The organism is Legionella longbeachae, assembly GCF_004283175.1.
GTDB lineage: Bacteria > Pseudomonadota > Gammaproteobacteria > Legionellales > Legionellaceae > Legionella > Legionella longbeachae.
Genome location: NZ_RXNW01000006.1, coordinates 172,215 through 229,874, shown reverse-complemented (window position 1 = coordinate 229,874; position 57,660 = coordinate 172,215). Strand labels below are relative to the sequence as shown.

Below are 57,660 nucleotides of genomic sequence, written 5' to 3'. Positions count from 1 at the left end.
AATTTGCCAAGTGCCTCAAATGAAGAATAGAGACATTCGAGTTATGGCACGGCATATTCATGCCGATTTATTTCAAAAAGTGAAAATTAAAATGGAAACTGAGGAATTTAAAGAAAAATTTCGAGAACGTTTATGGAAAATTGAAGGTGTTATGAATGAATTAAAAAACTATCATTGCCTTTCAAAAGCGAAGTATCGTGGTCTTGATAATATGCAGATCCAGGCCTACATAGCTGCTGTAGTGATTAATATTAAAAGACTTGTTAATTTTCTGTTGTTTTCAGTTATATCACATTGCATGATCAAAAATAGCGCATCTTTTACAACAGGCCGGTACCTTATCTAGCTCAAACGATAACACGCCTCATTAACCACGCAAAGGGCTGATATTTTCAGAAGGAGATTTTGCTAATGCGATAGAAAACATAAGAATGAAGAAAAAAACCTGACAAACCCCTGAAGACATAATAGAAATATTGAATTTGAAAATAATTGGTGCATACCACTATAATTCCAGACTGTAAGCAATACAATATCTGTTTACCGAGGACATTCATGAAAAAGGGCAAAGACATCTCGGTAAGTTTTGATGGTCTATATCTGATTCATCAAAATCTTCCTGGGAAGCAGGTTCAGCAAATCACTTTACAAGAAGCACTTTTATTTATCCCTTTGCAAGGAGAAATCAGCATTATTTTGGAGGGGAAAGCCCTGCAATTGGGTGTGAGTAAAATGTTATACCTGCCACCAAATCTGACGCATTCTTTTTCTTCCACTACTCAAAGAGGTGAGCGGCTAATTGCTTTGATTGATTCTAACAAATACCAAGCAAGCTTTTCTTCTTCAGTACCCTCAATTCTTCCAGTAGATCATTTGATAAAGGAACTACTCTTTTATTTATTACTCCACCCGAAAACAAACAATGCGCAATCGTTAATTCAGGTATTTTGTGAAACTTTGCAGGAAATATTTATGCAGACCTCCTCCAATTACATACAATCAGTGGAGCATTTAGAAGCAAAAGCGAGCGATCCACGTTTAAAAATAGCCTTAAATTACATGCGGGAGCACTTAGCAGAAAATATTAATATGAATGATGTGGCACGTCATTCCGGATTGAGTAGTCGTAGTCTTAATCGATTGGCAGCGATTGAAACGGGACTACAACCCAAGCAGTGGCTGATTCATTATCGAATAACAAAAGCAAAGGAACTCCTACGCCTATCTGGAAACTCCGTTACTCAGGTAGCCTTTAAGGTAGGCTATAATTCCTTAGGTCAATTCATTGCAACCTTTCGTACTCATACCGGGCAATTGCCTTCTGAATATCTCAATATGGCTAAAAACTGAAAATTAATGGCGAGTTTTTAGAATCATTTCTTTCTCCATGCTCATAAACTGCGTAGGTGAAACAACAAACCGTGAGGAGAAAATAGAATGATACGAAAACAAACAAGTAACTGGTCAAGAAATATAACTCTTTGTTTTGCAATGATCTTTCAGAGCGTGACTGCCCATGCTTACCATATTCCGAAGGCAACGCAGTCTGAAAGCGAAATTCAAATAGTACAAAAATATTTTGAAGCTCTAGCCACAGGTGACATGGCCTTGCTCGATAGCCTGCTTTCTGAAAATATCATTTGGCATCAACCTGGAAATGGTTCTTTGTCAAAAACTTATTACGGTAAGCAGGAAGTATTTTCACTATTTGGTCAATTTATGAAAATCAGTGAAAATACTTTCAAAATCGATGAAGTAAAAAATATCATGGCTAATAACCTCTTAGTAGCCGCTACCCTTCATTTCTCCGCCCATAAATCCAATGGCAGCAGACTGTCTATGGACGGAGTTGACTTGATGAAAATTAATAATGGTCAAATTGTCGAGGTCTATCTTTTTTCAGCAAACCAACCCGAAGAAGATGCTTTTTGGAAATCTGAAACGCAATTAAAACATTAAAGTCCATTGACAATTCGCCTAATGGTTACGTTCTGCTGCATGTCCGCAGGGTCCATGGATTCAGTGGACATGCAGCGGAATGTAGCCATGGTGAGGTTTCTAGCGGAAATGTCAACTCGTCACGGAGAATCGATTGGTTACTATATTCCAACACGCCATCATGCGGAAAATCTGAATTAGAACTTTTAAAACAAGCTGCGAAAAAGTTGGAAACCATATTAATTACTCAAAGCATTGAGGAAGATGAATTAATCTCGTAATTTTGTCGTTTGTGTGAAGAGAAAGATTAATGATAGAGCGTGTTCTGGTACTAGATGCAAATATACTAATCCGGGATGTTTTGGGTACCAAGGTTAGAGATTTTTTGATGCCTGACAATAGCATCCTTAGTGAAACAAAATACTTAAAGATTAAAAGAGCATCAAAAGCAAACCTATAAAATAACCGCTGTCACAAACATCCAAATAGCTCAAACACCTGTAACAATTAATCCTATCATGCTCATTGACATTGGAATGCTATGACCTGATATGTCATGTGCCAATGATGAATTAAGCGTAAAACATGTGTTCTTGAGACACTATAATTTTGACATTGAACAAGGAACAAATTGGGGGATTTCGTTACTATTAGAGTACCTTCGTAGTGCTTATTCAAAATGAATTTATTTATTTGAATTAGTTTCGGCTTAATCTGACACCACTACTTGAAAAGGTGAGAGTTTCCGGTTTTGATAGAAGTGCGAACTTTAAACAAAACCAAAAGGAAAACTCTCATGATAGATAATACAGTTAAAATTATTAAACATAAAGTTGGCTTATTAAACCTTGCTTAAGAATTAGGGAATGTATCTAAGGCCTGTAAAGTAATGGGCTTATCCAGAGATACTTTTTATCGCTACAAGTCGGCAGTAGAATCGGGAGGAGTTGATGCTTTATTCGACCAGAACCGAAGAAAACCTAATATAAAGAATCGAGTAGATGAAGCGATTGAACTATCAGTAAGGGAGTATGCAATAGCATATCCAGCTCAGGGCCTCATATATTATTTTTTAAATAGATTATATTTTGAAAGTCGCCAAGCTATACAGCCCATAACATGCGCACTTATTAGTAAAAAAGCGCACAAAGGGAAAATCCTAGTCTCTCCTAATATTAAAATATGAATATAAGGGGGCATTAATTTTAGGGTACTAAAAGTAATTGATAAAACAACCGCAAATATCAGGGTATATTTAAAATGTTTTCTATCTAACAATAATGCAAAGACAGATCCCAAAACTATCCCATATAATTCAGCGACTATGATTAGAAGAGGCCACCATCCTTTTGCATCCGGGTTGTTGTGTTCAATTAATAAGGAAGCTATAAATGCAAATAAAGTAGCATAGTTAATAATGAATAAATCTCTGTGAAAGCTATCTAAGGTTGATACTGATTTTTTTAAGTTTAATCGACTAGTCAATATCTCAGACCAGAATATTACAACTGTAATAAGAGGTAAAGTCATGGTTAGCCCTTCACTCCAATTGATTGGTGAACCATATACCATAATGAAAACAGCTGAAAGATACACAAAAATAAGAGCTGTCGAATAACGATTTAATTGATACATTATACTCCTTGTTTCTAAAAACTCCGGATAGAAAACAAATCTGGATTGAAAAGTATAAACGGGCGGTGTCATTTAAAGTGTGTAAGTAGCGCGGAGTAAAATTATTGTAGATCTGATTGAATCAAATTACACGTCTAATCTCTCACAACCTCTTCGAAGAGTCAAAATATTTGTTATAAAAATTATTTTTGTAATAAATAAATTCTCTGTGGCCGAAGCGTGATTAAATCTGAAAGCGATAATATATCAATGATTTTTGTTGTTATAGGTCACGGGGGGTTATAAAAACCAAAGATTTTTGTCCAGAGAAATGGTCAATCAAAACCTATAATCTTGCTCCAATAAGCAAGATCTTTTTAGCAATCAAATAGGATGTAAAATTTAAGAAAAGTAATATGATGTTTACATGTTATCCATATAAAAAATATGGAACCCTTTATACCGGCATTACAAGCAATCATGTGATGTAAAAAGGATTAATTAAAAATAATAAAGTAGAGATAAGATCCTTCCCTTTAGATCTATATAAAACGTTCACGTACATCTCATAATTGATTTGTGAATAAAAAAACAGTAGCTACCGAACTATCCTCTCCATTTTCATAGAAAAAAAATTGTATATTTTTGACATTAAGGATCTAACTCGTTTTTTAAAAGCATTAATACTTGACCTCTAAGGCTCATTCAGGCTAAAAAATACAGCTTTTTAAATTACAGGGAGTGGTTATGACTGAAGAAAAACGAGAAAAAATTTCCAATGTAGATGAGTCTAAATTAGGTGCAGATGTATATGAGAGTGCTGCTAAATTTAACTTGCAAATCGCTACTAAAGGCCCGGCAATCCTCTATGCACTCAGTAAAGCGGATCAAATGATTAACAACGATGTGGTCACCGGGGTGGGGGGATTGGTTGTTGGCGGAATTGGTTTTTTTGGCAATCGATATTATAGGAAAAAAGGTGAGGATTCTGCTTATTCTTATATGGGTCAATTAATGGGAGGAGCACAATTTGTTACGGGATTTTTGCTTCTCTCTTTTAAAGCAGCGGAAATATACACAAATACTGATGAGCCTAACCCGTTAATGGGAGTTATAAAAATGGCAGGAGTAGCATTAGCTATAACTCAAAGTACATTAATATTATTGAACTCTTATATATATGGTGAGGCTACACCTAAATCCGAGCCAGTAACAAGACCCAAACTTGATTAATTAACATACCCATCTCCCAATGCAACCAGAATAAGTTGAAGGTAAATTCTCTTGCTAATACTGGGTGATGGGGGCAAAAGATCCAGGAATTTCAGTTATCAGATTTAAGAGAATTATCAGTGTCTTATCGCAAATATTGTGCCCTACCATGATATTATTCACTATCCAAATTCTTAATGCAGATAAAACAACGTCCTATGCTAAAAAATAAAATATTCAATGGTACTCTTAATTTGGATAATAATAATTTAAAATTCATTGCTGATGGATTGTTAAGAGACTTAGGCAACTTAAAAGGAATCAATCTTTATAATCATCAGTTAAAAAATTTACCTGATGATTTATGGGCTATAAAATCGCTTAAGATCTTGAATCTGCGTAATAATAAATTAAAGTTACTTGCTGAAGAGATCGGCGATTTGTCTGAACTTCTTTATTTGGATTTGAGGAATAATAACGTAACAGAAATTCCTAAAAGCCTGCTGAAACTCCATAAATTAGAAAAATTAGACCTAAGGTGCAATAAATATTTAAATCAACCTTTTTGGCTTGAGGAACTTCAAAACAATGGGTGCATTATTCTCAACTGATGAGTTCATTTCCCTAACCCTAGATGATCTGTGAACCTGGTTAACCGCTTACAAATAAATGTTCGAAATTAAATTTCTTGCAGGAGCATCGGTTTCCAAATTTAATATTATTTACGCAGCAACAACACAAACCAATCAACCAGACTTTTAGAAAGGTCGGTGTTTAAATAATTTGTTTAAACATAATGCAAATTGAAGATGGAGTCGTAATAGAAATAACATCATCGGCATATATTGACTTGCTTCAAAATAAAAATTTGAATTTTTTGCTTTTTGTAGGGACGGTTGTTTGCATCCAAAATATTTCAATAAATTAGATCCTGGATCAGGGCAAACAATTTTTTTTTGACGTATCCATAATCTCACGCATTGCAGGATTTTCTGACAAGGACTCACGAATCTGCTTAAAAGTTTTATTCCCCGGATTTGTAAAAGCCTTAAGTACAAAAGCAATATTATCATCGTAGTTGGAATCTTGCGCTAAAATAATATCTTTTATTTTCATAATAGTAATTGCAACTTCTGACTCATTTGCAGGATTTAGCGTTGCAAGAATATCTTTTAATTCTTTTATTATTTTATGCGGGTTTCCATCGTTCGTGTCGAACATTTTATCATTTAATAAACAGCTTATTGCCATTATATTATTTGCTCTTTCATCGGGTTGAATAACTGTGATCTTAAATCGTGATTTAATCGAATCAAAACTACTATTAGCAGGTTTCTCTTTGGTGAGTATAGCAATTAATTCTTTTTGCGCTGTTATGGGCATTTTTGACTGTTCAATATATTGCATGATGTTCATGCTTTCATAAGTACAATCCTCAAAGGAAGAATAATAATCCGCTAGTATTCTTAAGGCTTCGATATCTCGCGTATCTGCGGTTTTAAATAATAATGGTTGTTCCTGAATCTCGCCTTGCCACTCCGTTTCAATAAATTTTTTCTCTGTTAAGTATTTTGGTTCTTCAGCCAATTTGCATTCCAGCAAAAAACTAAAAGCTGAGTAGTTTTTTCTTGAAAGTGCGCGTTCAATTGGAGTAAATCCATAGATGTCTTTTTTGTCAATGGCGGCAGGATTTTCAGAGTAAATTTTTTTTGTTTCTTCTATGTTGTTATACATAACCGCGTAATGGAGAGGAGAAAATAATTCTGAAAAATGATATTCTGGTGGTTTAAAATCAGGAATATTTGATGGGCTTAAGTCTATTGTTTTATCATAGCTGGAAAGATATGCGAAATTAAAGTTTTCTGATCCTCTTACTTTAGAATAAAATTCAACAAAATCTTCAGTTGTAGCAAATTCCACTAATTCATAAGGTAAATTGCTATCATAAAAAAGCCAGGTGTTTTGCGCAGTCAACATTAATGCGGTTTCGTGACTCTTTTCATTATCGAGGAATTCAACCATAATGTTCGGGATTGTTTTGTTAAACTCTAACCATTCGCTTAATTGGTTTTTTGTAAATTTTTTTAATTGTGGTACCGTATAATCCTCTAACGCTGGACCTAGTGGTAATATGATTGATTCATTAGAATTACTTTTGACTATATCAAACAACTTCTGCCGATCTCTCATGCGGGTTCCAGATATTGGACCAAGATTATCATGCTTAAACCAAGCTATATCATTTAAAAATTGCTCTATAACTTCAGTTGAATTTTTATATTTTTCTGCTAATCGCTTGCTGAGAGGAGCATCCTGATTGACAACGGTTCGCAAAATATCAAAAAATTCATCTTTTCTACCCTGTGTGCAATAAAGTAAAAATAAAAATCCTAAACCCGTGCACATTCCTCGCATACTAAGATATTTATTTTCTTCTCCTTGAGGATTATTGTTTCTTGAAAATGCATCCAGAATCGGCAGAAATCTGTTCTGGGATATATTGATAAATCTACGACTTTCAGAGGGGGCACCAGGAATTGCTTTTAAAAGGGAAAGAAGTGCGGGATTATCCAGTGACTGGTCCATGTCAAGGGCTGTTCTTCCAAATACATCGTGCGCATTGACCATTTCTTTAATAGGACAAAGAGGAGCATTAATTATAAAGCGGACAATATCCAGATTCCCATTACTTAGTTTAATAGCTATCTGTAATGCATTTAAACCATAAGTGTTAGTTTGTAAAGGGTTTGGTGTATGCTCAAACCAGCTCTGTAGAATACTTAAATTTCCTCCTTCTAGTGCTGCTCCCATTATGGATTCATTGTATTTCGGATCAATTTTCCCCCGGTTTTTTGCTAAAAACTCCTCAAACAATGTTGCATTGCCTTTCATGGCCGCATTAATAAGCGCATAATTTATTTCTTCTTCATCCTGAGGTTCAATAAATTCTTCTTTCTGTTCCATATTCAACGTCCCAAATAGATTGGTTACCTTTTATTTTAGTACAAAAAAAGTACGTTTAGATTAAAGAACGCGATCCTGGGAAACTAATTCTAATGCTCATCTATTAATAGAGTTTATCTACTCTATACTTATCGCAGCCTTGAATCTATTGTCAAAATGACTCTTTAAAGTTATTAAATTAAGTTCTAATGGTTTAGCATCATTTTTTAAGTACGATGGTTTAAACTCTATGAATTATAGCCAACACAAACCTTGTTTTATGGTCAGCATTTACGAATTAAAATGGTGTTGAAGCTCATAAAATGGTTCACAAACCTATCGATTTAGAGTTTTGTTAATCGGGTTATTTCTTAAGTTAAGTACTCTTAAATCCTTAAGGGTGGGACAGAGTCCAATTCATTATCCGAACATTCAATGATACCAATCATTTCAAGATTTCGAATTTCAATGGGTAGTTCCTTCAATTGGTTTTTCATTACAGACATCTCTCTTAAAAAAAGTAAAAATGATCCCCTATTGATATCAGGCCGCTTAAGATCTTGATTCTTTTTTTCGAAGAACAGAAAAAAGAATCAAGATCTTTAAGGACTATGCTTAAGCAGTTCTATTGCACGCTTGTTAAATGGAATGCTGGCAAAAACAGTTTAAAATTCATTCGCAGTTAAATTTTGCAGGGTCATTTTATGTGTGTACACGATCGGTCCTCCAGTGGTGAAGTAGTAGGTGTTATCTAATGATGAAATTTAAAAAGAGGTGGGCACACATCAAACGATCTTACTAAGATAAGCTAAATATGCTGCGACATACCTCATCTTAGCGAGAACCCGTTTAATCATTAAAACCAGGAAGCCAGTTCTCCTTTTATGCCATTGGGAGAAAATTATCGCAATGGCAATATTTTAACATGTGGTTTAAACTTAATTCATTGTATTGATTTTAATCATGGAAAGTATTTAGGACACCATGGTAAAAGAAATCATTTTTTACCGAGATATCGCCTGAAAAAGGGAAGTCCAGGCTAAACGCAATCCCCAAATTAAATCCCAGTACCACTGCCACCACGATGATAGGAATTACATCGATAAACTTTGAGCTGCCCCGGATAAACCCCAAGGTCAATGTTAAAACAAAGGAGCCAATAATGAGGGCCCCACTTAGCCTGCTGGGGATAACACTATGTAATTGGTTCATCCTGTCTCGCCGCAGTTTATGGATGCTATTTAGATTGTGTAGTGCCTGTGAATAATACAATTTTTCTAATTGAGTCTTAGGTGTAAAGGACTGCATGCTTTTGTATAACCCTATAAATGCATTGGCAGCCGATGGACTCTCTTTCCCCGCTTCCATACTCTTCCACTCATCTACCCTTACGGCAACCGTATAATCACGGATGGCCTTTGAAAGTTTTATTTGGGCTTCCTGTGGAAACACGGCAATATTGCGCATCATGACTGCGAGTGAATTAGCTTCCTGGGCGGCATTATCCTGCGCTTTTAACAGGTAATTCCAGGCAGTGATAATAACAAACGCCAATAATACAGAGAATCCACCGCTTAGGATGGCAATGATTGAATTGGAGCGTTCAAAATGATCTTTATCATTAGCTAAAGAAAAAAAACGAGAGGAAATAAATGCTGCGCTTAGGGTAGTAAAAACAAGAAAACAGATAAAAATAACCACTACCCACCAAAATGGAGTATGATCAATCAATTGCCTCAGCATCGCTCACCTAATCTAACGAATATGACTCGTTGTTTACCTTATCAGGAAGTGATTCCTTGAGCAATGCCATCACTAAAATAGATACGGCCAATCGATACCTGCCTTGATAATTAAATCACGCATTAGCATGCAATTTTGTATAGTTGACGACTATGTAATAAGTAGCAATTGTGGATAGGGCGCCAAAAAAGCACCACACCGATCCGAAGGCTAAGGCATAAAAAACTGCAGCGACAATAAAACCGATAATCGTTATCGCACCAATAATCCACATGCCCTTAATACTGGAAATAAAAAATGGGGTAATGACGGCTATGATGTATGCTATCGTTAAAACTATATCGAGGGTATAGGAATAGAAAACATGTTTCAGAGAAGAAACGCTATAGGTTAAGGCAAACATGGGGTAATCAATATGGTGGTCGCTAATAACGGCGGTATGCTGATGGGCGACCAGGCGAAATAAAATTTTACTCGCAGCAATAATGCCAATGATAAAAACAATAAGGAGTAAGTTTTTACGCTTTTTATCCTCTTCTAAAAGATACAAACAACCCGATAACCAAATTGGCCAAAAGGCACCTGCAAAAAATAGAAATCCATAAACCCCTATGTTGTTTAAAGGGCTCATAGAATCGCCCTGCATTAATGTAATCCAAACAATGCCTTCCAAAGCTTGTTGTACAGCAAAAAATAATGGGGTTAGTGCAAATAGAAATAAGGGATAAGTACGTGCTTTGAGCAAAGAACAAATACCAACAGCACCAATAACACCAGCAGCAGTAAAACTGGCAGAAGCTGAAAAGCACATAGGTTCATCCTGAAAGTGTAGGGGCTGTAACAATTACTATACCTTAAAAAAGGGTATCGCAAAAATGGTTGCAACAAACAGGACATATTCTTAATTCAAGAGGGGTGCTGCCTGTTACACAAATGCAAACAATCGACTAATCGACGCATTTTATGTACTATTGACCCCGGATGCGTTGCTCAATAATTAGCAAACGTGCTCAAGCGCTGGCATTTTCCTATTCCAATACAACGATTGTCTAATCACGAGGCATGGAGATTTAATGATAAGTTTAGAGTTGGTTTCCTTAAAAAAGGGTAGTTTCAGTTCCCTATTGTCCTGGGAACTATGTATTCAAGAATACAAAGAACAAGTCCAAGCTTTTTTTGAGCAGACTATTGGAGTTGATCGCATGACCGCCGCGCACCATGTGGTGTTAGTCAGCTTGAGTGAATTACTCAAAAATGCACTTGATGCAGATGCGAACACATTGTTTATTGAGGATGAGTCAAGTGGGAACGCATCAATACGTGTGTTTGATGATGGGAGTGGATTTTCACCAGAATTTTTAGGTAAAGATACGACTCATCTCGATTATGCCGTTAAGTTAGCAGGGCAATCCGCCATTATTTCTGAAAAAATAGGACGATCAAAATTAGGCGGTCATGGAAGAGGTTTGGCACAAGCCCATGAAGTGATTAAAAATTATGAAGGCAGTATTATCTGCTCTAATCGTTCCGATGGAAATCATGGGGCACATATTCGCTTTAATTCATCCATTACTCCGGTCTTAGCTGCCGATATTTATCAATCTTTTAATGCCGCATTACTGGCATTCAGCAGCCATTATTGCAGGTTTGACTCAGCAGAAGAGGCGGAAAAAGTAGTGGGTTCGATACTCGACAATTTTAGATTTTTTGCAACTGAGCGCCGGAAAAATAAAAATACTACGCCGCTAATGGCACAAGAACAAGACACTGCGCCAAGTCCGACTTCGTTGACTTAGCCAAAGCTGATATTGCTGCCATACCTGTATTTTTGATTATTAAGTTTATCAGGAATTATACTTAATAAAAATGCCTCCTTTGTGCTTATCCATCAGTGCCACGCACAAGAAGCACTGGTGTTGGGGCAATACGAACAATATTTTCTGCCACGCTACCGAGAAAGAGGCGGCTAAAGCCACGCCGGCCATGCGTGCCTACAACTAATAAGTCTGCAGGCCATTCTTTTGCTGCTTCAACAATTACCTCGGCTACCCTTCCTTGCAATGGTTTTAACTCCAGAATTAACGTATCAACTTTAGCAGGTGATTGGCTGGCTATTTTTGTTGCCGCGTCATTTAATAACTTTTCACCATCTTCCCTCCAGGACGCAATAATTGAAACATAGTCAAATGGTGGCCCACCATAATTGACAAAGCTCTCATCAATCACATGGATGATTCGCACATTAGTTATTTGACCCCTGGTAAGATTTATTACTTCTTCTATCAGGGACTCAGATATCTTATTATTCCAATCAAGCGCTAGCATAATATTTTTATACATTTTCATGGCTCCTTGCTCCTAAATTGGTTATGGCACAAAGGAACAAACGATAGACCGGCCCATTTCAGTTACTTTAGGCGACCAATTGTTATTCCCATATTTTACCTTATACATAAATGACATTATTTCTTAGTTTAAAATGAGTATCAAAAGGTGCGGATTGTTTCTGTAATGCCTTCAATAGCCATTGGCAATCTTTATCATTGGCATAGTTTAGTTTGAATTTTTTTCTCTCTAAAGGAATCAATTCAAGTTGTTGCAACTTTAATATCGCAGTATCAAATTCCAAAAAATACATCAGGCATAAATTGCTATTGAACTCCTTATGGCTAGTGATACCTTCATAATCATTAATTAAATCACCACAACCGTAGAAAATAGGGGTATCTTTATATAACTCGATACCTATAGGGTGGTGGGAAGAGTGCCCATGGATTAGGTTTACCCCTGTTGAATCAATGAGATTATGGGCAAAAGCCTGGTGTTGTAACGGGATTTGCTCTACCCAGTTTTCGCCCCAATGAATACTGATAATGCAAAAATCTTCTGGTTGCCTATAGGATTCAATCGTCTTTTTTACTTGTTTCAGCGTTTCAGTACCCAGATCGTTAAGTAACCAAACGCCTGATTGAGTTGCACTAGCCCCCCAATCCTTTGGAATACCACTGGAACTTGTCCCCATTGAGAAAATCAAGACTCGTCCAGGCATTCCGGGAATGAAAAGAATGGCAGGTTCTTGTGCCTGATGTATATTGTGTCCTGCGCCTGCATGAGCGATAGATTGTTTATTTAACGTTTCAAGCGTCTCATGAAAACCACTAATCCCCCAATCCAGGATATGGTTGTTGGCGAGGGAACATGCATTAATTCCTGCTGCTGTTACAGCATCAATATTTTCTGGATGCATTCGATACTGGATCCCTTTATTAATACAAGGGCTACCATCACGCGTCACGCTTGTTTCCAAATTAACAAGGCTTACATCTGGCTGTCGGCGATTCAGTTCTTTTAAAGCATCGCTCCACAAGTAATCCCCACGCTTAAAGCGGGGGATTTTTCCATTGATGCGTTCAGCAAGCAAAACATAATCTCTTGCATCTTGAATATAAGATTCGTAAATTTGCGGTTCAGCAGGATGTATCAATATTTGATCAATGCCTCTGCCTGTCATTACATCGCCGCCTAAAAAAATTTTTATCCGGGATTTTACTGGCATGTTAACCTTCCTCGCCAGGGAGCCCGTAATAGTTTCCCTTTAATTGCAAAATGTCATGAAAAAATTTTTTATCTATACTGAGTTTATATTTTTCAGCTAAATGAGCATGCGCAACTTCTTCACTTTCATCCAACATCCTATCTTTATGAAGAAAGGCAAGAACATCTTCGGCAACCGCCCATTGATAGATTAACCACTTCCATTCGGTTGTTTTCTCAGCCACAAAATCGACTTTAAATACGGTGTTTGGTTTTTCATGAATAACAGCTGTTTTAAGTAAAGCAGGATGCATGGCCTGGATATGGTTACATGCGGTGATTAATGTTTTCCCCGTATCGTTGACATCATCAATAAGCAATATTTTTTTGCCTTCGACCACGGTATTGACCGGCGCAATGATTTGCGTTTGTTCCAATTCCGTAGCCCCAGCCGTGTAGTGCTTGACTTGTATAGATCCTAAATGATGGATATTTAAAAAATCACAAATAAAGCGTGCAACTGGAAATCCACCTCGTGCAATAGCAATCACTGTATCAAAACTATAGGATGAGTTCATGATAAGTAAGCTAAGTTTATAACTTGCGAGATAAACCTCCTGTAAAGAGACTATTCTTGCTGAAAAATTCGGTTTCATATTATTTCCAGGTAAGCATTTCAGGAGCCTCCAGAGTAGATGAAGGGATCTCGCCAGCAAGCCAGTACATAATTGGTAATCCATTACTTAAATATTATTAATCTATAATTGTAGTATATTTTCCCAACAACGCCGGACAACCCGCAGCGCATCAATTCAATACTTGCCACTTTGCAGAAGGGGATGAGTTTCCTTAAGCCACCTTACGCAAGGCCTAAAAAACAATAAACAGGGTTTGAAACGTTAACTTGAATACATGGATTCAATAGAGCCCCTGTTCTAACAGGGGGGGCTTTTGCTACTCAAGCTATTGTCAAATTTTCCTTAAATTAACGTCTATGTGGTTTCGTAAGGAACAATGACAAGTTGCTTAATTCAATAGCGTGCATTAAGGAAATCCAGCCTGATACTTTGTCTATTTGCACTATGACTTTAATTCAGGCATGGGATGGCTATTGAATTTATAGTGAGTTGTCGAAAAAAGTATTTATTTTACCCTGACTGCAAAAGTTGCTCTCAGATTTTGATAATAATTTATTAAAAAAAGCGTAGTGGGTGGATAATTTTTTTTGTTGCGTGATTTCATTATTGTTTAGAACGGCTTGATGGCGTTTCGATTTATGATGATTTGATTTTGATAAGCAAACCCCATCAAATAAAAACTCGTTTCCAATAAAAGTAGTGATTTTTTTATAATGTAAAAGAGGATTTGTTTCATTAAAAGAATCTATATATTCATGGGAGGTGCCAATAAATTGATGGTCTTTTGCGAATATAAAAACAGGAGAAAAAGTCATAGCCAGGGGGCCTCTTTCGTGGGCATGGATTTTGGGGGCAACGACTTTATAAATTTGGTAGGCAAGAGTCGCTGTTTCAAATGGGTTATTTTCGGCTAAAGCGCCCTGAGGATAAACGGAAAGCGATCGTGTTAAATCTAGTTTTCCCGTGCTTTTTTCGTAGAATATGGCATTGTGTAACTTGGAACTATTTAATGAGCCACTATGGCAAGTAAACATATCTAGATGCCCGATACAAGAATACTTATTTAATAATTTGCCAAGCTCTTCTCCAGCAGTTCCAAGAGTCCAGTCTAAATATGTTTTGCTTTTATCAATATTGTTATGGCCAAAAATTGTCAAAGTTATGGTTTGATTTTCATGTTTATGATGATTTAAAACCTGTAACAAAGCATTTTTTTTAGTGACAATGCAGCATTTGCCAGGATGCTTTCGCATATAGATTGATAGGCTGTCAATGCCTTCCTTTGAGTTTAAGTCTCTGTTTGTAATATAAATTACATGGGATGCTTTTGGGGGATCTACGGTATCAGGATAAACCATAGGATGGTTTTGACAAACGAGATTAAAAAACTCCCGTGTATTATTACCACCACCAATGATTTTTTCGTATACGGTTGCTTTTTTATTCAATAATAATGGATTCTTCTCATAAATGGTTTGTACGATTTCTTTTTTATGAGCCTCATTTAAGCCATTCCATAATGTATCGATAAACGCAGTATGCCTGTATTTTTTGATTGGAATGCCACTCAAGATTACTTGATTGACAATATTCATGATAATTTGGAAGCAAAATGCAGAATTTTTCTTTTTAATTTCTTCATGGATGTGAAATTCACCTAAAGTTCTATTTGCTTTAAATCGTATTTCCGTCGGTAATTCTTTTTCATTACCATCGTCTGTGTTCTCTTGATAAGGAACTGGAGTGCAGAGGTATAAACGAAATCCATCCCGTTTGGCGCTCGTAGGATTAATTAATCGGAGTTCTCCTCTTCTTAGCGGAGCTAGATCTAGATGGGGCATTTATTTCAACCTATGTAACTATGGATATTCAAATTTTTCACCTCTTCAGGGACGCTGGAGATAAGTCGAAGCCAGGCAAGAAACAAACGGTTCAAACGCTTAAGCCTTCATGCAAATCCCCGACTTATTTTAGTTTTTCTAAATGTGCTGATGCAAACTATGTTTGCTCATGGTATTAGGTGCTGATTCTTTAGTTGAACGTTTAAAAAAACTGTATGGTAAAAGTTGCCCATTATCTTGGGGCGCTATGTTAGTGTCTTTTTTAGCTAATGTCACTTGGTAGTGGCTATTTTTTTGCTCAATTGATTTAGATAAACATATTCCTTCGAATAATAGGGGTTCTCCAATAAATGCGGTTATTCTTTTATAATGTAGAAGAGGGCTTTCCTCAGTAAAAAAACGATGTTGATAATACGGAGTTCCCTCGGAAGAGCCAATAAATCGTGATTCATTACAATGGATGTAACGTGGTGAAGCAGAGATGGCGACCGGTCCCCGTTTTTTTTCATGTATGGCGGGAAAAATTATCTGGCAAATTTGATGGGCGATAGTCCCGATTTCAAAAGGGTTATTTTCAGGGAGGGAGCTCTTGGGATAGACCGATAACGATCGTGACAGATCCTGTGCCCCATCACTTTTTTCAAAACATGAAGCCTCTTCGAGCCTTGTTACATCTAATGAACCACTATAACAAGTAAACAGGTTTAAATGGCCAATACATGGATGTGCCTTGACTATCTGGCCAAGCTTATTGCCAACAGTTTCAAGTGTCCAATCCAAACAAGTTTTCTCTTTATTAATGTTATTATCTGCAAAAATGACTAAAGTAATGGTTTGGTCTTTTCCTTCATGCAGCTTTAGAACATTTTCCAAGGCTGATCTATTATGAACAATACAGCATTCATCTGGATGGTTTGTAGTATATGCGGATACACTCTCTTTGCCCTGCCTTTTTGCATATACATCGGCATTAATAAAAATAATGCGTGATGCATGTTCAGGGGGTACAGTTGATGGTGTTGCAATAGGGAAATTATGACAAACAATATTAAAAAATTCTTTTGCGTTATTACCTTCTATAATGGTGTTGGAGACACTTTCTTTACTTGAAAGCAAAAAAGGTTTTTTCTCATAAATAGCCTTTATTACGTTTAATTTATGTTCATAAGTTAATCCATTCCACAATTGATTAATAAATGATTTATGTTTGTGTTGCGCCAATTGAATGTCATCGAGAATAGTTTTATTGATTATATTCATTATGATTTGGAAGCACACTGGAGAGTTTTTTTGTTGGATTGCCAAGCCAACACTTTTTCCATTAAATTTTTTATTCGCTTTAAATCTTATTTCTGGATCTAAGATTTTTACTACCCTTCCTTCCGTATCATGATGGACTGGGACGCAAGTATATAAACGAAACCCATCTGATTTGTTGGTAGCGGAATTAATTATTTTCAATGAGCCCGCGTGTTTTATAGAAGCCATATCTTGGGTTTTATCATACATTCCAGGGTTCCTTATTTTTGAGCACTAGGATAAAAAATAGTGTGCTTATTTTAACCAAACAAAGCCTGAATTTTCTATAGTGATTTAATTTTATTTTTTTATCGCAATAAATATCAAATTATTGGGCCGTGCAAAGGGAGCCCTGAATGGTCGGATTTAGCAAAATAGCCCAGTCTTTGCCCTCAGGGCGTAACTATGTATGATGCTGATATTTAATGAAATCCATAAGCTTAATTCGCTTATTATTACAAAAGTACCTATTCCCTTCATTTTATGACCCTGGGAAATCAGTAGGGGTTCATTTCCAATTTTATATTCGAATCAAAGGCCAATACAATCAAGTTCTAAAATAGGACATTGCTTTAATGGCCAGGATTTTTCACTTCCCCCATACAGAGACTCAGCAGAAACGCTTGATGTTAAAGGCAAGATCAGGAATACAGTAAATTTTAAGGCGGGTTCTTGTCATCCTACTTTAATGATTAAGTCGGTGTTGCTGATTTTGGTTTTTACTATTGGGAAAAATTTAATATTTAGTCCGTAAAGCAAACCGATAAAATGATTCCTGTTTCGTAGAGCAAACAAAGAGGGAGCGCTAACATAATTTGAGAAAAAACATCAGGTGGTGTAAGTAACATGCCTACTATAAAAGCGCCTACAATAACATAAGGCCTGATTTTTTTTAAAGTCATTACATCGATGATTTTTAAGCGTACGAGTACAAAACAGATTAAGGGTACCTGAAAGCAAAATCCAAATGTCATCAGCATCCGGGTGATAAAATCCAATGCATAGCCCATATCCGGCATGTAGCGTACTCCTTTAGGTAAGGAATGGGCAAAAAAATGAAACATGAATGGCAAAACCAGGTAAAAACAAAATAATACGCCAACAAAAAAAAGGATGAGGCTCAATATGAGTGCAGTGCGTAGAATAGTTTGTTCTTTTTTATACAGTCCTGGGCTAATGAAACACCAGAATTGGAATAAGGCAAATGGGGCACTTAGTAACATTGCGGCATCAGCAGCAAGTTTTAATGGAGTAAACACAGGCGATGTTACTTGGGTGGCAATGACACTTTCTTTTGGAGATAGGGTGTCAAGTAAGGGGCTAGCCAGGGCTTGAAATAAATGATTGGCTTGGAAAAAGAAAATGAAAAATAATGCGATAAACCAAATTAGGGTTTGTAGTCCTCGACGACGCAATTCTAATAGATGGTTTAATAAGCTATGGTTCATATCTGGCTTGGATTTCTGGATCCCGCGAATACATCGCGGGAGATAGGAATAAGATAGATTCTTTAAATCAAGGACAGTAGTTCTAAGCGCTAGTAACTTCTTGATTTTTAACGCCAATCCTCTCGGGTCTAATTTCTCTTAGCCGATTGAACTGATCAACAAAAACCACGGTTGGAACCAGGCTTGCACAATCTTCTTCTAATACCTGGGAGAACGAAGCGATAATAATTAAATCCCCAGGTGTGACTAAATGCGCAGCTGCACCATTAACACAAATTTCGGTTGAGCCGGGTTTGCCCGTGATTGCATAAGTTTCAAAACGGGTTCCTGCGGTAATGTTCCAGACATTAACTGCTTCATAAGGTAAAATATTAGCTGCTTTAAGAAGTTCCGGAGAAATCGTGATACTTCCTTCATAGTCCAAATCAGCTTCTGTTACGCAAGCACGATGGATTTTTGATTTTAACATTTTTCTATAAGCCATAATAATTCCAGCCTTTTTCATAATGGACGAATTTTACACCATTTCCAGAAGCTTACGCCATACAAATTTATCAACTCAATAAAGGTAAATTCCCATTTTTGAAACTTAATTAATGATTACGCTCATTTTATTATCGGACTACTTTTTAAGATCGAGGCACGATATAATTCTTTTTTACTCTTTGGAGATGAATTAAAGTGAAGCATAGTCCTCGTAAGCGGTTTGGACAGAATTTTCTCCAGAACCAACATATTATTAACCGTATTGTGCATGCGATAAATCCCCAACCGCAAGATAATATGCTTGAGATCGGTCCTGGCTTGGGGGCGCTGACTCAGTCATTACTGCGCTACCTAAATCATCTAACCGCTGTTGAAATTGATACTGATTTGCAAAAATATCTGACTGAATTATCGGGTATTGCTGATAAATTGCATTTGATTGCTGCTGATGCATTAACACTTGATTATAATCAATTTGGCCCCAATTTACGGGTAGTAGGCAATTTGCCTTATAATATTTCTACTCCATTGCTCATCCATTTACTAAAGTTTACGGCCTCTATAGAAGACATGCATTTTATGTTACAAAAAGAAGTCGTTGAACGGATGGCAGCCCAACCAGGATGCAAGGCTTATGGACGATTAACCGTTATGCTTCAGTACCATTGTACTGTGGAGCATTTATTTGATGTGCCTCCCGAGGCTTTTGATCCCAAACCCAAGGTTGATTCTGCTGTGGTTCGTCTGGTCCCCCACCGCATTTCACCTTTTGAACAGATTGCTGTGGAGCGACTGGAGTATTTGGTGGCCCATGCGTTTGCCATGCGTCGCAAGACGCTAAATAATAACTTGAAGGGCTTAATAACTGCAGATCAATTACATGATTTGGGTATTGATGGAAGTAGAAGACCAGAACAAATTTCTATCTCGGAATATGTTCAACTAGCGAAATTTATTTCCAATTAGTGTAAAATTAACTATTGAGGATTGATTTTTTTTGGTCGGAGTTACTAAATTATTATGGAGATGGCTTTGTTTCAACGTCAACGTAAAGGTTCCTTGTCCTCGCAAGGCAAATCTTTGAAAGATTTAACACGCATGGTGAATGCCAACATTTTTTTATCGGAAGAAAGAAGGCAAATATTGCTCGAAAAAATGAGAGTTTTTTCGGGTTTGGAAACGTCACGCTATGATAGTTTATGCGGTACTCTTGTCGATAATCTTGTTCAGTATTGCCAAAATCTGCCTGAAACAACACACAGCTATTATTCGCAGCCTGGTGGATTAGTCGATCATGCCTTAAATCGTACTGAAGCAGCACTTGGCTTATTTCAAGAATTTATGTTACTCGACCAACCTGCAGCAATGTCTGAAGAGCAAAAACTTTGGCAATATGCACTTTATTCCGCAGCTTTATTGCAAGGTATCGGCAAATTATATGCGGATTACCGAATTGGGCTTTATGATACAAATGGCCAATTTTTAAAAGAATGGAATCCATTACTTGAGAATTTGACAAGTACAGGTGTTTATTATTTTTATGAATTTCAAAAAGAGTCAGAAGTTGATCTGCGCCGTCGACTTAATTTATTGATGGCCAGGACATTGATGCCTGTCAGTGGTTTTAACTGGATTGCTTCTACTCCCGAAGTTTTAGCGGTTTGGTTGGCTTTATTAAATGAAGACGAGCGTTCCGCCGGTACTTTAGGTGCGATATTAATTCATGCCGAAGCAATTGCAATTCAACGTTATTTACTTGAGTTTATGGGGCGAACTGTTTCAGCCCAGGGGGGAGGACGGTATCGTGCCGCCACATTTTCCGGTGGTCAGCCAGAATCGATATTGGAAAAAGAACAGGCAATAGGAATGGAGTTCATCAAATGGATGATCAAATCTTTAGATGAAGGCCGTATTATGATTAATAAAGCACCTTTATTTATGGTGCCTGGCGGGATGTTGATGTGTCCTGAAATATATCAACTATTTGTGCGGGAGCATCCTGAATATAAAAACTGGCAAGCTGCAAAAAATGGATTTTTGGCTTTAGCACTTCACAGCCGCGCTGCTGATGGAAGTGTCATAAGCCGATATGATCTTAAAGGAAAGATAGAGTCAGGTATCATCTTTTCTAAATATGCGCTTGCTTTACCTGCATCAGTCAAAGTGCAAAATATGAATACCGGGAAGGTTGAGAGTATGTCGGCTACGGAATTGATTCATAAAGCTCAGTTCAACAGTCAATTTACACAACAAAATAGTGGTTTGGTGACTTCATTGCAGAAATTAAATGCAACTGGAAAATGGCAGGCTGTTGAAAATGAACATAATGTGCTAAGGCCGGGAGCAAAAAACGGTGCCTGATTATGCAATCGGTGATGTACAAGGCTGTTACAGGCCTTTGCAGAAATTACTGGAATTAATCGAGTTTGATGAAAAAACAGATCGCCTATGGTTTGTTGGTGATCTGGTAAATCGTGGTCCGGAATCTTTGGCTGTTCTACGCTTTATTCGTTCCCTACCCCTTACGCCAATAATCACATTAGGGAATCATGATTTGCATTTATTAGCCTCATTATTTGGCGGAAGGCCTTGGCGCGAGCATGATGATACCTTACAGGAGGTGGTAAATGCTTCTGATAGCGAGGACTTAGGTCATTGGTTAAGAAAGCAATCTATTTTACATTATTCAGCAGAGCTTAACGTCGTGATGTGTCATGCAGGGATAGCTCCCTTATGGGATTTAACCCAGGCAATGCAACTGGCTAAAGAACTAGAAGACGCTCTTGCCGGTGATCATTTTCGTGATTTTTTAGCACATATCTATGGTAATAAACCTGAGCTCTGGTCTGATGATCTAACTGGAATAGAGCGGCTGCGAGCGATAACAAATTATTTTACGCGGATGCGTTTTTGTGATGCAAATGGTCGGTTAGAGTTGGGTTATAAGGGAACCCTTGCGCAAGCGCCAGCAAATCTTTATCCTTGGTATGATGTACCAGGTCGTAAAGAAATAGAGTGCGATATTGTTTTTGGGCATTGGGCAGCTTTAATGGGAAAATGCCCAAATCCTAAAATTCATGCCATAGATACTGGATGTCTCTGGGGAGGACAACTAACCGCATTACGTTTGCAGGACAGGCAGCGATTTGCAGTGTGGAACAAAAAATGATCTTAAAAAAGGGAGCACTGCTTTTTTTGTTTATTTCCTTGTTTACGCGCCAGATTTGGTCCATCCCTGCTGTGGAAAATTCGTCAATAAAAGAAGCTGAAGACCGTTTGCAAAAAGCAATAGAAAATCCTGAATTTATGTTAAAACACTGGATAGAGCTGCCTACATCCCCTGCTTCCCGTAATAAAACCATCCATCAACTAAGTTTACGAGAGGCTATTTTATTGGCTTTGCGCTATAACCCTAATATTCAAAATGTCGAGCTTGATCGTATTGTCCAGCGCTACCAGCTGCGCTTGGCTTATAATGAGTTTGAGCTACAATACGCTATAGGGGCCTCAGGAGCAATTCAGAAAAGCACTTACTCCGGTGTTGGCTCCAGTACAAACCGCACACTTCTAGGCACCCCTGAATTTAATTTAAATACAAAGTTGGGTACCTCGGCAAAGCTCGGGATTGATAATAATCTTAATGGAAACAACAGCTATAATCCTGTATTAAATTTTTCGTTAACACAGCCTCTATTACGTGGTTTTGGAAAAGCTGTAAATGAAGCAGCGCTTTTAAATGCTGAAGATGCTGAGTGGTTGAATAAATTAAATTTAAAGCAATCAGTAGCGGATCAAGTGACCCAGGTCATCATGTCTTATCGGATGCTGATTCTCAGTGGTAATAACTTACAAAATCAGCGTTTGCAATTAAAAGAAGCCCAAAAGTCTTATGAAATCAATGAAAAGAAAATAAAAGCAGGGCAATTAGAGCCCACAGGTAATATTCAACAATCTTATCAAATTGAATCTTTAAGTTTGATGGTTGAGCAAGCAGAAAATGATTTTGAAACCGCATCACAAGATTTGTTACAGACCATAGGTCTTGATCCAGAAATGCATATATCAGTACCTAGCGATGTAGTATTAGACAAACTTACCGTTCCTGATTTAAAGCAATCGATTGAGTATGCTTTAAATAACAATACTCAATATTTAGCCTATAAAGTTGCCTTGCGTGCTGATGAGCGTGCTTATAAAGTTGCTAAAAACCAACAATTATGGCAATTAGATTTAGGAGCAAACATACAAAGTGGCGTTGTAAATGATGTTACCGGGGCTAGTGGGGGAGTGCGCGGTATTTATGATGGTAATAATGTGACTGAAACAGCGCGGTTGACCTTAACGGTACCATTACATGATCTCAAGCGACGGAATCAATTAATCAGTGCCAAAGTTCGTTTGGAAAAAGACCGCTTGGCGCTGCTTGCTGCTAAAAGAGCCTTAATGACCAACATCACAAATATCATCAATAATATCAATAGCTTGGCCAAGCGTTATCAATTGGCACAAAAGCAAGTGAAATTGGCAGAACAGTCTTATGCCTTGGAAAAGAAAAAACAACAGGCGGGGATTTCCAGCGCATTGGATGTAAACAACACGCAAAATCAATTAATTCAAGCACAAGCAGGATTAATCAATGCAAAAATTGCTTATTTGAATCAAATATCAAATCTGCAAAGAACTCTTGGAACAACACTGGAGCATTGGCAAATTAAATTAAGGTATGGTGGATGAATAGGTATTTCAATCAATTAACGAGCGTAATCATCTTAATGATATGCTTATTTTTGTCTTCATGTGGACAACATCAGGAACAGAGAAAGACAACGGCTGTTTTGCATGAATATAAAGTTCAGGAACGCCCTATTCATAAGTCATTGCATTTTACAGGAACAGTTCAGCCCTTACATGAAAGTACTCTCAGTAGCCCAATCGAGGCAGTGGTTGAAACCATGAACTTTCATTATGGGCAAATAGTTAAAAAAGGGGATGTAATTGTCACCTTAAATTCAACGGAATTACAAAGACAGTTTAATGACACATTAACAGAGTATTTAAAGGCCAAAGACAGTTATACCATTGCCAAGGCCAAATTTGTGGGAACCCAGGATTTATGGGATTCAGGCCTGCTGTCAAAAAATAATTACTTGAGTGAAAAATCAAATGTGGATACAAGTCGGGTTACCCTGATGCAGTCCACACGTAAACTGACAGAGATGTTGGAACGATTAGATGAAAATCGTGCACAAAATATATCCTCATTAAGTTTAGCTGACTTCGACAGGCTAAAAAATATTTTGGCCTCAAACCACAATTTGATTCATTTAAAAGCACCAAATGATGGGGTGCTGCTCTATCCCCCTAAAGCAGGAGAGGACAAGAGTGTACGCGTCTCTGTAGGCTCCTCGGTGAAATCAGGCCAGGTGATTGGATTAATCGGTGATTTGTCGGGAATCAGTATTGAAATTGATGTTCCTGAAATTGATATTACCCAGGTGCAAGCAGGTATGGATGCAACAGTCAGTGGGGTTGCTTTTGGTAAATATCAATTACATGGGAAGTTGGTTGCTGTGAATGCACAAGCTTCTAATAATAACGGGCTTCCATTTTTTACGGCAGTGGTTGAAGTACGAAAACTAAGTGCAGAGCAACAAAAATGGATTAAAGTAGGTATGAGTGCTTCTATAGAATTAAATGTGGATAATGGAAAGCAGTTAGTGATACCTATTGCTTCAATCAAACGTGAAAAAGGGCAAAGTATTGTTCACGTGAAAAATGAATCAGGTTCTATTGAAAAACGCGTGATTACTACAGGTGCGGCTCAATCAGATTCAGTACTTATTGAAGCAGGCTTAAAGTCCGGTGATGTGGTGGTTTATGAGTAATATCCCATCTAAACCATGTGAAAAGAGGATGGTACAGGGAGGCAGTAAGGATACGGATAGGGACAAAAAAAAGCAGCCGTTAATGGTACTTACTGATATTGTAAAAACCTATCATCTTGATGGAATTAGTTCCACTATTTTAAAAGAAGTATCCCTTAACGTTTATGAAGGCGATCTTCTTGCCATCGTAGGCGCCTCTGGTTCAGGTAAATCCACGCTGATGAATATTATGGGCTTATTAGATAAAGCGGATAGTGGTATTTATTTGTTAAACAACCGCAATGTAGCCGCCTTAACTGATGATCAAACTGCAGAGTTACGGAATCAAAATATAGGATTTGTTTTTCAACAATTTAATTTGCTACCACGGTTTAGTGCCAAGCAAAATGTAGCATTGCCTTTAATTTATCGTGGTGTTCATGCCGCTGAAATTGAAGAAAGGGTTCTCGCGGCTCTTGATTGTGTGGGTATGCATCAATATGCAAGGCATCGACCTACACAATTATCAGGGGGACAGCAACAACGTGTTGCTATAGCGCGTGCTTTGGTCACGGAACCCCAAGTGATTTTAGCAGATGAACCTACGGGTGCGCTTGATTCGCGAACAGGCAATGACGTGATGAATTTATTTTTGTCCCTACATGCCCAAGGCCGGAGTATCATCATGATTACTCATGATGAGCAAATTGCCGCACTTTGCCAGCGAAGGATTACGCTTGTGGATGGTGTGGTAACAACGGAGGCGGTGTGATGAAGTTTTCTGGGCATTGCCAGCAAGCTTTAGTCAACTTGACCGCGGCTAAATTACGTTCATTTTTGGCTATTTTAGGCATTCTAGTCGGTACCGCTGCTGTTGTCGCTTTAATTAGTTGTGGGCAATTGGCTACAGAAAAAGCTTTGGCACAATTTAAAGCATTGGGAACCGATTTGCTCTCAGTTGCCGTGTACTCCAAGACTGTAGGTCAAGGTAACCAGGAATCAGTTTCTGTAGCACAATGGGAACAACTGTCTGATCGCATCCCCTACATTATGGATATGGCACCTTATAGTACCGCATACCAGCCTATAAGCTATCAAGGGAAATCGATGCAAGGAGCAGTAATTGGGGCCAATGAACATTTGGCCAAAATTGTTAACATCAAACTAGCTGCAGGGCATTTCGTTTCTTTTGTTGACTCTTATGAACACTACTGTGTTATTGGGGCGAATTTAGCACGACAAATAAAAGAAATTAGTTTTGATGAACCCATAGGCAGGCAATTACGAATAGGACGATCTTTATATACTATTATCGGAATAGCTGAACCCTGGAAAGAAAATGGTTTCTTTAATGAAGACATCAATCAGGCGGTGATTGTCCCTTTGGCCGGGATTAACCTAATCAGTAAAGATGCCAAAGTGAATAATGTGATTTTGAAATTAAGACCGGATAGTCCTATTGATGAAGTAATTGAAGAAATAAAACAAATCATTGGATCCGCAGCACCTAAATTAAATGTGTTTACCCGTAGTCCTAAACAAATCATTGCCAGTATGGAAAGCCAAGGGCAGATTTTTACCCTGTTACTTGCAGTAATCGGTGGTATCTCGCTTTTAGTAGGCGGGATTGGGGTAATGAATGTGATGTTGGTCTCGGTTAGCGAACGTAAAAAAGAAATTGGTATCCGTAAGGCTGTTGGCGCTAAAAATAGCGAAATTCAAGCGCTATTTTTAGCGGAATCGGTCATGCTTTCTCTATTAGGTGGCGTGCTTGGCGTCTTTTTAGGGTTAATTGTCACACGTATTTTAGCCTATTTTAGTGGCTGGAATTTTTCAATCTATGTTCTTCCTCCTGTAGCAGGCTTTTTAGTATCTGCTGCAACAGGGATTTTCTTTGGCTTTTATCCTGCACGGCGAGCGGCAAAACTGGCACCAGTAATTTCTCTGCGCAGCGATTGAGCTTCGACAAGGTAGCGGCGCTTAAGACAGCGAATGATGATAAGGTGACGTTATTTCCTGTCCATCATAGGGTTTTTGATATCCTGATGTAAAAAAGAAAAGGTTCCTATTCACTTCTTTTTTCAGGGATGAGGGTTTGGGGTGTTTGTGCAAAATGTATTCTTTGGTTGCTTTATGAGATTGCTCCCAAACACAAGCAACATCTTCAAAGCCACCAAGGGTATATGGTCCGACATAAAGTGTCTGGGCGTGCATTTGGTTTTTATCCAATTCCAGACGAAGTTCCCAAGGCAGGGTTGACATATAATCCTTCCAAACTTTAGTTTCCAAAATATCTACATCGGTTACACCGGGTACCTGCAAGAGTTCTGATTTTAATTGCTTTATTTTTTCCGGAGTAAAAACAAAGTCTGTACTCTTATTTAGTTGACTGGGTTTTAAATTAATATACGCAGTGCATAAACGTCCGTCTTCGGGATTGTCGCGATTGTCTCTCGTAGTGATTAGCGCTAAATGTTCTAATCCTTCTGCATTAAGACCCGCATATTCATAATAATGATTCGCAGGATAGCCAAGCAATTTAACTACTGCGACAGGGTATTGATACCAACTCAGATTATCGACACATTTTTGCTCTGTCTCAGTAAGTTTCATTCCTAATGTGGGCCAATGCAATGGCGAAATAGCAAGAACCAAAGAGTTTGCACTGATGCTTTGCAGGCCATCATCTGATTCAAAAATAACGGTAATGCCTTCACCATTTCTTATGATGGATTGGATATTCGATTTATAGCTAATATTAAAATCAGCAGCTATGGCCTCCATTAACTCCTGGAAGCCATTTTGTACACAAAGTAGGCCTTGCATTCCAAAGAGTTTGGGAATGATCAGATCAGGTAGCGTCATAGTGCCGTAGTATTCAAGAACGGCGTAGGCAGGACAATCTTCCATAAGGCCATAACCAAAGGCGGGAACAAAGAGATAGGAAAATTCATTTACTTTTTCCAGATTATATTTTTTGGCAAAGTCTCTGAAAGGAATTTTATAATCTTCGGGGAGATCCTGATGTTTATCTCTTAATCGTTGATATTTTTTAGCATGTTTGGCAAAAATGAACATTTCATTCGCAAATTCCATCCCCCAAAATCCTTTCTCCAGGAGCCCCATTTGGCTTAAATTTTTATCAAAAGGAACAGTACTGAGATCCGTTGGTAATACTTGCTCCCAAGCTAATCGTTTTTCCTGCATCTTATCAATGACCCTACCGTAGTTTGGCGCAATCAAAGCAGCCCCCCATTCGGTTTTATTGTTTTTATTTAAGGGATCGGTAAAGGTATGGCATTTACCTCCGGCTTGAGCTTCCTTTTCCAGAATGAATACTGATTTTTCATGCTTTTTTAAAACATTGGCAGCGGATAAACCGGAAGGACCTGCGCCTATGATAATTGTGTCTACTTTGTTTAATATTTTCATTCATTACTCCTTAAATAATTGCAAAAAAAAGTTTAAGGAGGAGCTATTGCTATGTAAAATATAGAATTTTTATAGAGGATATAAATAAAATTTATAGCCTCACGCCACATGATGGAGCTTCCAGGACACGAAGCACGGAATCGAATAAAAGGATTAATCGATGTTACCTTCTGCAAGTGATTTAATTTATTTCTATGAAGTAGCTAAAGAATCAAATTTTAGTAGAGCTGCTAAAAAATTGCATATAAGCCAACCTTCATTGAGTTTTTCCATAAAAAGACTCGAGCAATTACTGAATACAAATTTATTTATACGTCATACCCAGGGCGTTACTTTAACTCGAGCAGGTAATAAATTATTCGAGAACTTTGAGAGTTTGTTAACCCAATGGAATTCCTTAACCACAACAATTGAAGAAACGAACCAGAATATTAAGGGGAAAGTAACTATAGGATGCTACTCTACACTTTGTTCCTATATGTCGAAAATGAGCTCTAACTTATTGTTGCAATATCCAGAGCTGGAAATTCATTTCAAACACGGGTTATCTGCTGACATTATGCAACACATAATCGAAGGCAATGTAGATTTAGGTATTATGACGGATCCTTATCCCCATGCTAATGTCATAATTCGCAAGATTGCTGAGACTGAATTTGCCTTTTGGTCCTCTTGTAAACAAAATAAAGAAGTTGATCTATATGCGGATGAGTTGTTAATTTTAGCCGATTTAAAAATTCCTCTAGTGCACTCCCTATTGAACGAATTGCAGAAATTGCGCCAACATAGGCCTGCTCCGCGTATTTGTAATGTGGATCAAATTGAAGCATTGGCGGCGATGGCAATTAACAATCACGGAGCTGCTATTTTGCCAAAGTGCTACATTGAACTTCATTTTAAAGATCAATTAAAAATGATTGAAGACACGCCAACGTATGTTAAGCCTTTATGCATGGTATACCGTCCTGATGTGAAGCAGGTTGCTGCAGTGAAAGTTGTCTTAAAAGCAATAGACGATTTGCTGCAATCAATTAAGGAACAATCAACATCCAAAATGCCCTAGACGTACGCCTGGTTTTTTTCTCTATTGCACCGAATGTATAAGTACCTTAAGATGAAAAAATTCTTTGATCATAAAATGGACTTGAACTATGTTAAAAAAATTTTTAGAAGTAGGTGTATTAACTGCTAGTCTTTGTTCTTTAGTTTATGCAGATACCCCACCTGCTTCTCCAACTAATTCACTTCCCTCAAGTTATATGCCAGTGGATATCCATGAGAGTTTTCAAAGCATTTTGCAGCGTATGAGCCTTGCGAAACAAGGAGTGAATGATCGTCAGCAAGAACTCTTAAAACAGCGCTATGATTTGAGTAATAATCCTTCTCAAACCGTAAAAATGTCTAATGGAAAACCTGTGCAGGAAGGTGTGCGAGTGAAGCTTCCTGAAAACCTCACCTGGGAGCAGTTGGCAAAAATGAGTCCAGAAGAAATTAAAGCTAAAGGTCTTTTTCCTCAGGGATTTTTACCTTTGCCCCACCCGAATCATCCAGAGGGTGGGATGTTATTCCCTAAATTTGTTATTGATGAAATTAAAAAACAGGAAGATAGGGATTTAACTCGTTTTGATTTGGATTTTGACATCCCAGATCATTTTTTACCGCCTTACCCCGCCCCTATTTATTTAACCACCAGACCTGATCTGGGTGATGTGTCCAAAGGTAAAGTAGTAACTATTGAAAATTATTACGAGCTATTCAATGGATTATTAAATCCTAAGCAATTAGAAGGATTACGTTTATTAGTCACTCCTTTTATGCAGCAACAATTTAACCAAACAGAAGACAGGCGTACGGTTAAGCCCAGTCGAGGAGTGGCCTGTTTTGATTGCCATGCTAATGGCCATACTAACAAAGCAACCCATTTGGTGGGTGATATTAGACCCCAGGAATTTCGGCACCGTATCAATACGCCAACCTTGCGTGGAGTCAACATCCAGCGATTATTTGGCTCGCAACGTGCTTTGAAGACAGTAGAAGATTTTACCGAGTTTGAACAAAGAGCGGCGTATTTTGATGGTGATCCTGTTATTGCAACCAAAAAAGGGGTTAATATCCTTGAACGTGGCAGTCAGGTTCATTTCATGGCGGAATTTCAGGAAATACTGGATTTTCCTCCTGCACCTAAATTAAATTGGGAAGGGAAACTTGATCCTGCTAAAGCAACTCCGGCAGAGTTACGCGGCCAGGAACTCTTTTTTGGTAAGGCAAAATGTTCCAGTTGCCATACCCCTCCTTATTATACGGACAATACCATGCATAATTTGCAAACAGAGAAATTTTATCAGCCACAAACAATTAATGGTATGAGAGCCGTTGGTGATGGGCCTATAAAAACATTTCCTTTGAGAGGTATTAAAGATTCTCCTCCCTATTTGCATGATGGACGCCTGCTTACTTTAGCGGATAGCGTAGAGTTTTTTAATTTGGTTTTACAGTTACAATTAACAAAAGATGAAAAGACTGATTTGGTTGCATTTATGGAAGCGCTTTAATAGTCACTGTATACTCTAAGAGTGCCAAAGACTTTAAAAGTTAATAGAGTCTCTCTTGACGCTGTTTCCAGGGCACATCTTTGGCGATATGCCTCGCAGCTTGGCTGCGGAGTTTTGTGTTATAGTGCAGGACTCCTGGATTGCGTCGACAAGCTGCAGAACGTCAAGGAGTAGAGCTAGACCTGATATCTAGACTTGTGTAGAGGGTTCAGTGCCTCACGGAAAGGCAATGTTGCATAGTATAATAAAACAGTAAATTGGGCTTTGGTTCAACACGAAGTAATGAATAAAGCAAGCAAAATAAAAAACGAAGGTAACAGAAATAATCAGGGGGATGAAGTATGAAAAAATGGGGACTTGCTGCGATAGTATATGTTCTGGTACATCATGTTGCCTTTGCACAACAAAATTGGAATCAATGGGTTGCTGGAGTTAGAGCAGAAGCCTTACAACAAGGGATTTCCCCTGAAATTTTTGATGAAGCATTTGCAAACATCCATGAACCAAGCCATCAAATTAAAGGACTTTTGCATTCGCAACCTGAACATCGATTAACTTTTATTAAATATCGCAACACGCGCGTAGATAGCTATAGAATTGCTATTGGCCGTAAAGAATACAAACGTAATCAAGCCGTCTTGGATGCAGTGGCGAAACAATATGGGGTTAATCCCTGTTTTATTGTCTCATTTTGGGGCATGGAAACAAGTTATGGTACTTATATGGGGAATTTCCCTGTAATAAAGGCATTAGCAACTCTCGCTTATGACTCTAATCGCAAAGAATTTTTCCGTAAAGAATTATTTATTGCCTTACGAATTCTTAATGAGGGTCACGTGGATTTGGCAGATTTCAAGGGTGAGTGGGCTGGAGCCTCGGGGCAACCGCAATTTTTACCTTCAAGTTGGGTAAAATATGCTGTTGATTATGATGGTGATGGACGCAAGGATATCTGGAGGAGCAAACCCGATGTATTTGCTTCAATCGCAAATTACATGAAACAAAATGGTTGGCAAACAGGGGAACCTTGGGCTATTCAAGTCAAGTTGCCTCCCAAATTTAATATGGCGATGGCAGGTAAAACAATAGTAAAACCTGTAAGCGAATGGAATGCCGTAGGGGTACGTACAGAAGATGGACAGCCTTTACCCTATCAGAATTTGCAAGCAAGTATTGTCCAACCATTGGGTGGCCCGACTTTTCTTGCTTTTCCCAATTATAAGATGATTTTGCACTATAATAATTCTATCTATTATGCTGGAGCTGTAGGATATCTAGCAGATAAAATTTGTCAGGGACAACAAAGAAGGTAATCCATTATGGACAGTTATCTTGATAAGACAGCCAGTTTGACTCCTTTAGCGAAAAGGATAATTTGTGACAAGGCTACAGAATATCCTCATACAGGCGCCTATAATGTTCTGGTGACTCAGGGGACTTATTTATGCAGGCGTTGCGGTTTGGCCTTATTTCGCGGATCGAGTCAGTTCAGCTCTGGATGTGGTTGGCCAAGTTTTGATGATAATGTTGTCCATTCAGTAAAGCAGGTTCCTGATCGTGATGGTCAGCGTATGGAAATACTATGTTCACGATGTGAGGCTCATTTAGGTCACGTTTTTACCGGGGAATATTTCACCCAAAAGAATTTGCGCCATTGCGTTAATTCAGCTTCTATAGATTTTGTCGCCGATAATCAGGTTTTAGACACTGAAGAGGCCATTTTGGCTGGTGGATGCTTTTGGGGGGTTGATCATTTTATAAAGCAAATTTTCGGGGTTCTTAAAGTTGAAGCAGGTTATACCGGTGGTGTTACTTTGGAGCCCAGTTATGAACAAGTGTGTCAGGGAAATACCGGGCATTATGAAGCGGTGCGGGTTATTTTTGATAGAGACAAAACAGATTATTATCATGTTTTAAAAAGATTTTTCGAAATTCATGACCCAACGCAAAAATCAGGACAAGGCCCTGACATCGGACAGCAATATCAAAGCGCTGTTTTTTATTACAACCAGGAACAGTTAGACGAAGCCGAGCTATTAATCCAAATGTTGCAAAAAAAAGGATATCAAGTTGCTACGCATCTTCTTCCTGCCCAAACATTTTGGCCGGCAGAAGCATATCATCAAGATTATTATGAGAAACATCATAAAGCACCTTATTGTCATCAGCCAGTAAATCGATTTGATTAATTTTTTTTGGGGTGTGTCAGGGGATGGAACATGGAATTTACTCTTCGAGTTGCTACAAAAAAAGATCTAGAAAAGATCGCTTTCCTAGTAGAGAAATTAGGGGAATATGAACGTAAAAAGCCTGGGGCAATGAGTTTAACTCTGGATAAAATCGCAGCCCATGGCTTTGGTAAAAATAGATATTTTTATATCTTGTTAGCTGAATATAAGAAAGAACCAGCAGGTTATGCCTTATATTTCTTCTCTTATTCTGCTGCTGATGGTGCCCCTGTTCTTTATGTGGAAGATTTATTTGTGAATGAAAAATATCAAAATCATGGTTTGGGCACTTCTTTATTGTCCTATCTTGCTCGTTTGGCACTCGAGAAACAATGTTGCCGCATGGAAGGGCATGCATTTACCTGGAATAAAAAATCCATTCAATTCTTTGAGTTTTTAGGCGCACATCCACGCACCGATCTATTGCAATTTCGCTTGGCCGGTGACTGTTTAGAACAATTGGCGGCTGGTAAGCTTAGCTAATCCTAGAAAAAGCAGCAGCCAACAGGTTTTTCCAAAATAATGGGTAGCGAAGCAGCACCTGCCATTTTAAAGCTGAATTCGAGCTTTAGTTGTTTTATTGAAAACAAAAAAGGGATAAACTATGATTAAATTATCAACACAATTTTTAATGGCAAGGAATTACCATGCCTTCGCTAAAACCAAACGGCATTATCCCATTCCAGGTTGATTTTAAAAAAAATGGAATGGATGTTTCATCTAGAGAACAAGCGATTATCATCTTGGATGAAGTAGCCAGGTTACATGCTCAAGGGGCAAAAACAGTTGGAATTACATACTCTGCCAATCAAGCGCAAACAGATAAAATTTTAGACACTTATGGACAAGGTGATTGGAAAACAGGCACAATAGGATCAAATCAAGCATCTGTAATTTTTGAAATTGAAAAGTTATTAACCGAGACCAAATATCAACATTTACAGGGCGTATACAGGACGATTCCCATTACCACAATGAAGTACAGTAATGGGCAAGCAGTGACCGCGGATGATGTTTCAGTACAGAAAAGTCTTGAGTATGCCTCCCAATTAATGGCTAATGGAGGCATGTTGTTAGGATGGAGAAATCAAAGTACTCCCCAGGGACACTTGGCGATTGGGGGTGGGGTGGCTGCTAATGTACAAACATTAGATCAAAAGCACATAATTAATAAGTGGGTACAGAGTCATTTATTCTAATGACCCACTTCGACATCAATAATATCTGGAGATACTATGGAAGATCCGCATGAGAAACACAAAGAAGAACAGCATGAGAAACATAAAGAAGATCTGCAAGAAATTGCACTAACAGCTCCCACAACAACAGTAGTAACTCCTCAGCCTGATTCTTTGACTACTGATCATGACGAAGAGGAAGAGCAAGCCAAAAAGCAACAAAGTGTGATGGTGCAAAGCGCGGATATGGAGAGGCTTTTAAATGACTATAAAAAGTTTTGCAAAAAACAAAATCCTCCAATAGACGTAAAGGATGATCAGCTAAAACCTGATGATGAGGGCCGAGTTACTTTAGATTTCGGAACTCCTGAGCAGATGACGGATTTCTTTAAACAGCAAGCCGAAAATGGAAACCGTTTTGTAATGATTGATGCGGAAACGAATAAGGTTCTCGCTTACTCAAACGGAGACGGCAAGCTTTATAGGCCAGGACTTGGAAAAGATAAGGAGCCTGAAGAGATTACTGGTAAGTCTCTGCTGCCTACTAAAGAGCAAATGAAGGACCTTCCTGACCATAAAGATTTTAAAATGCCTGAGCCGGCGGGTCCTAAAGTAGAGAATAAATAGTTTTCAGGAACTATATACGGTTTGAGGTTGAATAAAAAAATAGGGCTTGGGAGAAAATTACACTAGCTCTTCTTTTTTATACTGCGCGTCAGCTTCTTTGGCCTTACGCTGATTTTCGTGTAATTGTATTTCATTAAGTTGCTGTTGCCATAAGGCAGCAGCTTGAACTTTCAATTGATTTATCTTTCTTAGCAATAATCCCAAATGAGTTGCGAGCATAGGCAGTTTTTTAGGGCCAAATACAATTAAGGCAACAATCAATATCACCAGGAGTTCACCACTCATAAGGATTTGTCATCCTCTTTTGGTGTTTGAGGTTGATCCTCGTTTAATGCTTTACGGAAATTGCGAATGGCTTCGCCAAGATCAGAACCTATGGTTTTTAATTTAGAAGTGCCAAAAAGAATAATAACAATAACCAAGATTAATAATAAAGAAAGAGGGCTGATACCGCTTAGTCCCATTTTTAATTCCTCATGCTACGGTTAAGAAGAACAAACAATCCTGTGATAGTGGCTCCTATAAAAGCTAAAGGAGCAAGCTGTGTGTGCTGCACAAGATGCCAATAATCAAGCATACCTATTAGAAGGAAAGAAATACTTGCTCCAGTGGCAATACTTTTCCAGTGGACTGCAGTTTTTTCATCTTCCCGTTTTGTATGGATTAAATCCTTTTTATCGGTGATTAACTCTTCCCTTTTTAATTCAAGAAAATCAAAAATTAATTTTGGCATATTAGGCAATTGCTCTGCAAAAAAGGGCAGATTTTGTTTTAATTGGCTGAAAAAAGCCTTTGGCCCAATTTGTTCTTTTACCCATTTTTCAAGAAAGGGCTTTGCTGTAGTCCACAAGTCAAGCTCAGGGTAAAGTTGACGTCCCAGACCCTCTATAGCCAACAAAGTTTTTTGCAATAAAACCAGCTGGGGTTGTACTTCCATATGAAATCGCCGCGCCACTTGAAAAAGGCGCAAGACTACTTGTGCAAATGAAATGTCTTTTAAAGGTCTTTCAAAAATAGGCTCGCATACCGTACGAATTCCGCTTTCAAACTCATCAACCCGAGTATCGCGGGCAACCCAACCTGACTCCACGTGCAATTGAGCAACGCGGCGGTAGTCTCGATTAAAAAATGCCAAAAGATTTTCAGCTAAATAGCGCTTGTCATTGTCATTTAATGTGCCCATAATGCCAAAATCAATACAAATGTATTGAGGATCTTTAGGGTTTTTATAGGAAACAAAAATATTTCCAGGGTGCATGTCAGCATGGAAAAAACAATCGCGAAATACTTGCGTGAAAAAAATCTCTACTCCGCGTTCAGCCAGTTTTTTTATATCTATGCCGTGTGCTTGCAAGCTGCTTATGTCTGATACAGGTATACCATGAATTCGCTCAAGAACCATTACGTTAGAGCGCGAGTAATCCCAGTATACTTCCGGGATATACAAAATAGGGGAACCTTCAAAGTTTCGCCTTAGTTGAGCGGAATTAGCGGCTTCCCTTTGTAAATCGAGCTCATCAAGCAAAGTATGTTCAAATTCAGCGACAATTTCTTTGGGCTTCAGGCGTCTAATTTCAGGCCAATACCGATCTGCCCATTTGGCTATGGTATGCATAATACTTAAGTCATTCTCAATAACACGCCGCATATTGGGTCTTAGCACTTTGACGATGACCTCTTCCCCTGTTTTCAGTTTTGCAGCATGTACTTGGGCCATGGAGGCTGATGCTAAAGGGACGGGGTCAAATTCAGCAAAAACTTCATAAGGAGACAAGCCATAGGCTTTCTCAATAATTGCCATTGCTTTGTCACTGGGAAATGGGGGAACCTTATCTTGTAATTTACTGAGCTCAATAGCGATATCTATAGGTAAAATATCAGGGCGGGTGGAAAGTGCCTGGCCAAATTTAATGAAAATGGGTCCAAGTGCTTCTAATGAAATACGTAGGGCTTCTCCATGTGTTAAATGTTCTTTACGAAACCAGTTCCAGGGATTTAAATAAACCATGAAGCGAAGCGGCGCAAATAACCTTAGGGACACGACTACATTATCCAGTCCGTTTTTTGCCAGGATATAGTTAATATGAATAAGGCGGATGAGTTTTTTAATGGATTTCATAATGATTTATTAGTTGATTGACATGGGCTTGTAAGCGTTCGACACTTAAGGACAGTTCATCAATCTCTGCAAAAAAATCTTCCAGTTCATATTTTGAAGGCACGACACGCAACTCTTCTTGTAAGTACTCAGCCATATTTTGGCGTATTGATTCATCAACTTGCTTTTTGAATTGGAGCCCTTTGCGAAAAAAAGAACCAATTTGGTGTGCCACCACATCACCGGTGAAATGAGCGAGGTGGCCTTCCCAGTCAATGTCCATTTCATCAAATAATTTTTTAATGTGCTGTCCTAGCTCGGTGTCTCCGGTGATGCGAATTTTATCATTAAATAGAGAGCGGGCTTTAGATGCTGGTAATAAACTAAGGCGGATTAAACCTAAAGGACTGCTGTGAATGACGGTATCTGCTTCTTTATCATAATGGCCAAGCAGGACAATTTCGCGATTTTCAAACAATATGAAAAAATTAACATTTAATGGGCTAATAACCATTTCGATACATTTTTTGTCCAGCGCTTGCAATTTGGCAGGCATGCTTTCATCAAGCTGGACTGCTTTGTTTATGGCTTTTTGAAGGGCTTTTAAAGAATATTTTTTTAGCATAATCAACTCAATATTTATAGGCAATGTGCAAGGCAACTATGCCGCCGCTTAGATTGTCATAACGACAGTCTTCAAATCCTGCATTTTCGATCATTTTTTTGAGCTCTATTTGATTTGGATGCATGCGTATGGATTCAGCAAGATATTGGTAACTGGCTTCATCTTGCGCAAAAAACTTCCCTATTTTAGGTAAAATATGAAACGAATACCAGTCATAAATTGGTTTTAAACCTGGGAGTGTCGGTGTGGAGAACTCGAGAATCAGTACTTTTCCTCCGGGTTTGCAGACCCGATATATCGAGCGTAGTGCTTCTTCTTTATCGGTCACGTTTCTTAAACCAAAGCCCATGGTAATGCAATGAAAACTATTGTCCGCAAAAGGCAGACACTGGGCATTGCCCTGTACATAGTCAATGTTTTTATATAAACCTTCATCTAACAGACGATCACGACCTACATTGAGCATGGCTGAATTAATATCAGTAAGAATAACACGACCTGTGTCCCCCACTTTCTTGCACAATAAACGCGTTAAATCACCACTACCGCCTGCTAAGTCTAAAACAAATTGTCCGGGGCGAACGTGGCTAAGTTCAATGGTGTAGCGTTTCCATAAATGATGAATACCAAAAGACATCAAATCATTCATTAAGTCATAGCTTTTTGCTACAGAATGAAAAACTTCCGCCACCTTTTTTTCTTTTTCATCCCAAGCGACAGTAGTGTATCCGAAGTGGGTATTTTTGTCTTGATCAGCCATAAAAATACAGGTTTGCCATTAAAAACTTGATATTAACTTATTTTAGGCAAGATACCCAGCCTTCGCTCCCTTATTCGGGATCTAACCCAACTGAATAAAAATAATAATCTTATCAAATGGAGCTAAAATTAAAAATAATTATTGTAAAACGATAATAAATTATTATAATTCATCATCATTATTTAATAAGGAGTTTTCATGAATAAAATAAAAAATACCAGTCACAAGCTCTATTTGTTTTTTCGATCACTTTGTTTTCTTATTCCGTTAACACTAGCGTTTATGATTTTAGTTAAATTCGATCGGATGTTCGATTTAGGATGTTGGTCTACACTGATTTCTCCTGAACACATCTATGATCTAAAACATTTTTCTTTAGCCCACCGCGGTATTATATTAGCAATTGAAGGCTTACCTCTCTCAATTACAATTTTGATTTGTTATAAACTTGCTAAATTATTTAAACTTTTCGAACAAGGGTATCTATTTGAGGAGGACAATATCAAATTAGTTAAACAGATAAGTATTTACATGATAGTAGGGGAGCTCATTCAGCTTATTTATCAACCATTAATTACTGCTGCCCTTACTTTTAATAACCCGGTAGGTGAACGCTTTATAAGTATTACTTTGAATTCAACAAATTTATCTACTTTAATCACCGCATTTATTATTTTAGTTGCATCTTGGATTATTCAAGAAGCACATCAATTAAAGTCAGAAACACAATTAACAATCTAAGGAATATTCCCGTGTCAATTATTGTTAACTTGGATGTGATGATGGCAAAACGTAAATGCAGGCTTAAAGAGTTGTCTGAGGCAATAGGAATTACTGAGGCAAATTTATCTATTTTAAAAAATGGTAAAGCCAAAGCGATACGTTTTGCTACATTGGAGGCAATTTGTACCTACCTTAGTTGTCAACCCGGAGACATTCTTGAATATCAAAGTGACAGGCAAGATGAATAAAAAACCAAACTATCTTCTTTACCTGTTTTCGCTAACTTGTTTTTTGAGGACCAACGATTGAATTGTTGCTAAATAGAATTCCAGAATCCAAATTCTATGGGTAGATCTCCTTTAAGTTGGACCACAGCCCATCATGGAGCATCAGTCTCGCCATTGCAAACCCATTTTATACGTGATATTAGAATCGTTCTATTATGAGGTTGCTCTTTTTCATCAATCGATTAGAGTAATCTCTTGGGTTCATCTTCAAAATGTAGAGGGATCAATATCTTCGCCGCATAAGTTAGCTAATGTGCGCAGATAAAGAGCCTCATCGGGTGGTAAATTATTTTTTTGTGCAAGCCAAAGAAATTCGGCCAGTTGCTCCATTAATAAATGCTCAACGGTCATGGGATCATTGTATTTTTGAATTAATTTCGTGTAGATGGCACTTATTCCAACAGGGCGATTAGTAGTCACTTGCTCCCTAATGGCAAGATGAAGGCCCATATGCAAAAAAGGGTTAGGCTCTCCCTGCTCCGGGAGATAGGATTGTTGTTGAAATTTATCCTGATTCTCAAGAATCTTATGGTATTCAGGATGGGCGAGAATGACTTGAACAATTTCATTTTCTAAAGGAGATAAGAGTTTCTTTTGTTGAAATTTTTCCCAGCTTGAAAAAAACATTTGCCGGGTGTCCTGAATGGTATCGCCATAAAACATGTATTGCTCAAAATTTATAAAAATATAAGTTTAGCTGAAGCGTACTAGAACGACAATAGACCTTTTGGGAAAACCTATTGCTTAAAATGCACGCTCTTGAGTTGACATGGATCATTGGTTATGAGATATTCCGCGTTGCGAGGTTGGACTTGCTATGTGTCATTCCACTGGGTCAATTGGCGACACACTGATTGGCCCTTTCTATTCTAGGCCTATTTTTCAAGAAATGCTGAAATTAAATGGAAGCTATCCATTCCTAACTTAACTCCTATAAAAGCCATAAGTAGGCCGCTAGTGAGCTCAATTCCTTTCCATACGTTCGCTTTTGTTAAAATGTCAGAAAAATATCTGGCCGTAAAGGTTAATGAGCTGAACCAAATAAAGCTTGATGTGAGTACACCCAGCAGGAAAATATGTTCTTTATTGGGATATCCGCTACTGCCTCCACCTATAATAACCAAAGAGTCGATAATTGCATGAGGATTAAGTATACTAAATCCCAAGGCTAAAAGTATTATTTGAGTTTTGGTACGGGGCTGGGCTGCATTCTCAGAGGTTTCCTCAGTTTTTGAAAAAGCATTTGCAAGAGCCTTTGCAGAATAAAAAAGCAAAAAGGCAGAGCCGAGAAGCAGCATCCAGATTTGTAAAACAGGACGAATTATGAGTAATTCATGAAGACCTGCTATACTGCCACAAATTAAGATAAAATCACAAATAAAACAAATAATAGCGGAAAGGATTGCATGGTTGTTAAGCGCTCCTTGTTTGATTAAAAAAACATTTTGTGGCCCTAAAGCGATGATTAAGGATAAGCCTAAAAGCAAGCCATCAAGATAAACAAACATAATAACGATATAAAAAAAATCAAAGATAGCTATTATAACATTGCAACTTATGTATTGTGGAGTATAAAATGCGTCGGTTATTCTGACTCCATAAGATAGGCATACAAAATAAGAATAAATAGGAGGGGGCGTGGGCTCTTTGTTACTAAGAAAGCTAATTGTCACTGCAACGGTGGCTGTGCTTGGCATGACAGGTCAATTATTACAAGCGGAAAATGCACCTGCTCAAGAGAAATTGACAGTTATTGATGGATATTATCCTGCTTATCCACCTACAGCTCCAGCTACCGGTGAGCAGCAATCTTTAATTCAGAAAGGTGAATATTTAGCAAAAATGGGGGATTGTATTTCCTGCCATACTAATGTTAAAGGAGGTACCCCGGCTTATGCAGGAGGATTACCTATAGCCACGCCTTTTGGAACTTTTTATAGTCCCAATATTACTCCAGATAAGGAAACCGGTATTGGTAAGTGGACTGAACAGGATTTTATTCGTGCCGTAAGGGAAGGACGTGATCCTCAGGGTAGAAACTATTTCCCGGTATTCCCTTATATTTATTTTTCAAAAATATCTGATGAAGATGCACGTGCAATGTATGCCTATTTCATGAGCTTACCACCAGTTCATCTCGAAAATAAATCATTGCCTTTCCCATTCAACGTTCCTGGAGCCCGTTTTACACTTTGGGGATGGAACATTTTATTTTTCTTTCCGCAAGATGGCGTGTACCAATATCAGCATGATAAATCTCCAGAATGGAACCGCGGAAAATATATAGTAGACGGTTTAGGCCACTGCAGCATGTGCCATACCCCACTAAACGTATTCGGGTCTCCAAAAACCAGATATTATTTAACAGGCGGTTTTATTGATGGTTATTGGGCACCTAATATTACTAAATATGGGTTGGAATCAGCCACGCATCAAGAAGTTGTTGATGTGTTTAAACACGATAAACTGATTAACAATGCTGGTCCTGTAGCTGGTCCTATGGCTGAAGTGAATCATAACAGTCTGATGTATTTAACAGATGCTGATAGAATGGCGATTGCAACTTATCTCAAAACAGTCGTCAGTGAAGAACCTTTAGGGCTGCCCGCTTCAGAAAAGCCACCTACTCTTTCTCGAGGAAAGGAAGTTTATTTCACTGCCTGTGTTATTTGTCATCAAGAAGGAGCAATGACCGCCCCATTAATGGGTAATTCATCCGGCTGGTATGAACGGTTAAGAACAAGCGGTTTAAATGGATTATATCGCCATGCTATCCATGGGTTTAATTTCATGCCGGTGAAAGGGGCTTGTGTTACTTGCTCTGATAACGACATTATTTCCGCTGTGGATTATATATTAGATAAATCATTAACTCGTACCCAATTATTGAACCTCCAAAAGGGAGGAGCGAAAAAATATCCTACTAACGGAGAAACTATTTATAATGAAAATTGTGCTGTTTGTCACAATGAAGGAAAAGACGGCGCACCTAAGTTAGGGGATAAAGCAGCGTGGCAACCTTTAATTGCAGAAAATATCGATGTTCTCATTGAAAATACTGTTAATGGAAAGAACCATGCGAAAAACGGTGGTTGTAAACACTGTTCAACCGATGAAGTAATCGAAGCAATTAAGTATATGGTTAGTAAATCTAAAACTGAAGGAAACTACTCTTTGTGGTAAATTGAACTTTGAGCCAAGGCCTGAAAAAAACTCAGGCTTTGCTCAAGAAGAAGGGCGTATGCGTTATGTTCAAGCTAAGGTATTGCTTATGACCTTTTCTTGAATGGAGATATTGATTGAATTGAAGAGCCAATTATCTGAATATAAGGCATGGGAACTTTTTAATGTCTATTATTCAAACTTCAATGATAAGACGAGGAATGGGGATGTTAAACAGGTTAAAAATCTGTAAATTAATAATAATGCTGGGTGTCTGGTGCGGAAGCCAGCCAATATTTGCAGCTGCAAATAATTGGCAGCTGAATATGTATGAAGGTGTTACTCCTATCAGTAAGGATGCTTATTACCTGCATATGGTCTGTATGGCTGTATGTGCCGTAATAGGTGTTGTTGTCTTTGGGGTAATGATTTACTCTATGATTCATCATAGAAAATCCAAAGGCTATAAAGCGGCATCATTCCATGATAATCCCCGATTAGAAATTTTCTGGTCTGTTATCCCGTTTTTAATTTTGGTTGGACTCGCAATACCAGCGACCCGTGTTCTAATGCGTATGGATGATACGAGACAATCAGAAATTACTGTAAAAATAGTGGGATATCAATGGAAATGGCAATATGAATATCTAGATCAAGGTATAAGCTATTTTAGTATTTTATCTACCCCATTCAATCAAATTGAAAATACTCAAAAAAAGAATGAGTGGTACTTATTGGAAGTCGATAAGCCATTAGTCTTACCTGTTAACAAAAAGGTCCGCTTTCTCGTTACCTCAAATGATGTAGTTCACTCATGGTGGGTTCCTGAATTAGGTATAAAACGCGATGCAATTCCGGGATTTATGTATGAAGCCTGGGCGACTATTGAAAAACCCGGTACTTATAGAGGGCAATGTGCTGAGCTATGTGGGGTTAATCATGGATTCATGCCTATTGTGGTCGAGGCAGTAAGCCAAGACGATTTTGATAAGTGGGTTGCTTCACAAACTAAATCAGAAGATAAATACGCTAATGAAGAGGCGGCTGAGGCTGTACAAAAAACTATGACTCGAGACGAATTGCTGGCATTTGGGAAAGAAAAATATGACCAAATCTGTTCCCCCTGTCATAGACCAGATGGTATGGGTATTCCTCCGTTGTATCCAGCACTTAGAGCAAGTTCTGTAGCTACAGGCCATCCTATTTCACGTCATATAGATGTGATTCTTCATGGTATTCCTGGCTCAGCAATGCAACCCTATAAAGATCAACTCACTGATGAAGAAATAGCGGCTATCGCCACTTATGAGCGTAATGCTTGGGATAACAACACTAACGAGTTAATTCAACCCGCGGATGTTGCGGCACAACGAAAGAATGCTAATCAACAACCAACCATGGTTAATAAAGTTCAAGCTGGAGGTTTGCAATGAGTAGTTATACATTAGCACATGATGAAAAACACGATGATCATGGACCTGAGCAAGGTAAAGGTGTTTTAGGATTTATAAAACGCTGGTTGTTTACTACGAACCACAAAGATATCGGTACACTTTATTTGTGGTTGGCAATGATTAGCTTCTTTGTCGCAGGGGGAATGGCCTTGGTGATTCGTGCAGAATTATTCCAGCCCGGCCATCGTTTTGTTGATCCAAACTTTTTTAATCAAATGACAACACTGCATGGATTAATCATGTTATTTGGTGTTGTTATGCCCGCATTTACAGGAATAGCCAACTGGCAGATCCCAATGATGATTGGTGCGCCAGATATGGCATTGCCCAGGTTAAATAACTGGAGTTTCTGGATTTTACCTTTTGCATTTACTTTGTTGCTGTCAACAACTTTTCATGCAGGTGGCGGCCCTAATTTTGGTTGGACGATGTATGCACCATTATCAACTACATACGCTCCTCCAAGTACAGATTTTATGATTTTCTCAATTCATATGATGGGTCTTTCGTCCATTATGGGTTCCATTAACATCATTGCAACTATCCTAAACTTACGTGCGCCAGGAATGACCTTGATGAGAATGCCCATGTTTGTTTGGACCTGGTTAGTTACGGCATTTCTATTAATTGCAATTATGCCTGTATTGGCAGGAGCAGTAACCATGATGTTGGCTGACCGACATTTTGGGACAAGCTTTTTTAGCGCAGCTGGTGGTGGCGATCCAATACTTTTTCAACACGTATTTTGGTTCTTTGGACATCCTGAAGTTTATGTTTTGGTAATGCCAGCTTTTGGTGTTATTTCAGAAGTAATCCCTACCTTTAGCCGTAAGCCTTTATTTGGTTACTATTTTATGGTTTATGCGGTTGTGAGCATTGCAATATTGTCCTTTATTGTTTGGGCTCACCATATGTTTACAACGGGTATACCTTTAGGTGCAGAATTGTTCTTTATGTATACTACTATGTTAATTGCAGTACCTACAGGGATTAAAGTATTTAACTGGGTAAGTACCATGTTCAAAGGGTCTATGACCTTTGAAACCCCAATGTTGTTTGCATTAGCGTTTGTATTCTTATTTACCATTGGAGGGTTTACAGGTTTGATGTTGGCCTTAGTCCCTGCAGACTTCCAATACCAAGACAGCTATTTTGTTGTTGCTCATTTTCACTATGTTCTAGTTCCTGGAGTAATATTCGCCCTTTTCTCAGCTACATATTACTGGCTTCCTAAATGGACTGGGCATATGTACAACGAGTGTTTGGGTAAATGGCACTTTTGGTTATCAGCAATTTCAGTAAACATCGCGTTCTTTCCCATGCACTTTTTAGGATTGGCAGGCATGCCAAGAAGAATTCCAGATTATGCGCTGCAATTTACTAATTTTAATATGATTTCTTCAATTGGTGCTTTTATCTTTGGTTTTACCCAATTACTCTTTTTATATAATGTAATTGCTACTGTCAGGAAGAAAGGAACTAATAAGGATGTTGCCGCAGCACGATCATGGGAAGGCGCTTTTGGGCTAGAGTGGACTTTACCTTCACCACCACCATATCATACATTTTCTACTCCCCCTAAGTTAGATTTATAGGTGTATTTATATGAGTGAAAAGAAAGGGCACAATAAGTTAGTATTTTTATTAGCCTTGCTTGTTTTGGGAATGTTCGCTTTTGGTTTTGCTCTTGTCCCAATTTACAACAGTATCTGTAAAACGCTCGGGATCAATGGCAAAACAAACCCGGAGGCAATCGCCTATGATGCCTCCAAGGTAAAAGTGGCTAAGGACAGATTAGTAACCGTTGAGTTTGTTGCAACAAATAATAGTGGAGTGCCGTGGGCATTCTATCCTAAAACTCGAAAAATTCAGGTTCATCCTGGTGAAATTGCGAAACTGGCTTTTTATGCAGAAAATAAAACCGATCATCCAATGTCGGTACAAGCAATACCCAGCGTCACTCCCGGGATTGCAGCTAAATATTTGAAAAAAACAGAGTGTTTTTGTTTTACTCGACAAACACTGGATGGACATGAGGCAATGAATATGCCTTTATTGTTTCATTTAGATGCTGACTTACCGGAAAAAATAAATACGGTTACTTTATCTTATACTTTATTTGATGTAACCGATAAATGATTATTGATACAGGAGATTAAATTACAATGGGAGCACATGGTACTTATTACATCCCTAAACCAAGCCATTGGCCTTTAGTTGCTTCATGCGGATTAACCACTACTCTTGTAGGGGCGGGATCATGGCTTCATGATGATTGGTATGGCCCTTATATATTTACCATCGGTTTTGGGATTATGGTTTTCATGCTCTTTGGCTGGTTTGGTCAAGTCATTTATGAAAACTCAAAAGGTGTATACGATGAGCAAGTTGATCGCTCTTTTCGTTGGGGAATGTGTTGGTTTATCTTTTCGGAGGTATGTTTCTTCGGTGCCTTTTTTGGGGCATTGTTCTACTCCAGGCTTTGGTCCGTACCCCTTTTAGGTGGTGAAGTACATCCTATTACTCATTTCACGCTCTGGCCTAATTTTAACTCAAGTTGGCCAATATTAAATAATCCGGATAACCAAATTTTTGCTGGAGCCCACGAAGCAATGGGGGCTTGGGGTTTAGCAGCAGTAAACACATTAATTTTATTAACATCCGGGGTTACAGTTACTTGGGCTCACTGGGCATTAAAATTAAAGAAACAAAAGCAACTGCTTATTGGTATGGCCTTAACAATTTCATTAGGTATCTTGTTCTTGGTTCTTCAAGGTTATGAGTATCATGAAGCTTACACCGAAATGAATTTAACTTTATCTGCTGGTATTTATGGCACGACATTTTTTATGTTAACCGGCTTCCATGGCATACACGTAACATTGGGAACTATAATGCTTATCGTTATTTTTTTCCGATGTAAATATGGCCATTTTACTCCGGAACGACATTTTGCTTTTGAAGGGGTTGCCTGGTACTGGCACTTTGTAGACGTAGTTTGGTTATTTTTATTTGTATTTGTGTATTGGTTATAACTCAAATCTTCCTCAACGGAAGCACTTGCTGTTTCCGTCTGGAGCTTTGTCCTTAAGTGCTCCGCATCCATTACACGTACCGCGCCTTATGCGCGGCATCTGAAATCGAAGTCCACTCTAATAAACTTTTATACTTCAATATGTATCTTCTGGATTTTCGCTTTGTGTGGGAACTCGCGGAGGAATACCTCGTAACTGAGGAAGCCTATTTATGCGGCTTTAGAGGCACTGATAAATTTAGTTTCAACCTATTGAAAATTAGTAATAATTTTTTTAATCTAATCTATTGTAAATGGTTTCTATCTCTTGCCTCATTATAAAGTGATTGTAGTGGGACCCTTCTTTAGCGTTTCTAAATGGAATTTTCATATTTATTTTATAGGATGAGTCATGAATATAAGGAAATTATTCTTATTGAATACCTTTAGGTTATTGTTTTCTATAAGCACCCACATATTTAATAAGGAATAAGATGAATATCAAATATATTATATCTGGATTACCATTATTAATGGGGGTGATCAATGGCGTGTTTGCCTTCCAGCAAGTACCTGTTTATGTAAAATTGGGCCCAGATTATTTTTGGAGTCAAAGTAGTAATTATTCATTTACACGAATTAATCCTATTCCAGGTACTTTAGAGCCTTCTATAAATAGAGGTTCTCTCAACAGAGGGAATTGGGCTGGAAATTTTGCAGCAGGCTTTACACGGCAACTATCTACTTTATGGCAATTAAGTCCTGAGGTTTCCTATTTTCAACTCGGCAATTACACAAAAAGCCTTAATCCATTTATGATTGGTCCTTACGAAGGCACTGATATTATTAATACGCTCCATACAAAGCTGGAAAGTAATGTGGTTGCCGGTATACTCAATATTGAATATTTAGTAAATAAAAAATATTCAGTATATGCAGCACCGGGATTAGGTGCTGCCAACATTAGAACAAAGAATTCATTAAGTTACCAGTCCAATGAGGATGATACTTATTTATTAATGAAATCTAATAAAAATCGAAGTAATTTTAGTCCCCAAATATCTGCAGGGATAAGGTATGCAGCATTATCGAATATCTTTATTGACCTGGGAGTAAATTATATTTGGTTAGGAAAAATTCCATTTGGCACGTTTTCAAGGGACGAGGATGATTTTACTGAAACAAACGTCTTTGCAAAAAATGCTTATCTACTCGGGCCAAAACTTAATTTTATTTTTTATTTTGGTTAAAGATTCCGTCTAATTAGGATAGATGATGAATATAAGGAAATATTTTATACTTGGCACTTTTGGAGTGCTTTCTTCTATAGGGTCTCACATATATGCGGCAGAAAAGCCATGTGGGAAATTTTTAGATCGAATAATTCTAAAGTTTAATACAGTAAGTAGCGTCAATAAACCAGATTTGGGTGTTCGCTTCTGGAATACCTTTTCAAATGAAAGTGAGCTCCCTATACAGTCAATCAAACCTATGCCAAGTGGAGCGTATCTCGTTATGGTTGACTCTGAAAAACTTAAGAAAATATCGACAACAAAAAATTTATCCAAAAATGATTATTTTCATCAGGTGATTGCTCAATTATTAAAGCGATCTGATGTTAAATATGCTGATCGAGATTTTACATTATGTCCTATCAGACCTTCTGACATTACTAAGAAAGGATCACCGCTAGAGACTTCAAATCTAGTATTGATTTCTCATGCTTCACAATGGGATGAATTTAATGGTCCCGGAGGTGTCTTTTTAGAATCATCACCGGGTGCTTTAGACGGAGCTTGGGCGATAACATTAGGTTATGCCAATCCCCCCATTGTGTTGACAAATTTCGAAGCGATTAATTCAAATGCGGATTTAAATCCCAATTTATTATCACCTGGATGGAGTTTTGTTAAAAATAGCACCAATACTACAGATCCATCCGAGGATCACGGTACACATACAGCTGGTACTATAGCCGCAACAGGATCTATATCAGGCATTGCAGGCATGGGGCCTATGCTTAAAATTTTACCTGTAGAAGTCGAAATAACCGCTTCAGGAATAGAAACAGGTATTTATTGGGCAATGGGCAGGAATGTCTATGGGGTTCCGCACAATAATTATCCCGCCAAAGTAATCAGTATGAGTTTTCGCAATACATTAGAAGTTGGTTGCCCAGTTTCTCTCCAGGAAGCAATTGATACTTTTATCCATGACAACAATGGTACTATTACAGTAAGTGCTGGAAATGATGACGAGCCAGCCTCCAATAATCCACCCCGGTCTTGTAGTAATGTTTTCGTGGTTGCGGCGACACAAATTAATGGTTTTAGAGCAGAATACTCAAATTATGGTCCACGCGTTACTTTAGCGGCTCCAGGAGGGGAGCAACAAAAGGGAGGTGCTTGTGATGCTGGAGGAATTTTATCAACAGTGTCAACGAATACCGGATGTCAAAATAGCGGTTTTTCATTTTATCAAGGGACCAGTATGGCGACTCCCCATGTTGCTGGAATTGCAGGGTTAATTTATGCATTGATCCCTAATATTAGTTCTCAAGAAGTAAAAAATATTCTTTTAGAAAGTGTGATGCCATTCGGAACTACTACGGATCCTGAACGTTCTTGTAAGGGAGTCAAATCTTGTGGTATAGGTATTGTTAATGCCAATAATGCTGTACAGCTTGCGATCTCTGGCCGTACTATTATTGCAGCACCTTCGCCCACAGACTTGGAATTACAATCCTCGTATGATCCGTTTAACCGATGTCCCCTTAATAAATATGTGCCAACAGTTCAATCCCTTGCTTCACCTATTGCCAGTAAATGGATCATTAGTAAACCAACACGAGCATGTCAAATACTCGAGGTATATGAGAATCCAAAATTGCAAGTAAATGGACAACAACTCAAAGTGACTTATGGAAAAACTGTATTGACGCTGCAAACACCTGGATTAACGTGTCAAGTTAATAATTCACATGGATTTATATGTTAGGTTGCCTGGATTGAATCCGTATGTCAGGGATTTATTTTACTTGTGCGCTATACACTAAATGGTTGCCCGCCTGTGCGGGCATGACAGATTTTTTGGCATGTATTGAAGTGCTTCACTAAAAAGACCCGCATTCCTGGCATGAGGTTCATGTTGGGGATGGAGTTAGTATACTCCTTTAGTTAACTGCTCAATAATTGTTTGCAAACTATGTTGATTGTCATAGTGAATGACTAAAGATCCTTTGCCAGCTTTGCCCGGTTTCAATTTAATTGCCGCTTGCAAATGCCGTGATATATTTTTTAGTTGATCATGATACAAAAGAGAAGGGTTTATATCTTTAGCTTGGTTACTATCAATATCATTTTTACCCGTTTTAATACGCTCGACCAATTTTTCTGTTTCACGAACAGATAAATTTTTAGCGACAATAAGCTGGGCAACCTGATTTTGTTGTTCTTCTTCCAGGATCAATAATGCACGGGCATGCCCCATATCAATATCGCCATGTTCTAAAAGTTTTTTTACAGGATTGGACAGGGCTAGTAAGCGTATATAATTACTCACGGCAGTTCTGGATTTACATAAGAGCTCAGCAACTTGTTGATGAGTTAATGAGAACTCATTGATCAAACGTTGCATGGCACGTGCTTGATCCATGGCATTTAAATCTTCACGCTGCAAGTTCTCAACCAAAGCCATTGCCATTGCAGTTTCATCATCTACTTGTTTCAAGATCACCGGAATTTCAGTAAGGCCTGCCATTTGGCTTGCTCGCCAGCGGCGTTCCCCCGCAATAATTTCATATCGACCATCACTTAATTCGCGAACTAATAGAGGTTGCAATAAACCTTGTTTTTTTATGGATTGGGCAAGTTCTTGTAAGGGGGTTTCTTCCATTTCGCCACGAGGTTGATATTTACCCGGCTGCAAACAATCTACTGCAAGCATGAGTCGTTCTGCTTGTGGTTTTTCACTCAAAAGAACATTGGTTGATTGGCTTAGTAAAGCGGATAAATTACGTCCTAAACTACTACGTTTTACTGTCATAAATTACCCCTTATCCTGCAACAGTTTGTTTATTAATGAGTTCAGAGGCAAGTACCATATAGGCGGCTGCGCCAGGTGATGTTTTATCGTAATGCAACGCGGGTAGTCCATGGCTTGGTGCTTCGGCTAATCGTACATTACGAGGCACTACAGTCCTGTAAACCTTTGTGGGAAAGTGCTCCATTAATTGTTTTGATACTTCAGAACAAAGACGGTTGCGCGTATCGTACATAGTCCGGAGTACTCCCTCAAGCTGCAAACGGGGGTTAACTGATACTTTAACTTGTTCAATGGTTGAAAGCAGGGCAGCCAAACCTTCTAAGGCATAATACTCACATTGCATTGGAATGAGAACCGAATCTGCAGCAACAAAAGCATTAATCGTTAAAGTATTTAATGCTGGAGGGCAATCAATCAGAATGAAGTCATAATTACTTTGAATAGGTTGCAAGGCTTTGTACAAAAAAGTTTCACGGTGATTTCGCTCCATGAGGCTTACTTCAGCAACAGTTAAATCACCATTTCCGGGTATTAAGTCATAACCGCAACCCGTGGTAAGGCAGGCTTGAGCTGCAAGACAATCATGCAGTAAAACATCATTGGTTGTATGCACCAGTTGGTTTTTATCAACCCCGCTCCCCATTGTGGTGTTCCCCTGAGGATCTAGGTCTATTAATAAAACTTGTTGTCGATTTGCTGCTAAAGAAGCAGCTAAATTAATGGCGGTGGTAGTTTTGCCTACACCGCCTTTTTGATTGGCAATGGCTATGACTTTTGCCATGATTTATTCCTTAGTTGTGTTTTCAATAATGACGCAACAGCGTTCACCGTCAACACCTGCAACAGAATATGGTTTTACTGTGCAGTTTTGTTTTATGTCATTCAATTCTATATCAGGAAAGCGCCCCTTCATTGCCAACCAGATCCCTTCATCAGCAATCAGGTGGCGCGTCCATTGAATCATCTGTCCAAGACTACTAAACGCTCGGCTTAATACTGTATCAAAACCTTGTGTCGGGTGGTAGTTTTCGACCCTAATTTGTACAATCTCAAGATTCTCTAGATTGAGTTGTCGCTTTACCTCATTGAGAAAGCGTGTTTTTTTTCCATTAGAGTCGAGCAATACAAAGTTAATTTCTGGTTTTGCTAATGCAAGTGGGATTCCTGGCAAACCTGCACCAGTACCCACGTCGATAATGCGATTGCCTTTAAGCCAGGGTAAAATCGCTAAACTATCAAGTATATGTTTACCAACCATAGCTTCAACATCACGAATTGCGGTCAGATTATAAGCTGCATTCCACTTGTTCAGTAAGAATAAGTAATCTGATAATGAAGTACAAATGGCTTCTAAACCAAATGACTGTAAACCCTGGTCAAGCAGTAATTTAATTTTGCCGTCATTCTTCATGCATCAATTCGCTGTTTTTTTAAATGAACCAAGAGTAAAGAGAGTGCTGCTGGTGTAACTCCAGAGATACGCGACGCTTGTGCTAAAGTAGTTGGTCTAATTTTCGTGAGTTTTTGGATGACCTCATTGGATAATCCAGTGACTTCACTATAATCAAGCCATTCAGGCAAAACCATATTTTCTTGTTTGCGCATTTTTTCAATATCTTGTTGTTGCCTATCAATATAGCCTGCATATTTGTTTTGAATCTCTATTTGTTCACTGACTTCAGATGCTAATTCAGGCAGATTCAAATCTGGAAGCATTAGTAAATGGTGGTAGTTAATTTCTGGACGCTTCAAAAATTCTACGGCTCTCGTGTCATGTTGCATCGGGTTAACTAGAACATCAGAAAGTATTTGATTATGGCTTACTCGCACCCAGGTACTGTGTAATAGCGACTGAGTGGATTCTATTGCTTCCCGCTTAGTAGCAAAATGTTGCCAACGTGTTTCCCCCACGATACCCAATTCTCTTCCTTTCGCAGTCAAACGCAAATCAGCATTATCTTCACGCAAAAGTAAGCGATATTCAGCTCGGGATGTAAACATCCTATAGGGTTCTTGGGTACCGCGTGTAATTAAATCATCAATAAGTACACCTATATAAGCCTCATCACGTCGCGGACACCAGAGTTCTTTTTCTTGAACATATAACGCAGCATTCATACCCGCGATAATTCCTTGTGCTGCTGCTTCTTCATATCCTGTAGTGCCATTAATTTGGCCTGCAAAAAATAAATTTGGAATTGGTTTGGTTTGCAAAAATGAAGTAAGCCCTCGAGGATCAAAATAATCATATTCAATGGCGTAGCCTGGGCGCGTGATATGCGCATTTTCAAACCCTTTAATTGTCCGCACAAATTGTACTTGTACTTCAAAGGGAAGACTTGTGGAAATGCCATTGGGATAGATTTCTTCAGTGGTTAGCCCTTCAGGCTCAACAAAAATTTGGTGTGATGATTTGTCTGCAAAACGAACGATTTTGTCTTCAATAGAGGGACAATATCGTGGGCCAACTCCTTCAATAACTCCTGCATACATAGGCGATTTATGGAGATTGTTGCGGATAATCTCATGAGTGGCTTCGGTAGTATGAGTGATATGGCAAGGAATCTGTTGCGGATGATCACTAACATGCCCCAAATAAGAAAAGACCGGAATGGGAGTGTCTCCGGGTTGTACAATCATTTGGTTGTAATCTAATGAGCGACGATCAATTCGTGGTGGTGTTCCTGTTTTTAAGCGACCCACAGGTAAATCGAGATCACGTAAACTTTTTGCTAATGCGACGGAAGGGGGATCTCCTGCACGTCCACCAGCATATTGATTCATGCCTACATGAATTTTTCCCCCTAAAAAGGTACCTACAGTCAGCACTACGGCACGAGCCCGTAAAGTAAATCCCATTTGGGTAATCACACCGGCTACTCGTTCTCCTTCGATCAATAAATCATCAACGGCCTGTTGAAAAAGGGTCAAATTTTCTTGTGTTTGTAGTTGTTCTCTAATTGCCTGCCGGTACAGTACCCTATCTGCTTGTGCGCGTGTTGCACGTACAGCGGGTCCTTTAGAAGCATTCAGTATACGAAATTGGATTCCTGCTTTATCTGCGGCTTTTGCCATCGCACCGTCTAATGCATCAATTTCTTTTACTAAATGGCCTTTACCGATTCCACCTATTGCTGGATTACACGACATTTGACCGAGTAAATCCATGTTATGAGTCAGTAATAAAGTTTGCATCCCCATTCGTGCTGCTGCAAGAGCTGCTTCTGTGCCCGCATGTCCACCACCGACTATAATGACGTCATATAATTTTTCAAGATTCATTTCTGATCAATATTTGTGTAACAAAAAAAGGAATTATACACTTTTTTACCAATTCTCCCAATATCTAGAAAGCTCCTTCTTAAGAAATTTAGTTATTACCCAAATATTTGATATTGAATTCAGAACGAGATGCGGCGTAACTAAATTTTCTTCAACACAAAAATGAATTGTACAGGTTATATGAAAGCCAAATTAATTAAAGGGATATTTTCTTTCCAGGTGCTTTTACTGGGAAGAAATTTACCTTTGAAATAAACGAATTAATGGAACCAATGATTTTTTTTCATAGGGTATAAAAACTATTTAATCCCTCGATAATAATTGGGTAATGTTTGATTGGTATACTGTCTTATGTATAAACAATTCGAGGGATAAGCTAATGTCTCTTAATCATAACGAAATTGAAATTCAAACAATTGAACAACAGGAATTAAATGCAAATGCAGAGGGATTAAGAAAAAGATTAGCGTCAATGAAGGGTGTTGCTTCACAAAAGTCTATTGCTTTATCTATATTGAAATTGATTCCCTTTTTTAACAAATTTATAGCCTCTGCAAACGGTGCAGGGAATGCAATCACGCGCATGATTGAAATAGAAGGACTTGTCAATAATGCAACCCAAACAGCAACAAGCGTGTTCCAGTATATTAAATTAGGGACTGCGATCATTGATTTCTTTCGGATTCCAGCGATCTATGTGGGTGCTCTTATAGCCAAGCAAGAAGTACCATTCACTTTTTCGCGTAATGCCAAACTATTATATTCAGCAGTTATTTTAGGACTTACTATTACTGCAATAGCATTTCCTCCTGCAGCACCTATAATCGCTTTAGTTGCTGGAGTAGCAGCATTAGGCCAAAGTATAGTTACTTTAACTAACCTTTATTATAAGCGCATTGAAACTCAAGATAAATTAGTACAGGTAGAAAAGGACATTGCTCAGAAAACAGAAAGAGTAAATTTCTTAATTGATGAGTTAGAGAAGTTAGAAAAAACTGCCGGGGCGGCAAAAGACGATGATATAAAGTCATTAAAAAGGGATATCGCGCAACATTTAAATGAACTTCAAGGATTATATGATACTCGAGAATATTGCAAGCAAAAATTAGAAAAACTGGGTACAGCAGCTGCTTTAGATAAAACTGTAGGTGTTGGTTTAGCTGCTTTCGCATTAGTTGGTATTGTAACCAGTATGATTTTTCCTCCTGTGGGAGTAGGTATACTTGCTGCTACAGCTTCTTTGGGAGTGGCTTACCTGGTTGCACGTATAACAGTTCCTTTGATTAAATTTTTGGCAGAAAAAATTATTAATGCGGTTACAAAAAAGCCACATCTTGATAATGAGCAGCAAAATGATCAAGAGTTAAAAAATGGATTAATGGAAAAAAATACTTTAGCCTATTCAGATATTCCTTCTATGTTTGATAATCCTGGTTTAAAAAATGAGGGAAAAGCATTAGCAAAAAAACTCAAGGACTTATCTGGCACTTGCTCACAGGAACATTTTGACTTGACACACAAAATAACTCCCAAAAGCATCCAGTCACTAATTGCAAATCCAATAACAGTCAAGTCTGACTATAATATGGTGGACCAAAAATTGATTGAGGATAGCAAGCACTTGATTCCTTAGGAATGAGTTCAATTTAAAAATTTGGCAATGTCCCTCTTAAGGCTATTCAAGAGGGATTGATAGGAGGTAAATCGGTTTTTTTTTCTTTTTTATGAGTATTATTTTTTTTCATTTGCTGAATAGTGCGCCATAACTCATCTCCACGCCACAAAATTTTCTCATCACTTTTATATAAAATTTGTGAAAGAATCTGCACTTGCCTTTTAAAAGCCGCATTAGTGCTTACCCGTGTTAAATCAGTCAAATTTAGTATAGGTGCATCTGGCCAATAGAAACCAGCCCATTTAAGTAATGCATCACGTGCTCGTTGAGGATTTGCCTGCACACATGCTTTGTGGAGTTCGTTAAGTGTCGTTTTGTATCGGACTTTTTCAGAGACTTTATGGCGTTTTTGCCGTCCCCATAAAATTAAAGTGACGAACCAGGCACAAGCAAAAAATGCTGCAACTATCCAGGCCCAATTAAACTGGCTTGCTGAATTAGATTCATTTACTTGGCTCATTGCTTGTAGTTCATTCTGATTATTAGTTATGACAGGCTGGTTTGAGCCAGATGCTGGCATAGTAGTTGAAGCTTTCACATCGATAACTTTTGGGGGTAAAGTAGCAATTTCTTCTTTACCTGTTTGGGTGTTAAACCAAGGAAGTTTTAATTCAGGAATAGTAATTTTTCCCGATTTGTTAAACAGGTAAGTAATCTTAATTTCTGTACGACCAATTAACTCGCCCTGAATGACTTGGTTTTTATCTTTGCCCTTTTCAGGATAAACATTAACCCCATCAATTTCTGAAAAAGTAAGTGCTGGTAAAAGCTGTGCTGGGACACCAGTTCCTTCTAAAGTTACCGTGCGAATAAGTGTGTTACCCTGGGTGATTGTTGATTCTGAGTTTTCGTAGTTTTCAGCGAACTTAACTTCTTTTGCAGGAAGCCAGGTCTTTCCAGAAAATTCTTTGGGAATTGGCTGTACATCTAAACTAATTGTTTTATCCTGGGCTTTGACACGTTCTGGATTAAAATCATAAATTAATGCAGTAAATACGGGTGATTTTATCTTTAGAGGACCACTTTTTTGCGGAAAAATAGCGTAGTTTTGCTCTTCAACAAGATAATTAATATTATTCTTTTGGGTTTGATAACGTTTTTCCTGTCCTAAGGGAATGAGTAATGCGTTTTCAACTTGTGGGCCTTGATAATCAGCATCTAACAGATGTTTTGAGTTATATAAAGTTACCTTATAAATAATTTGTTGGTTCACATAGGGATTTTTTTGATTAACTGAAGTAGTCAAATAAATACTTTGCTGTTGATTTGAATCAGTAGACGTACTTTGTGGTCTGGTTATACTCGCAGCGCTTACATTAATGGTTGTAGGCGCGGTATATTCTCTGCCCATCTTAATCGCAGGAATTGTTAATATTCCTTCTTTCTGTGCTTTTAGTGTAATGGTCCACTCACTGGATGATTGAGTTTGTCCATTGATAATGGAATAATTCATTCGGCGTTCTGTGCCTAGAATTAGAAACTCATGTTGGAGGGGAGTTAAATCGGGGATCCCCCCATTTTGTAAATTATCTTGGGTTAAAATCAATTTAAATGATTCATCGATACTGATTTGAGACGGGTCAACTTGTACTTGTATTTCTGCACGAGCTACCAAATTAAAGAAACAAAAAAATCCAATTAATAATAATTTTTTCATTGATACCATCCACGTTCTCTTCGTAAATGATCACGTAAGAATTTTTCTCGCATTAATCCACCAGGATCATCCGGAATTAAACGTAACCATTGTTCTTTCGCTTGTTGTTTTTCTCGCTCGGCCTCAGACAAAGGTTCAGTAGCCTGAGTGTTTTGATTCTTTTTGTTTTGCTGATCTTTGTTTTGCTGATCTTTGTTTTGCTGATCTTTGTTTTGCTGATCTTTGTTTTGCTGATCTTTGTTTTGCTGATCTTTGTTTTGCTGATCTTTGTTTTGCTGATCTTTGTTTTGCTGATCTTTGTTT

Annotated in this window: 54 protein-coding genes and 2 pseudogenes; 31 read left to right on the top strand and 25 right to left on the bottom strand. The window is 38.2% G+C overall.

Annotated features, from left to right (window positions below; all coding sequences use genetic code 11):
* The 4 genes and pseudogenes from EKG34_RS08160 to EKG34_RS08145 form a co-directional block, all read left to right on the top strand.
* On the top strand, positions 1–346 hold a 346-nt coding region (locus EKG34_RS08160; RefSeq protein WP_207222377.1), incomplete at its 5' end, for a transposase.
* Positions 347–555: 209 nt separating this feature from the next.
* On the top strand, positions 556–1,350 hold the full coding sequence (locus tag EKG34_RS08155; RefSeq protein WP_003633636.1) for a helix-turn-helix domain-containing protein: 795 nt from the start codon (positions 556–558) through the stop codon (positions 1,348–1,350).
* 87 nt (positions 1,351–1,437) lie between these two features.
* The gene (locus tag EKG34_RS08150; protein ID WP_003633634.1) at positions 1,438–1,959 is read left to right on the top strand and encodes a nuclear transport factor 2 family protein; all 522 of its coding nucleotides are present in this window, start codon (positions 1,438–1,440) and stop codon (positions 1,957–1,959) included.
* Between the two features lie 775 nt (positions 1,960–2,734).
* Positions 2,735–2,995, top strand: a pseudogene (locus EKG34_RS08145) (helix-turn-helix domain-containing protein); the annotation flags it as partial.
* Between the two features lie 8 nt (positions 2,996–3,003).
* On the opposite strand, the gene EKG34_RS18205 reads toward EKG34_RS08145, so the two are convergent.
* A complete protein-coding gene (locus EKG34_RS18205; protein WP_003633626.1) occupies positions 3,004–3,573 on the bottom strand; it encodes a hypothetical protein in 570 nt (189 codons plus the stop codon).
* Between the two features lie 726 nt (positions 3,574–4,299).
* On the opposite strand from EKG34_RS18205, the gene EKG34_RS08140 reads away from it, so the two are divergent.
* Together EKG34_RS08140 and EKG34_RS08135 are read left to right on the top strand one after the other, a co-directional pair.
* Positions 4,300–4,785 (top strand): hypothetical protein, encoded by a 486-nt coding sequence (locus EKG34_RS08140; protein WP_003633624.1) that lies wholly within the window; start codon positions 4,300–4,302, stop codon positions 4,783–4,785.
* Between the two features lie 197 nt (positions 4,786–4,982).
* Positions 4,983–5,375: a hypothetical protein gene (locus EKG34_RS08135; RefSeq protein WP_223800088.1), complete on the top strand. Its 393-nt coding sequence runs from the start codon at positions 4,983–4,985 to the stop codon at positions 5,373–5,375.
* A gap of 325 nt (positions 5,376–5,700) precedes the next feature.
* Here EKG34_RS08135 and EKG34_RS08130 read toward each other — a convergent pair whose 3' ends face one another.
* The 3 genes from EKG34_RS08130 to EKG34_RS08120 form a co-directional block, all read right to left on the bottom strand.
* Positions 5,701–7,728 carry an ankyrin repeat domain-containing protein gene (locus EKG34_RS08130; RefSeq protein ID WP_003633618.1) on the bottom strand — a complete coding sequence of 676 codons (2,028 nt, stop codon included), beginning with the start codon at positions 7,726–7,728 and terminating at the stop codon, positions 5,701–5,703.
* A 936-nt stretch (positions 7,729–8,664) separates the two neighbouring features.
* Positions 8,665–9,450 carry a bestrophin-like domain gene (locus tag EKG34_RS08125; RefSeq protein ID WP_003633614.1) on the bottom strand — a complete coding sequence of 262 codons (786 nt, stop codon included), beginning with the start codon at positions 9,448–9,450 and terminating at the stop codon, positions 8,665–8,667.
* Positions 9,451–9,565: 115 nt separating this feature from the next.
* Positions 9,566–10,261, bottom strand: coding sequence for a DUF6629 family protein (locus tag EKG34_RS08120; protein WP_003633613.1), 696 nt, complete (start codon positions 10,259–10,261; stop codon positions 9,566–9,568).
* 262 nt (positions 10,262–10,523) lie between these two features.
* Here EKG34_RS08120 and EKG34_RS08115 point away from each other — a divergent pair, with 262 nt between their 5' ends.
* Positions 10,524–11,246, top strand: a complete 723-nt coding sequence (locus EKG34_RS08115) for an ATP-binding protein (RefSeq protein WP_003633612.1) — start codon at positions 10,524–10,526, stop codon at positions 11,244–11,246.
* Between the two features lie 85 nt (positions 11,247–11,331).
* On the opposite strand, the gene EKG34_RS08110 is transcribed toward EKG34_RS08115, so the two are convergent.
* The 7 genes from EKG34_RS08110 to panD all read right to left on the bottom strand — a co-directional run bounded on the left by EKG34_RS08110 (position 11,332) and on the right by panD (position 18,694).
* Positions 11,332–11,790, bottom strand: a complete 459-nt coding sequence (locus EKG34_RS08110) for a universal stress protein (RefSeq protein ID WP_003633609.1) — start codon at positions 11,788–11,790, stop codon at positions 11,332–11,334.
* A 106-nt stretch (positions 11,791–11,896) separates the two neighbouring features.
* Positions 11,897–13,006, bottom strand: coding sequence for a CapA family protein (locus tag EKG34_RS08105; protein ID WP_003633607.1), 1,110 nt, complete (start codon positions 13,004–13,006; stop codon positions 11,897–11,899).
* A 1-nt stretch (position 13,007) separates the two neighbouring features.
* Positions 13,008–13,640 (bottom strand): phosphoribosyltransferase, encoded by a 633-nt coding sequence (locus EKG34_RS08100; RefSeq protein WP_003633605.1) that lies wholly within the window; start codon positions 13,638–13,640, stop codon positions 13,008–13,010.
* 461 nt (positions 13,641–14,101) lie between these two features.
* A complete protein-coding gene (locus EKG34_RS08095) occupies positions 14,102–15,463 on the bottom strand; it encodes a hypothetical protein (protein WP_012978741.1) in 1,362 nt (453 codons plus the stop codon).
* A gap of 138 nt (positions 15,464–15,601) precedes the next feature.
* Positions 15,602–16,972: a hypothetical protein gene (locus EKG34_RS08090; protein ID WP_003633600.1), complete on the bottom strand. Its 1,371-nt coding sequence runs from the start codon at positions 16,970–16,972 to the stop codon at positions 15,602–15,604.
* Positions 16,973–17,505: 533 nt separating this feature from the next.
* Entirely contained in the window at positions 17,506–18,210 is a 705-nt protein-coding gene (gene tatC, locus EKG34_RS08085) for a twin-arginine translocase subunit TatC (RefSeq protein ID WP_003633596.1), read from the bottom strand.
* Between the two features lie 82 nt (positions 18,211–18,292).
* Positions 18,293–18,694 (bottom strand): aspartate 1-decarboxylase, encoded by a 402-nt coding sequence (gene panD / locus EKG34_RS08080; RefSeq protein WP_003633594.1) that lies wholly within the window; start codon positions 18,692–18,694, stop codon positions 18,293–18,295.
* Between the two features lie 197 nt (positions 18,695–18,891).
* Here panD and rsmA point away from each other — a divergent pair, with 197 nt between their 5' ends.
* The 7 genes from rsmA (at position 18,892) to EKG34_RS08045 (ending at position 26,519) form a co-directional block, all read left to right on the top strand.
* The gene (rsmA, locus tag EKG34_RS08075) at positions 18,892–19,662 is read left to right on the top strand and encodes a 16S rRNA (adenine(1518)-N(6)/adenine(1519)-N(6))-dimethyltransferase RsmA (protein WP_003633592.1); all 771 of its coding nucleotides are present in this window, start codon (positions 18,892–18,894) and stop codon (positions 19,660–19,662) included.
* 54 nt (positions 19,663–19,716) lie between these two features.
* Positions 19,717–21,057 carry a conjugal transfer nickase/helicase domain-containing protein gene (locus tag EKG34_RS08070; RefSeq protein WP_012978742.1) on the top strand — a complete coding sequence of 447 codons (1,341 nt, stop codon included), beginning with the start codon at positions 19,717–19,719 and terminating at the stop codon, positions 21,055–21,057.
* The gene (locus EKG34_RS08065) at positions 21,050–21,865 is read left to right on the top strand and encodes a symmetrical bis(5'-nucleosyl)-tetraphosphatase (RefSeq protein ID WP_003633587.1); all 816 of its coding nucleotides are present in this window, start codon (positions 21,050–21,052) and stop codon (positions 21,863–21,865) included. The genes EKG34_RS08070 and EKG34_RS08065 overlap by 8 nt, the downstream gene beginning before the upstream one ends.
* Positions 21,862–23,430: a TolC family protein gene (locus EKG34_RS08060; RefSeq protein ID WP_003633585.1), complete on the top strand. Its 1,569-nt coding sequence runs from the start codon at positions 21,862–21,864 to the stop codon at positions 23,428–23,430. Before EKG34_RS08065 ends, EKG34_RS08060 begins: the two co-directional genes overlap by 4 nt.
* A complete protein-coding gene (locus EKG34_RS08055) occupies positions 23,427–24,581 on the top strand; it encodes an efflux RND transporter periplasmic adaptor subunit (protein ID WP_080619840.1) in 1,155 nt (384 codons plus the stop codon). The genes EKG34_RS08060 and EKG34_RS08055 overlap by 4 nt, the downstream gene beginning before the upstream one ends.
* 82 nt (positions 24,582–24,663) lie before the next feature.
* Positions 24,664–25,332: an ABC transporter ATP-binding protein gene (locus tag EKG34_RS08050; protein ID WP_003633581.1), complete on the top strand. Its 669-nt coding sequence runs from the start codon at positions 24,664–24,666 to the stop codon at positions 25,330–25,332.
* Entirely contained in the window at positions 25,332–26,519 is a 1,188-nt protein-coding gene (locus EKG34_RS08045) for an ABC transporter permease (protein WP_003633579.1), read from the top strand. The genes EKG34_RS08050 and EKG34_RS08045 overlap by 1 nt, the downstream gene beginning before the upstream one ends.
* A gap of 21 nt (positions 26,520–26,540) precedes the next feature.
* On the opposite strand, the gene EKG34_RS08040 is transcribed toward EKG34_RS08045, so the two are convergent.
* Positions 26,541–27,992, bottom strand: coding sequence for an NAD(P)-binding protein (locus tag EKG34_RS08040; protein WP_003633577.1), 1,452 nt, complete (start codon positions 27,990–27,992; stop codon positions 26,541–26,543).
* Between the two features lie 160 nt (positions 27,993–28,152).
* Between EKG34_RS08040 and EKG34_RS08035 the strand changes: the two genes are divergently transcribed.
* From EKG34_RS08035 to EKG34_RS08005, 7 genes are all read left to right on the top strand, one after another.
* Positions 28,153–29,055 (top strand): LysR family transcriptional regulator, encoded by a 903-nt coding sequence (locus tag EKG34_RS08035; protein WP_003633575.1) that lies wholly within the window; start codon positions 28,153–28,155, stop codon positions 29,053–29,055.
* 88 nt (positions 29,056–29,143) lie between these two features.
* Positions 29,144–30,544, top strand: coding sequence for a hypothetical protein (locus EKG34_RS08030; protein WP_003633573.1), 1,401 nt, complete (start codon positions 29,144–29,146; stop codon positions 30,542–30,544).
* A gap of 341 nt (positions 30,545–30,885) precedes the next feature.
* Positions 30,886–31,857, top strand: a complete 972-nt coding sequence (locus EKG34_RS08025) for a lytic murein transglycosylase (protein ID WP_003633571.1) — start codon at positions 30,886–30,888, stop codon at positions 31,855–31,857.
* Positions 31,858–31,863: 6 nt separating this feature from the next.
* Positions 31,864–32,733, top strand: a complete 870-nt coding sequence (locus EKG34_RS08020; protein WP_003633569.1) for a bifunctional methionine sulfoxide reductase B/A protein — start codon at positions 31,864–31,866, stop codon at positions 32,731–32,733.
* A gap of 30 nt (positions 32,734–32,763) precedes the next feature.
* Entirely contained in the window at positions 32,764–33,255 is a 492-nt protein-coding gene (locus EKG34_RS08015) for a GNAT family N-acetyltransferase (RefSeq protein WP_003633567.1), read from the top strand.
* Positions 33,256–33,419: 164 nt separating this feature from the next.
* Positions 33,420–33,971, top strand: coding sequence for a hypothetical protein (locus EKG34_RS08010; RefSeq protein WP_003633565.1), 552 nt, complete (start codon positions 33,420–33,422; stop codon positions 33,969–33,971).
* Between the two features lie 36 nt (positions 33,972–34,007).
* A complete protein-coding gene (locus EKG34_RS08005; RefSeq protein WP_003633564.1) occupies positions 34,008–34,577 on the top strand; it encodes a hypothetical protein in 570 nt (189 codons plus the stop codon).
* A 57-nt stretch (positions 34,578–34,634) separates the two neighbouring features.
* On the opposite strand, the gene EKG34_RS08000 is transcribed toward EKG34_RS08005, so the two are convergent.
* Genes EKG34_RS08000 through ubiE form a run of 5 tightly spaced genes read right to left on the bottom strand, consistent with a single transcriptional unit; the run spans position 34,635 to position 38,060 of the window.
* Complete coding sequence (locus tag EKG34_RS08000) at positions 34,635–34,862, bottom strand: Sec-independent protein translocase subunit TatA/TatB (protein WP_003633563.1); 228 nt, start codon at positions 34,860–34,862, stop codon at positions 34,635–34,637.
* Positions 34,859–35,041, bottom strand: a complete 183-nt coding sequence (tatA, locus tag EKG34_RS07995; RefSeq protein ID WP_003633562.1) for a twin-arginine translocase TatA/TatE family subunit — start codon at positions 35,039–35,041, stop codon at positions 34,859–34,861. The genes EKG34_RS08000 and tatA overlap by 4 nt, the downstream gene beginning before the upstream one ends.
* Positions 35,042–35,043: 2 nt before the next feature.
* Positions 35,044–36,696 carry a ubiquinone biosynthesis regulatory protein kinase UbiB gene (ubiB, locus tag EKG34_RS07990; RefSeq protein WP_003633561.1) on the bottom strand — a complete coding sequence of 551 codons (1,653 nt, stop codon included), beginning with the start codon at positions 36,694–36,696 and terminating at the stop codon, positions 35,044–35,046.
* Positions 36,683–37,300 (bottom strand): ubiquinone biosynthesis accessory factor UbiJ, encoded by a 618-nt coding sequence (locus EKG34_RS07985; RefSeq protein WP_003633560.1) that lies wholly within the window; start codon positions 37,298–37,300, stop codon positions 36,683–36,685. Before EKG34_RS07985 ends, ubiB begins: the two co-directional genes overlap by 14 nt.
* Positions 37,301–37,307: 7 nt before the next feature.
* Positions 37,308–38,060 (bottom strand): bifunctional demethylmenaquinone methyltransferase/2-methoxy-6-polyprenyl-1,4-benzoquinol methylase UbiE, encoded by a 753-nt coding sequence (ubiE, locus tag EKG34_RS07980; protein ID WP_003633559.1) that lies wholly within the window; start codon positions 38,058–38,060, stop codon positions 37,308–37,310.
* Between the two features lie 198 nt (positions 38,061–38,258).
* Here ubiE and EKG34_RS07975 point away from each other — a divergent pair, with 198 nt between their 5' ends.
* Both EKG34_RS07975 and EKG34_RS07970 read left to right on the top strand, forming a co-directional pair.
* Positions 38,259–38,801: a DUF2975 domain-containing protein gene (locus EKG34_RS07975; protein WP_003633558.1), complete on the top strand. Its 543-nt coding sequence runs from the start codon at positions 38,259–38,261 to the stop codon at positions 38,799–38,801.
* A gap of 11 nt (positions 38,802–38,812) precedes the next feature.
* Positions 38,813–39,031 (top strand): helix-turn-helix domain-containing protein, encoded by a 219-nt coding sequence (locus tag EKG34_RS07970; RefSeq protein ID WP_003633556.1) that lies wholly within the window; start codon positions 38,813–38,815, stop codon positions 39,029–39,031.
* Between the two features lie 246 nt (positions 39,032–39,277).
* On the opposite strand, the gene EKG34_RS07965 is transcribed toward EKG34_RS07970, so the two are convergent.
* Both EKG34_RS07965 and EKG34_RS07960 read right to left on the bottom strand, forming a co-directional pair.
* Positions 39,278–39,733, bottom strand: a complete 456-nt coding sequence (locus EKG34_RS07965) for a DUF1841 family protein (RefSeq protein ID WP_003633554.1) — start codon at positions 39,731–39,733, stop codon at positions 39,278–39,280.
* A 212-nt stretch (positions 39,734–39,945) separates the two neighbouring features.
* Positions 39,946–40,578: a LysE/ArgO family amino acid transporter gene (locus tag EKG34_RS07960; RefSeq protein ID WP_012978744.1), complete on the bottom strand. Its 633-nt coding sequence runs from the start codon at positions 40,576–40,578 to the stop codon at positions 39,946–39,948.
* Positions 40,579–40,708: 130 nt separating this feature from the next.
* On the opposite strand from EKG34_RS07960, the gene EKG34_RS07955 reads away from it, so the two are divergent.
* The 7 genes from EKG34_RS07955 to EKG34_RS07925 all read left to right on the top strand — a co-directional run bounded on the left by EKG34_RS07955 (position 40,709) and on the right by EKG34_RS07925 (position 49,696).
* Positions 40,709–42,253 (top strand): c-type cytochrome, encoded by a 1,545-nt coding sequence (locus EKG34_RS07955; protein ID WP_012978745.1) that lies wholly within the window; start codon positions 40,709–40,711, stop codon positions 42,251–42,253.
* Positions 42,254–42,459: 206 nt separating this feature from the next.
* Complete coding sequence (gene coxB / locus EKG34_RS07950; RefSeq protein ID WP_003633548.1) at positions 42,460–43,665, top strand: cytochrome c oxidase subunit II; 1,206 nt, start codon at positions 42,460–42,462, stop codon at positions 43,663–43,665.
* A complete protein-coding gene (ctaD, locus tag EKG34_RS07945; RefSeq protein WP_003633544.1) occupies positions 43,662–45,281 on the top strand; it encodes a cytochrome c oxidase subunit I in 1,620 nt (539 codons plus the stop codon). The genes coxB and ctaD overlap by 4 nt, the downstream gene beginning before the upstream one ends.
* Positions 45,282–45,291: 10 nt before the next feature.
* Entirely contained in the window at positions 45,292–45,825 is a 534-nt protein-coding gene (locus EKG34_RS07940; protein WP_003633542.1) for a cytochrome c oxidase assembly protein, read from the top strand.
* A gap of 26 nt (positions 45,826–45,851) precedes the next feature.
* The gene (locus EKG34_RS07935) at positions 45,852–46,721 is read left to right on the top strand and encodes a cytochrome c oxidase subunit 3 (protein WP_003633541.1); all 870 of its coding nucleotides are present in this window, start codon (positions 45,852–45,854) and stop codon (positions 46,719–46,721) included.
* 472 nt (positions 46,722–47,193) lie between these two features.
* Positions 47,194–47,949 (top strand): outer membrane protein, encoded by a 756-nt coding sequence (locus tag EKG34_RS07930; RefSeq protein WP_003633538.1) that lies wholly within the window; start codon positions 47,194–47,196, stop codon positions 47,947–47,949.
* 25 nt (positions 47,950–47,974) lie between these two features.
* Positions 47,975–49,696: a S8 family serine peptidase gene (locus EKG34_RS07925; protein ID WP_012978747.1), complete on the top strand. Its 1,722-nt coding sequence runs from the start codon at positions 47,975–47,977 to the stop codon at positions 49,694–49,696.
* Positions 49,697–49,858: 162 nt separating this feature from the next.
* On the opposite strand, the gene EKG34_RS07920 is transcribed toward EKG34_RS07925, so the two are convergent.
* The 4 genes from EKG34_RS07920 to mnmG are packed head-to-tail and all read right to left on the bottom strand — an operon-like array spanning position 49,859 to position 54,025.
* Entirely contained in the window at positions 49,859–50,743 is an 885-nt protein-coding gene (locus EKG34_RS07920) for a ParB/RepB/Spo0J family partition protein (protein WP_003633536.1), read from the bottom strand.
* Positions 50,744–50,753: 10 nt separating this feature from the next.
* Positions 50,754–51,524: a ParA family protein gene (locus tag EKG34_RS07915; RefSeq protein WP_003633535.1), complete on the bottom strand. Its 771-nt coding sequence runs from the start codon at positions 51,522–51,524 to the stop codon at positions 50,754–50,756.
* Between the two features lie 3 nt (positions 51,525–51,527).
* On the bottom strand, positions 51,528–52,154 hold the full coding sequence (gene rsmG / locus EKG34_RS07910) for a 16S rRNA (guanine(527)-N(7))-methyltransferase RsmG (RefSeq protein ID WP_003633534.1): 627 nt from the start codon (positions 52,152–52,154) through the stop codon (positions 51,528–51,530).
* The gene (gene mnmG, locus EKG34_RS07905) at positions 52,151–54,025 is read right to left on the bottom strand and encodes a tRNA uridine-5-carboxymethylaminomethyl(34) synthesis enzyme MnmG (RefSeq protein ID WP_003633533.1); all 1,875 of its coding nucleotides are present in this window, start codon (positions 54,023–54,025) and stop codon (positions 52,151–52,153) included. The genes rsmG and mnmG overlap by 4 nt, the downstream gene beginning before the upstream one ends.
* A 379-nt stretch (positions 54,026–54,404) precedes the next feature.
* Between mnmG and EKG34_RS07900 the strand changes: the two genes are divergently transcribed.
* Positions 54,405–55,658, top strand: a complete 1,254-nt coding sequence (locus tag EKG34_RS07900) for a hypothetical protein (protein WP_003633532.1) — start codon at positions 54,405–54,407, stop codon at positions 55,656–55,658.
* Between the two features lie 46 nt (positions 55,659–55,704).
* Here the strand turns inward: EKG34_RS07900 and EKG34_RS07895 are convergent, their stop codons facing one another.
* The gene (locus EKG34_RS07895; RefSeq protein ID WP_003633530.1) at positions 55,705–57,357 is read right to left on the bottom strand and encodes a BatD family protein; all 1,653 of its coding nucleotides are present in this window, start codon (positions 57,355–57,357) and stop codon (positions 55,705–55,707) included.
* Positions 57,354–57,660, bottom strand: a pseudogene (locus tag EKG34_RS18585) (tetratricopeptide repeat protein); the annotation flags it as partial. The gene EKG34_RS07895 and the pseudogene EKG34_RS18585, both read right to left, overlap by 4 nt.

What these genes read in the sequence shown, in the direction of transcription:
- EKG34_RS08040 (WP_003633577.1), bottom strand. Translation starts at nt 27,992, where the DNA reads ATGAAAATATTAAACAAAGTAGACACAATTATCATAGGCGCAGGTCCT.
- EKG34_RS07935 (WP_003633541.1), top strand. Translation starts at nt 45,852, where the DNA reads ATGGGAGCACATGGTACTTATTACATCCCTAAACCAAGCCATTGGCCT.
- EKG34_RS08020 (WP_003633569.1), top strand. Translation starts at nt 31,864, where the DNA reads ATGGACAGTTATCTTGATAAGACAGCCAGTTTGACTCCTTTAGCGAAA.
- EKG34_RS08135 (WP_223800088.1), top strand. Translation starts at nt 4,983, where the DNA reads ATGCTAAAAAATAAAATATTCAATGGTACTCTTAATTTGGATAATAAT.
- ubiE (WP_003633559.1), bottom strand. Translation starts at nt 38,060, where the DNA reads ATGGCTGATCAAGACAAAAATACCCACTTCGGATACACTACTGTCGCT.
- EKG34_RS18205 (WP_003633626.1), bottom strand. Translation starts at nt 3,573, where the DNA reads ATGTATCAATTAAATCGTTATTCGACAGCTCTTATTTTTGTGTATCTT.
- EKG34_RS08000 (WP_003633563.1), bottom strand. Translation starts at nt 34,862, where the DNA reads ATGAGTGGTGAACTCCTGGTGATATTGATTGTTGCCTTAATTGTATTT.
- EKG34_RS08090 (WP_003633600.1), bottom strand. Translation starts at nt 16,972, where the DNA reads ATGTATGATAAAACCCAAGATATGGCTTCTATAAAACACGCGGGCTCA.
- EKG34_RS07985 (WP_003633560.1), bottom strand. Translation starts at nt 37,300, where the DNA reads ATGCTAAAAAAATATTCTTTAAAAGCCCTTCAAAAAGCCATAAACAAA.
- EKG34_RS07900 (WP_003633532.1), top strand. Translation starts at nt 54,405, where the DNA reads ATGTCTCTTAATCATAACGAAATTGAAATTCAAACAATTGAACAACAG.
- EKG34_RS08045 (WP_003633579.1), top strand. Translation starts at nt 25,332, where the DNA reads ATGAAGTTTTCTGGGCATTGCCAGCAAGCTTTAGTCAACTTGACCGCG.
- EKG34_RS08105 (WP_003633607.1), bottom strand. Translation starts at nt 13,006, where the DNA reads ATGCCAGTAAAATCCCGGATAAAAATTTTTTTAGGCGGCGATGTAATG.
- EKG34_RS08155 (WP_003633636.1), top strand. Translation starts at nt 556, where the DNA reads ATGAAAAAGGGCAAAGACATCTCGGTAAGTTTTGATGGTCTATATCTG.
- ubiB (WP_003633561.1), bottom strand. Translation starts at nt 36,696, where the DNA reads ATGAAATCCATTAAAAAACTCATCCGCCTTATTCATATTAACTATATC.
- mnmG (WP_003633533.1), bottom strand. Translation starts at nt 54,025, where the DNA reads ATGAATCTTGAAAAATTATATGACGTCATTATAGTCGGTGGTGGACAT.
- EKG34_RS08070 (WP_012978742.1), top strand. Translation starts at nt 19,717, where the DNA reads ATGGAGATGGCTTTGTTTCAACGTCAACGTAAAGGTTCCTTGTCCTCG.
- EKG34_RS08055 (WP_080619840.1), top strand. Translation starts at nt 23,427, where the DNA reads ATGAATAGGTATTTCAATCAATTAACGAGCGTAATCATCTTAATGATA.
- EKG34_RS08010 (WP_003633565.1), top strand. Translation starts at nt 33,420, where the DNA reads ATGCCTTCGCTAAAACCAAACGGCATTATCCCATTCCAGGTTGATTTT.
- EKG34_RS07930 (WP_003633538.1), top strand. Translation starts at nt 47,194, where the DNA reads ATGAATATCAAATATATTATATCTGGATTACCATTATTAATGGGGGTG.
- EKG34_RS08015 (WP_003633567.1), top strand. Translation starts at nt 32,764, where the DNA reads ATGGAATTTACTCTTCGAGTTGCTACAAAAAAAGATCTAGAAAAGATC.
- EKG34_RS07965 (WP_003633554.1), bottom strand. Translation starts at nt 39,733, where the DNA reads ATGTTTTATGGCGATACCATTCAGGACACCCGGCAAATGTTTTTTTCA.
- EKG34_RS08130 (WP_003633618.1), bottom strand. Translation starts at nt 7,728, where the DNA reads ATGGAACAGAAAGAAGAATTTATTGAACCTCAGGATGAAGAAGAAATA.
- EKG34_RS08095 (WP_012978741.1), bottom strand. Translation starts at nt 15,463, where the DNA reads ATGCCCCATCTAGATCTAGCTCCGCTAAGAAGAGGAGAACTCCGATTA.
- EKG34_RS07925 (WP_012978747.1), top strand. Translation starts at nt 47,975, where the DNA reads ATGAATATAAGGAAATATTTTATACTTGGCACTTTTGGAGTGCTTTCT.
- rsmG (WP_003633534.1), bottom strand. Translation starts at nt 52,154, where the DNA reads ATGAAGAATGACGGCAAAATTAAATTACTGCTTGACCAGGGTTTACAG.
- tatC (WP_003633596.1), bottom strand. Translation starts at nt 18,210, where the DNA reads ATGAACCATAGCTTATTAAACCATCTATTAGAATTGCGTCGTCGAGGA.
- EKG34_RS08115 (WP_003633612.1), top strand. Translation starts at nt 10,524, where the DNA reads ATGATAAGTTTAGAGTTGGTTTCCTTAAAAAAGGGTAGTTTCAGTTCC.
- EKG34_RS08100 (WP_003633605.1), bottom strand. Translation starts at nt 13,640, where the DNA reads ATGAAACCGAATTTTTCAGCAAGAATAGTCTCTTTACAGGAGGTTTAT.
- coxB (WP_003633548.1), top strand. Translation starts at nt 42,460, where the DNA reads ATGTTAAACAGGTTAAAAATCTGTAAATTAATAATAATGCTGGGTGTC.
- EKG34_RS07960 (WP_012978744.1), bottom strand. Translation starts at nt 40,578, where the DNA reads ATGTTTGTTTATCTTGATGGCTTGCTTTTAGGCTTATCCTTAATCATC.
- EKG34_RS07920 (WP_003633536.1), bottom strand. Translation starts at nt 50,743, where the DNA reads ATGACAGTAAAACGTAGTAGTTTAGGACGTAATTTATCCGCTTTACTA.
- tatA (WP_003633562.1), bottom strand. Translation starts at nt 35,041, where the DNA reads ATGGGACTAAGCGGTATCAGCCCTCTTTCTTTATTATTAATCTTGGTT.
- EKG34_RS08030 (WP_003633573.1), top strand. Translation starts at nt 29,144, where the DNA reads ATGTTAAAAAAATTTTTAGAAGTAGGTGTATTAACTGCTAGTCTTTGT.
- panD (WP_003633594.1), bottom strand. Translation starts at nt 18,694, where the DNA reads ATGGCTTATAGAAAAATGTTAAAATCAAAAATCCATCGTGCTTGCGTA.
- EKG34_RS07940 (WP_003633542.1), top strand. Translation starts at nt 45,292, where the DNA reads ATGAGTGAAAAGAAAGGGCACAATAAGTTAGTATTTTTATTAGCCTTG.
- EKG34_RS08140 (WP_003633624.1), top strand. Translation starts at nt 4,300, where the DNA reads ATGACTGAAGAAAAACGAGAAAAAATTTCCAATGTAGATGAGTCTAAA.
- EKG34_RS08120 (WP_003633613.1), bottom strand. Translation starts at nt 10,261, where the DNA reads ATGTGCTTTTCAGCTTCTGCCAGTTTTACTGCTGCTGGTGTTATTGGT.
- EKG34_RS08005 (WP_003633564.1), top strand. Translation starts at nt 34,008, where the DNA reads ATGGAAGATCCGCATGAGAAACACAAAGAAGAACAGCATGAGAAACAT.
- EKG34_RS08025 (WP_003633571.1), top strand. Translation starts at nt 30,886, where the DNA reads ATGAAAAAATGGGGACTTGCTGCGATAGTATATGTTCTGGTACATCAT.
- EKG34_RS08110 (WP_003633609.1), bottom strand. Translation starts at nt 11,790, where the DNA reads ATGTATAAAAATATTATGCTAGCGCTTGATTGGAATAATAAGATATCT.
- EKG34_RS08050 (WP_003633581.1), top strand. Translation starts at nt 24,664, where the DNA reads ATGGTACTTACTGATATTGTAAAAACCTATCATCTTGATGGAATTAGT.
- EKG34_RS08150 (WP_003633634.1), top strand. Translation starts at nt 1,438, where the DNA reads ATGATACGAAAACAAACAAGTAACTGGTCAAGAAATATAACTCTTTGT.
- ctaD (WP_003633544.1), top strand. Translation starts at nt 43,662, where the DNA reads ATGAGTAGTTATACATTAGCACATGATGAAAAACACGATGATCATGGA.
- EKG34_RS08060 (WP_003633585.1), top strand. Translation starts at nt 21,862, where the DNA reads ATGATCTTAAAAAAGGGAGCACTGCTTTTTTTGTTTATTTCCTTGTTT.
- EKG34_RS07915 (WP_003633535.1), bottom strand. Translation starts at nt 51,524, where the DNA reads ATGGCAAAAGTCATAGCCATTGCCAATCAAAAAGGCGGTGTAGGCAAA.
- EKG34_RS07975 (WP_003633558.1), top strand. Translation starts at nt 38,259, where the DNA reads ATGAATAAAATAAAAAATACCAGTCACAAGCTCTATTTGTTTTTTCGA.
- EKG34_RS08125 (WP_003633614.1), bottom strand. Translation starts at nt 9,450, where the DNA reads ATGCTGAGGCAATTGATTGATCATACTCCATTTTGGTGGGTAGTGGTT.
- EKG34_RS07895 (WP_003633530.1), bottom strand. Translation starts at nt 57,357, where the DNA reads ATGAAAAAATTATTATTAATTGGATTTTTTTGTTTCTTTAATTTGGTA.
- EKG34_RS08035 (WP_003633575.1), top strand. Translation starts at nt 28,153, where the DNA reads ATGTTACCTTCTGCAAGTGATTTAATTTATTTCTATGAAGTAGCTAAA.